At 65.9% G+C, this 50,134-nt stretch carries 47 protein-coding genes and 1 pseudogene (1 of these 48 running past the window's edge); 22 read left to right on the top strand and 26 right to left on the bottom strand.

What is annotated here, in order from left to right:
• The 7 genes from QO033_RS18365 to QO033_RS18335 all read right to left on the bottom strand — a co-directional run.
• A partial coding sequence (locus QO033_RS18365; RefSeq protein ID WP_284482419.1) for an ACT domain-containing protein occupies positions 1–372 on the bottom strand: 372 nt, incomplete at its 3' end.
• A 22-nt stretch (positions 373–394) separates the two neighbouring features.
• The gene (locus tag QO033_RS18360; RefSeq protein ID WP_284482418.1) at positions 395–1,804 is read right to left on the bottom strand and encodes an L-serine ammonia-lyase; all 1,410 of its coding nucleotides are present in this window, start codon (positions 1,802–1,804) and stop codon (positions 395–397) included.
• A 1-nt stretch (position 1,805) separates the two neighbouring features.
• Complete coding sequence (gene glyA / locus QO033_RS18355) at positions 1,806–3,080, bottom strand: serine hydroxymethyltransferase (RefSeq protein WP_284482417.1); 1,275 nt, start codon at positions 3,078–3,080, stop codon at positions 1,806–1,808.
• 19 nt (positions 3,081–3,099) lie between these two features.
• Positions 3,100–3,654 (bottom strand): sarcosine oxidase subunit gamma family protein, encoded by a 555-nt coding sequence (gene soxG / locus QO033_RS18350; protein WP_284482416.1) that lies wholly within the window; start codon positions 3,652–3,654, stop codon positions 3,100–3,102.
• 13 nt (positions 3,655–3,667) lie between these two features.
• Entirely contained in the window at positions 3,668–6,658 is a 2,991-nt protein-coding gene (locus QO033_RS18345; RefSeq protein ID WP_284482415.1) for a sarcosine oxidase subunit alpha, read from the bottom strand.
• Positions 6,655–6,957, bottom strand: coding sequence for a sarcosine oxidase subunit delta (locus tag QO033_RS18340; RefSeq protein ID WP_284482414.1), 303 nt, complete (start codon positions 6,955–6,957; stop codon positions 6,655–6,657). Before QO033_RS18340 ends, QO033_RS18345 begins: the two co-directional genes overlap by 4 nt.
• A 38-nt stretch (positions 6,958–6,995) precedes the next feature.
• Positions 6,996–8,249, bottom strand: coding sequence for a sarcosine oxidase subunit beta family protein (locus QO033_RS18335; RefSeq protein WP_284482413.1), 1,254 nt, complete (start codon positions 8,247–8,249; stop codon positions 6,996–6,998).
• A 662-nt stretch (positions 8,250–8,911) separates the two neighbouring features.
• On the opposite strand from QO033_RS18335, the gene QO033_RS18330 reads away from it, so the two are divergent.
• Positions 8,912–10,552 (top strand): BCCT family transporter, encoded by a 1,641-nt coding sequence (locus QO033_RS18330; protein WP_284482424.1) that lies wholly within the window; start codon positions 8,912–8,914, stop codon positions 10,550–10,552.
• Between the two features lie 71 nt (positions 10,553–10,623).
• Here QO033_RS18330 and QO033_RS18325 read toward each other — a convergent pair whose 3' ends face one another.
• On the bottom strand, positions 10,624–11,664 hold the full coding sequence (locus QO033_RS18325; RefSeq protein ID WP_284482412.1) for a GlxA family transcriptional regulator: 1,041 nt from the start codon (positions 11,662–11,664) through the stop codon (positions 10,624–10,626).
• A 298-nt stretch (positions 11,665–11,962) separates the two neighbouring features.
• On the opposite strand from QO033_RS18325, the gene QO033_RS18320 reads away from it, so the two are divergent.
• The 3 genes from QO033_RS18320 (at position 11,963) to QO033_RS18310 (ending at position 16,400) form a co-directional block, all read left to right on the top strand.
• Positions 11,963–12,712, top strand: a complete 750-nt coding sequence (locus QO033_RS18320; protein WP_284482411.1) for an electron transfer flavoprotein subunit beta/FixA family protein — start codon at positions 11,963–11,965, stop codon at positions 12,710–12,712.
• A gap of 20 nt (positions 12,713–12,732) precedes the next feature.
• Entirely contained in the window at positions 12,733–13,668 is a 936-nt protein-coding gene (locus QO033_RS18315) for an electron transfer flavoprotein subunit alpha/FixB family protein (protein WP_284482410.1), read from the top strand.
• 170 nt (positions 13,669–13,838) lie between these two features.
• Positions 13,839–16,400 (top strand): GcvT family protein, encoded by a 2,562-nt coding sequence (locus tag QO033_RS18310; RefSeq protein ID WP_284482409.1) that lies wholly within the window; start codon positions 13,839–13,841, stop codon positions 16,398–16,400.
• A 60-nt stretch (positions 16,401–16,460) separates the two neighbouring features.
• Here QO033_RS18310 and QO033_RS18305 read toward each other — a convergent pair whose 3' ends face one another.
• The gene (locus tag QO033_RS18305; RefSeq protein ID WP_284482408.1) at positions 16,461–17,345 is read right to left on the bottom strand and encodes a LysR family transcriptional regulator; all 885 of its coding nucleotides are present in this window, start codon (positions 17,343–17,345) and stop codon (positions 16,461–16,463) included.
• 158 nt (positions 17,346–17,503) lie between these two features.
• On the opposite strand from QO033_RS18305, the gene QO033_RS18300 reads away from it, so the two are divergent.
• The 3 genes and pseudogenes from QO033_RS18300 to QO033_RS25300 form a co-directional block, all read left to right on the top strand.
• On the top strand, positions 17,504–18,742 hold the full coding sequence (locus QO033_RS18300) for an aromatic ring-hydroxylating oxygenase subunit alpha (protein ID WP_284482407.1): 1,239 nt from the start codon (positions 17,504–17,506) through the stop codon (positions 18,740–18,742).
• Positions 18,743–18,748: 6 nt separating this feature from the next.
• Positions 18,749–19,831: a hybrid-cluster NAD(P)-dependent oxidoreductase gene (locus QO033_RS18295; RefSeq protein ID WP_284482406.1), complete on the top strand. Its 1,083-nt coding sequence runs from the start codon at positions 18,749–18,751 to the stop codon at positions 19,829–19,831.
• A 351-nt stretch (positions 19,832–20,182) separates the two neighbouring features.
• Positions 20,183–20,302, top strand: a pseudogene (locus QO033_RS25300) (IS481 family transposase); the annotation flags it as partial.
• 539 nt (positions 20,303–20,841) lie between these two features.
• Here QO033_RS25300 and QO033_RS18285 read toward each other — a convergent pair.
• The 3 genes from QO033_RS18285 to QO033_RS18275 are packed head-to-tail and all read right to left on the bottom strand — an operon-like array spanning position 20,842 to position 22,135.
• On the bottom strand, positions 20,842–21,057 hold the full coding sequence (locus tag QO033_RS18285) for a hypothetical protein (protein ID WP_284482405.1): 216 nt from the start codon (positions 21,055–21,057) through the stop codon (positions 20,842–20,844).
• The gene (locus QO033_RS18280; RefSeq protein WP_284482404.1) at positions 21,054–21,599 is read right to left on the bottom strand and encodes a head-tail connector protein; all 546 of its coding nucleotides are present in this window, start codon (positions 21,597–21,599) and stop codon (positions 21,054–21,056) included. The genes QO033_RS18285 and QO033_RS18280 overlap by 4 nt, the downstream gene beginning before the upstream one ends.
• The gene (locus tag QO033_RS18275; protein ID WP_284482403.1) at positions 21,596–22,135 is read right to left on the bottom strand and encodes a hypothetical protein; all 540 of its coding nucleotides are present in this window, start codon (positions 22,133–22,135) and stop codon (positions 21,596–21,598) included. The genes QO033_RS18280 and QO033_RS18275 overlap by 4 nt, the downstream gene beginning before the upstream one ends.
• Positions 22,136–22,240: 105 nt before the next feature.
• Here QO033_RS18275 and QO033_RS18270 point away from each other — a divergent pair, with 105 nt between their 5' ends.
• Together QO033_RS18270 and adh are read left to right on the top strand one after the other, a co-directional pair.
• Positions 22,241–23,158 carry a helix-turn-helix domain-containing protein gene (locus QO033_RS18270; RefSeq protein ID WP_321170049.1) on the top strand — a complete coding sequence of 306 codons (918 nt, stop codon included), beginning with the start codon at positions 22,241–22,243 and terminating at the stop codon, positions 23,156–23,158.
• A gap of 133 nt (positions 23,159–23,291) precedes the next feature.
• On the top strand, positions 23,292–24,812 hold the full coding sequence (gene adh, locus QO033_RS18265) for an aldehyde dehydrogenase (RefSeq protein WP_284482402.1): 1,521 nt from the start codon (positions 23,292–23,294) through the stop codon (positions 24,810–24,812).
• Between the two features lie 158 nt (positions 24,813–24,970).
• Here adh and QO033_RS18260 read toward each other — a convergent pair whose 3' ends face one another.
• The 4 genes from QO033_RS18260 to parA form a co-directional block, all read right to left on the bottom strand.
• Entirely contained in the window at positions 24,971–25,552 is a 582-nt protein-coding gene (locus QO033_RS18260; RefSeq protein ID WP_284482401.1) for a rhodanese-like domain-containing protein, read from the bottom strand.
• Positions 25,549–25,956, bottom strand: coding sequence for a universal stress protein (locus QO033_RS18255; protein ID WP_284482400.1), 408 nt, complete (start codon positions 25,954–25,956; stop codon positions 25,549–25,551). The genes QO033_RS18260 and QO033_RS18255 overlap by 4 nt, the downstream gene beginning before the upstream one ends.
• Before the next feature lie 227 nt (positions 25,957–26,183).
• Positions 26,184–26,504 carry an antibiotic biosynthesis monooxygenase family protein gene (locus QO033_RS18250; RefSeq protein ID WP_284482399.1) on the bottom strand — a complete coding sequence of 107 codons (321 nt, stop codon included), beginning with the start codon at positions 26,502–26,504 and terminating at the stop codon, positions 26,184–26,186.
• A 47-nt stretch (positions 26,505–26,551) separates the two neighbouring features.
• Positions 26,552–27,187, bottom strand: coding sequence for a ParA family partition ATPase (gene parA, locus QO033_RS18245; RefSeq protein WP_284482398.1), 636 nt, complete (start codon positions 27,185–27,187; stop codon positions 26,552–26,554).
• A 162-nt stretch (positions 27,188–27,349) separates the two neighbouring features.
• Here parA and QO033_RS18240 point away from each other — a divergent pair, with 162 nt between their 5' ends.
• Both QO033_RS18240 and QO033_RS18235 read left to right on the top strand, forming a co-directional pair.
• Positions 27,350–28,021, top strand: coding sequence for a hypothetical protein (locus QO033_RS18240; RefSeq protein WP_284482397.1), 672 nt, complete (start codon positions 27,350–27,352; stop codon positions 28,019–28,021).
• A 201-nt stretch (positions 28,022–28,222) separates the two neighbouring features.
• Positions 28,223–28,723, top strand: a complete 501-nt coding sequence (locus QO033_RS18235) for a HugZ family pyridoxamine 5'-phosphate oxidase (RefSeq protein WP_284482396.1) — start codon at positions 28,223–28,225, stop codon at positions 28,721–28,723.
• 33 nt (positions 28,724–28,756) lie between these two features.
• Here the strand turns inward: QO033_RS18235 and QO033_RS18230 are convergent, their stop codons facing one another.
• On the bottom strand, positions 28,757–31,042 hold the full coding sequence (locus QO033_RS18230) for a glycosyl hydrolase family 28-related protein (protein ID WP_284482395.1): 2,286 nt from the start codon (positions 31,040–31,042) through the stop codon (positions 28,757–28,759).
• 183 nt (positions 31,043–31,225) lie between these two features.
• On the bottom strand, positions 31,226–32,800 hold the full coding sequence (locus QO033_RS18225) for a lysine--tRNA ligase (protein ID WP_284482394.1): 1,575 nt from the start codon (positions 32,798–32,800) through the stop codon (positions 31,226–31,228).
• 173 nt (positions 32,801–32,973) lie between these two features.
• Between QO033_RS18225 and QO033_RS18220 the strand changes: the two genes are divergently transcribed.
• Entirely contained in the window at positions 32,974–33,342 is a 369-nt protein-coding gene (locus tag QO033_RS18220; RefSeq protein ID WP_284482422.1) for a tellurite resistance TerB family protein, read from the top strand.
• Positions 33,343–33,396: 54 nt separating this feature from the next.
• On the opposite strand, the gene dacB is transcribed toward QO033_RS18220, so the two are convergent.
• The 3 genes from dacB to QO033_RS18205 form a co-directional block, all read right to left on the bottom strand.
• On the bottom strand, positions 33,397–34,896 hold the full coding sequence (gene dacB / locus QO033_RS18215) for a D-alanyl-D-alanine carboxypeptidase/D-alanyl-D-alanine endopeptidase (RefSeq protein WP_284482393.1): 1,500 nt from the start codon (positions 34,894–34,896) through the stop codon (positions 33,397–33,399).
• Positions 34,897–35,003: 107 nt separating this feature from the next.
• Entirely contained in the window at positions 35,004–35,636 is a 633-nt protein-coding gene (locus tag QO033_RS18210) for a nicotinate-nucleotide adenylyltransferase (RefSeq protein WP_284482392.1), read from the bottom strand.
• A gap of 73 nt (positions 35,637–35,709) precedes the next feature.
• Positions 35,710–36,549: a siderophore-interacting protein gene (locus QO033_RS18205; protein ID WP_284482391.1), complete on the bottom strand. Its 840-nt coding sequence runs from the start codon at positions 36,547–36,549 to the stop codon at positions 35,710–35,712.
• Positions 36,550–36,833: 284 nt separating this feature from the next.
• Between QO033_RS18205 and ettA the strand changes: the two genes are divergently transcribed.
• Both ettA and QO033_RS18195 read left to right on the top strand, forming a co-directional pair.
• Positions 36,834–38,489: an energy-dependent translational throttle protein EttA gene (gene ettA, locus QO033_RS18200; protein WP_284482390.1), complete on the top strand. Its 1,656-nt coding sequence runs from the start codon at positions 36,834–36,836 to the stop codon at positions 38,487–38,489.
• A gap of 190 nt (positions 38,490–38,679) precedes the next feature.
• On the top strand, positions 38,680–39,369 hold the full coding sequence (locus QO033_RS18195; RefSeq protein ID WP_284482389.1) for a hypothetical protein: 690 nt from the start codon (positions 38,680–38,682) through the stop codon (positions 39,367–39,369).
• A 54-nt stretch (positions 39,370–39,423) separates the two neighbouring features.
• Here the strand turns inward: QO033_RS18195 and trxC are convergent, their stop codons facing one another.
• Positions 39,424–39,849, bottom strand: coding sequence for a thioredoxin TrxC (gene trxC / locus QO033_RS18190; RefSeq protein ID WP_284482388.1), 426 nt, complete (start codon positions 39,847–39,849; stop codon positions 39,424–39,426).
• Positions 39,850–40,139: 290 nt separating this feature from the next.
• On the opposite strand from trxC, the gene QO033_RS18185 reads away from it, so the two are divergent.
• The 3 genes from QO033_RS18185 (at position 40,140) to QO033_RS18175 (ending at position 41,507) form a co-directional block, all read left to right on the top strand.
• Positions 40,140–40,418 (top strand): hypothetical protein, encoded by a 279-nt coding sequence (locus tag QO033_RS18185; RefSeq protein WP_284482387.1) that lies wholly within the window; start codon positions 40,140–40,142, stop codon positions 40,416–40,418.
• A 100-nt stretch (positions 40,419–40,518) separates the two neighbouring features.
• A complete protein-coding gene (locus tag QO033_RS18180; protein WP_284482386.1) occupies positions 40,519–41,094 on the top strand; it encodes a L,D-transpeptidase in 576 nt (191 codons plus the stop codon).
• A 206-nt stretch (positions 41,095–41,300) separates the two neighbouring features.
• The gene (locus tag QO033_RS18175) at positions 41,301–41,507 is read left to right on the top strand and encodes a cold-shock protein (RefSeq protein ID WP_284482385.1); all 207 of its coding nucleotides are present in this window, start codon (positions 41,301–41,303) and stop codon (positions 41,505–41,507) included.
• Between the two features lie 119 nt (positions 41,508–41,626).
• On the opposite strand, the gene QO033_RS18170 is transcribed toward QO033_RS18175, so the two are convergent.
• Positions 41,627–42,259 (bottom strand): arylesterase, encoded by a 633-nt coding sequence (locus QO033_RS18170; RefSeq protein ID WP_284482421.1) that lies wholly within the window; start codon positions 42,257–42,259, stop codon positions 41,627–41,629.
• Between the two features lie 67 nt (positions 42,260–42,326).
• Here QO033_RS18170 and QO033_RS18165 point away from each other — a divergent pair, with 67 nt between their 5' ends.
• Positions 42,327–43,022, top strand: coding sequence for an ABC transporter ATP-binding protein (locus QO033_RS18165; protein ID WP_284482384.1), 696 nt, complete (start codon positions 42,327–42,329; stop codon positions 43,020–43,022).
• Positions 43,019–45,550, top strand: coding sequence for an ABC transporter permease (locus tag QO033_RS18160; protein WP_284482383.1), 2,532 nt, complete (start codon positions 43,019–43,021; stop codon positions 45,548–45,550). Before QO033_RS18165 ends, QO033_RS18160 begins: the two co-directional genes overlap by 4 nt.
• Before the next feature lie 31 nt (positions 45,551–45,581).
• On the opposite strand, the gene QO033_RS18155 is transcribed toward QO033_RS18160, so the two are convergent.
• The gene (locus tag QO033_RS18155; protein ID WP_284482382.1) at positions 45,582–46,028 is read right to left on the bottom strand and encodes an RrF2 family transcriptional regulator; all 447 of its coding nucleotides are present in this window, start codon (positions 46,026–46,028) and stop codon (positions 45,582–45,584) included.
• Positions 46,029–46,173: 145 nt separating this feature from the next.
• Between QO033_RS18155 and QO033_RS18150 the strand changes: the two genes are divergently transcribed.
• The gene (locus tag QO033_RS18150) at positions 46,174–46,743 is read left to right on the top strand and encodes a gamma-glutamylcyclotransferase family protein (RefSeq protein WP_284482381.1); all 570 of its coding nucleotides are present in this window, start codon (positions 46,174–46,176) and stop codon (positions 46,741–46,743) included.
• Here the strand turns inward: QO033_RS18150 and gltX are convergent.
• Positions 46,740–48,065: a glutamate--tRNA ligase gene (gene gltX, locus QO033_RS18145; protein WP_284482380.1), complete on the bottom strand. Its 1,326-nt coding sequence runs from the start codon at positions 48,063–48,065 to the stop codon at positions 46,740–46,742. The two genes, QO033_RS18150 and gltX, sit on opposite strands and share 4 nt — an antisense overlap.
• 347 nt (positions 48,066–48,412) lie before the next feature.
• Here gltX and QO033_RS18140 point away from each other — a divergent pair, with 347 nt between their 5' ends.
• A complete protein-coding gene (locus tag QO033_RS18140; RefSeq protein ID WP_284482379.1) occupies positions 48,413–48,610 on the top strand; it encodes a DUF2267 domain-containing protein in 198 nt (65 codons plus the stop codon).
• Positions 48,611–48,711: 101 nt separating this feature from the next.
• On the top strand, positions 48,712–49,644 hold the full coding sequence (locus QO033_RS18135) for an MBL fold metallo-hydrolase (RefSeq protein WP_284482378.1): 933 nt from the start codon (positions 48,712–48,714) through the stop codon (positions 49,642–49,644).
• Positions 49,645–49,701: 57 nt separating this feature from the next.
• Here QO033_RS18135 and QO033_RS18130 read toward each other — a convergent pair whose 3' ends face one another.
• Positions 49,702–50,134 carry the end of an NAD(P)/FAD-dependent oxidoreductase gene (locus tag QO033_RS18130; protein WP_284482377.1) on the bottom strand. It continues 899 nt past the right edge of the window, so only the last 433 of its 1,332 coding nucleotides appear in the window; the start codon falls outside the window, past its right edge; it ends in the stop codon at positions 49,702–49,704.

The following is a 50,134-nucleotide window of genomic DNA, read 5'->3' as shown; positions in this document are numbered from 1 at the left end:
CTCCATGTGGTTGGAGATCACCGCCACGATGTCGATCGGCAGCGCCCCGATCCGCCAGCGATAGAGCAGGTCGTTCAGGCAATGCCCGAACCGCGACACCATGATCACCACCTTCATCTTCTCCGACGGATCGTGGAAGGCGAAGTCCATGCCGAAGGCCTCTGCCGTGGCGGTGAAGCTCTCGCTCAGATCGGCGCGGCTGCGGCCGCCTTCGGACACAAAGCTCAGGCGCATGAAGAACCGGTCGTTCTCCAGATCGGAGAATTGCGAGCTGTCGTGGATGTTGCAGTCCTGTTCGGACAGGTAGGTCGAAATCGCCGCGACGATACCCGGGCGCACCGGGCAGGACACGGTCAGAGTGATCTGGGACATGTCTGTTGGACCTTTCTGAGGGTCAGCATTCCGGCAGATTGACGGCAATCCCACCGGTGGAGGTTTCTTTGTATTTGAGGTTCATGTCCTGCCCGGTTTCCAGCATCACGCGGACGCAGTTGTCGAGCGGCATGAAGTGTTGGCCATCGCCCTTCAGCGCCAGCGAGGCGGCGGAGACCGCCTTGATCGCCCCGAGCGCGTTGCGTTCGATGCAGGGCACCTGAACCAGCCCGGCGGCCGGATCGCAGGTCATGCCCAGGTGGTGTTCCAGTGCGATCTCGGCGGCGTTTTCGATCTGCTCGTTGCTGCCACCGAGCGCCGCGCAGAGCCCGGCCGCCGCCATGGCCGCGGCCGAGCCGACCTCGCCCTGGCAGCCGACCTCGGCGCCGGAGATCGAGGCATTGTGCTTGATCAGCCCACCGATGGCCGCGGCCACCAGCAACAGATCGCGGCACCCCGCGTGGGTCGCGCCGACGCAATGATCGCGGTAGTAGCGCAGCACCGCCGGCACCACCCCCGCCGCGCCGTTGGTGGGCGCGGTCACGATCCGCCCGCCGGCGGCGTTTTCCTCGTTCACCGCCATGGCATAGACGCTCATCCAGTCGTTGGCCTGATGCGGCTGCGCCAGGTTGCGCCCCTTCTCGGCCTGCAGCTGATCGTGGATCGCCTTGGCCCGGCGCTTCACCTTCAGCCCACCCGGCAGGATGCCCTCCTGACCCAGGCCGCGCTCGATGCAATCGTCCATGGTCTTGAGGATGAGGTCGATCTTGTCGTCGAGCGCCGCGCCATGCAGCACGGTCTCGTTGGCGCGTTTCATCTGTGCCACCGACAGCCCCGACCGCGCGCCCATCTCCAGCATCTCGGCGGCAGTGCCAAAGGGGAAGGGAAACGCCTGCGCGGCCTTCTCCTCGTGCAGATCGGGCTCGGCGGCCTTCTGCGCCTCGAGCTCGGCCGCCGTCAGCACGAAGCCGCCGCCGATCGAGTAATAGGTCTGCTGGTGATAGGTGTTGCCGGCGGCATCATAGGCGCGCAGCAACATCCCGTTGGCGTGACCCGGCAGCGCCGGACCCCAGTCGAACACCAGATCGTCGTCCGGCACGAAGCGCAGCTCGCCCAGGCCGTCCGGGCGCACGACGCCCTCGCGCCGCACCTCGGCCTCCAGATCGGCGGCCCGGTCGGGGTCGAGCGTCTCCGGCAACAGGCCGCAGAAGCCCAGGATCACCGCCCGGTCGGAGGCATGGCCCTTGCCGGTGAAGGCAAGCGATCCGTGCAGCCGTGCGCCGAGACCCGCCAGGGCATCGGCCCCGGGTATTTTCTCGGCCCCGCCGCGCAGATCGTCGAGGAACCGCGCGGCGGCAACCATCGGCCCCATCGTATGCGACGACGAGGGGCCGACGCCGATCTTGAAGATATCGAAGACCGACAGGTACATATCAGCCCGCCGATGCGTAGATCGGGAAGGCGTCGCACAGCGCGCGCACTTCGGCCCGGACCTCGGCCTCGACCTCGGCATTGCCCTCGGGGCTGTCGGCCAGCGCGTTCAGAACCCGCAGGATCAGGCTGCCGACCTGCTCGAACTCGGCCTCGCGGAACCCGCGGGTGGTGCCGGCGGAGGTGCCCAGACGGATGCCGGAGGTGACGAAGGGTTTCTCCGGGTCGTTCGGGATCGCGTTCTTGTTGCAGGTCAGACCGGCGCGTTCCAGCGCGATCTCGGCGACCTTGCCGGTAACCCCCTTGGGCCGCAGATCAACCAGCACCATGTGGCTGTCGGTGCCGCCCGAGACGATGCCCAGACCGCCGACCATCAGCACATCGGCCAGTGCGCGGGCGTTGTCGATCACCTGTTCGGCATAGGCGGCGAAGGAGGGTTCCAGCGCCTCGCCGAAGGCCACGGCCTTGGCGGCGATCACATGCATCAGCGGCCCGCCCTGGTTGCCCGGGAAGACGGCCGAGTTCAGCTTCTTGGCCAGCGCCTCGTCATTGGTCAGGATCACCCCGCCGCGCGGCCCGCGCAGCGTCTTGTGGGTGGTCGAGGTGACCACATGCGCATGCGGCACCGGGTTGGGGTACTGGCCGCCGGCGATCAGGCCGGCGTAATGCGCCATGTCGACCATCAGATAGGCGCCGACCTCATCCGCGATCTTGCGGAAGCCTTCGAAGTCGATCTTGCGCGGATAGGCCGAGGCGCCCGCCACGATCAGCTTGGGCTTGGTCTCCAGCGCCTTTTCGCGGACCTTCTCCATGTCGATCAGATGGGTCTGCGCGTCCACCTCGTAGGACACCACATCGAACCATTTGCCCGACATGGTCACCGGCGAGCCGTGGGTCAGGTGACCGCCATGGGCCAGCGACAGGCCCATGATGCGGTCGCCCGGCTGCAGCAGCGCCAGGAACACCGCCTGGTTGGCCTGGGCGCCGGAGTGCGGCTGCACGTTGACGAACTCCGCCCCGAACAGCTGCTTGAGCCGGTCGATGGCGACAGCCTCGACCTTGTCGACGAATTCACAGCCGCCGTAATAGCGCTTGCCGGGGTAGCCCTCGGCATATTTGTTGGTCAGCACCGAGCCCTGCGCCGCCATCACGTCTGCGGAAACGATGTTCTCCGAAGCGATCAGTTCGATCTGGGTTTGCTGACGGTCGAGTTCCTCGGCGATGGCCGATGCGATCACGGTATCGGAGATACCGGCCTTGGGAAGGGTATGGATCATCGGTGACGTCCTTTCGGGGTCAGAGGCTCTCGGCGGCCAGTTCGCGCACGCCGGTGTCGAGCAGATGGAAAAGATGGGTCGCGAAGCTGTTCCAGCAATCCAGCCGGAAGCTGGTATCGCCGTCGCGCCACAGGATCACGGTGGCGCCGTCGAACAGGGTCCGACGCCCCTCGCCCACGGCGATGGAGTCGAGATCGCGGGCACAGCCCAGCGTCAGCAGTTCGGCGCCACGCGGCCCGTCGATGACGAAGCTCACCTCGCGGCCGGAGATATCGACCAGGCTGTGAGGGTGGTCGGCATAGACGCCGGCGCAGGCCGCGGTGATCGCGGCTCCGTCGCGCTCCGGCGCATGCAGGACCCATTCGTCCGGCCCGAGGCAGAGCAGCTGGCGCTCACCGGCGGTGACGCGCTGGCCGATCCGGGTCGGCAGGCTGAGACCCAGCGCCGCCTCGAGCGGCGCCAGATCGCCCCGGGCGCGCAGCGAGAACCGGGCGCAACGGGGGGCGAAACCAACCCGGGCGGCGTCGCTATGCGCGAGAACGCCGGGCGTGAAGGAAGAAATCGGTGCGGTCATCTTCGCCTCCGGGTCAGATTTTCAGACGGGTGTTGTCGGGATCGACGAAGACCGTAGAGGTGATCTTCGCCGCGATGGTGCGGTCGGGCATCGGGATATAGACGGTCTCGCCCATCTTCTCGTGGCCGCCCGCGACCAGCGCCAGCGCGATCGGCTGATCGGTGGTGCCGATGTCGTAGGAGGAGGTCACATGCCCCACCATGGTCATCGGGATCGCCTGCTTCGGGTCGAAGACGATCTGCGCGCCCTCTTCCAGCTTCGATCCGTCCTCGGTCAGCAGACCGACCAGCTGCTTGCGATTCTTCGCCTGAAGATCCGGGCGCGCCAGCCCGCGCATGCCGACGAAGTCGGGCTTCTTCTTGCCCACGGCCCAGCCCATGCCACAGTCATAGGGCGTCACCGTCCCGTCGGTGTCCTGACCGACAATGATATAACCCTTCTCGGCCCGCAGGACGTGCATCGTCTCGGTGCCATAGGCGGTGATGCCATATTGCTGCCCGGCGTCCCACAGGGTCTCCCACAGCTTGCGGCCCAGATGCGCCGGCACGTTGACCTCGAAGCCGATCTCGCCGGTGAAGCTGACCCGGAACAGCCGCGCCGGCATGCCGGCGACGGTGCATTCCACGCAGGACATATGCGGGAAGGTCTCCTCGGTCAGCTCGACGCCTTCGACGAAGGGCGCCAGCAGCTTGGCGGCATCGGGGCCGTTCAGCGCCACGGTCGACCATTGTTCGGTGGTCGAGGTCAGCCAGACGTTCAGATCGGGCCATTCGGTCTGGAGGTAATCCTCCATCATGTTGAGAACCCGCGCCGCACCGCCGGTGGTGGTGGTGACGTGGAAGCGGTCCTCGCTCATGCGGCCGATGACACCGTCGTCGCGGATGTAGCCGTCGTCGCCCAGGAGCAGGCCATAGCGGCAGCGGCCCGGCGCCAGCTTGGTCCAGGGGTTGGTGTACATGCGGTTCATGAATTCCACCGCATCGGGGCCGACGACCTCGATCTTACCCAGCGTCGAGGCATCGAAGATGCCGACCGAGGCGCGGGTGGCGGCGCATTCGCGACGCACGGCGGCATCCATGTCCTCGCCCGGTTTCGGGAAGTACCGGGCCCGGCGCCACTGGCCGACCGGTTCGAACACCGCGTTCTTCGCCTCGGCCCAGCTGTCGATGTCGGTCTTGCGGGTCACCTCGAAATGCTCGCCGCGGTGATAGCCGGCAAAGGCCCCGAAGCTGGTCGGCGTATAGGGCGGCCGGAAGGTGGTCAGGCCCACCTGCGGCTGCTTCTTGCCGAGCGCGTCGGAGGCGATGTTCAGGCCGTTGATGTTCGACATCTTGCCCTGGTCGGTCGCCATCCCGTTGGTGGTGTAGCGCTTGACGTGCTCGATCGAGCGCATGCCCTCGCGCACGGCCAGACGCAGGTCCTTGGCGGTGACATCGTTCTGGAAGTCGACGAAGGCCTTGGCCTTGCCGGCGCTCAGGTCGGTCGGCAGTTCCTTGTGCGACACCCCGGTGCCGGGGCGGTCCGCCTCGACGGCATAAGCCACCTGCGCCCCGGTCTTGCCCAGGGCCTCTACCACGGCACGGCCCTTTTCGGCGCCGTCGGCCAGAGCGGCCTCGATGCCCCAGAGCCCGCGGCTGGCGCCGGCGATGACGCAGTCTTCCGGCGTGTTGTTCGGCAGGAAGGTGGTGCGGTCGTCATCCCAGGTCAGCGACCCCTTGGTGTGCGAGAACAGATGCAGCGACGGCGTCCAGCCGCCCGACATCAGCACCGCGTCGCAGCGGATTTCCTGACCGGAGCCGACGGTGCCGCCCGCGACCGGGTTGATCCGCAGCGAGGAAACCCGCAGACGGCCGGAGGTCGCGGTCGCGGTATGCGACAGCTTGACGGCGATGCCGCGTGCGCGGGCCTCGTTCAGCAGCAGCGCGTCGACATCGGCACGGGTGTCGACGATGGCCTGTACCTGGGCGCCGGCATCTTGCAGATCGAAGGCCGCGTACCAGGCCGCGTCATGCGAGGTCAGGATCACCGGACGCTTGCCGACCAGAACGCCGTAACGGTTCAGGAAGGTCTGCGCCGACCCCGCCAGCATCACGCCGGGACGGTCGTTGCCATGGAACACCAGCGGTTTTTCCAGCGCGCCCTGCGCCAGGACGACCTGTTTCGCGCGCACCCGCCACAGCCGTTCGCGGGGGGTGTCGGCGGGCAGCTTCGGCAGATGATCGGTCAGTTTCTCGACCAGGCCGATCAGGTTCTGGTGATAATAGGCGATGGCGGTGGTGCGGGTCATGACCTTCACACCCAGGGCCTTCAGCGCCTCCAGCTCGGCGGCCAGCCAGTCCCAGGCCGGCTTACCGTCGATCCGCGCCTGCGGTTCGGACAGCAGCGTGCCGCCGGCCTCGGCGTTTTCGTCCACCAGCACCACGCGCAGCCCCTCGACCGCCGCGGCGCGGGCCGCGGCCAGCCCGGTGGGCCCGGCGCCGACGATCAGCACGTCGCAATGCAGGTTGCGCGAGGCGTAATGATCCGGATCCTCCTCGGTCGGGCTCACGCCCAGGCCGGCGGCGGCACGGATGAAGGGTTCATAGACCTTGTCCCAGAAGCTGCGCGGCCACATGAAGGTCTTGTAGTAGAACCCGGCCGAGAACAGCATGTAGGCGGCATCGTTCACCGCGCCCACGTCGAACTTGAGGCTGGGGAACTTGTTCTGCGAGCTGGTTTCCAGCCCATCCCAGATCTCCTGCACGGTGGCGCGGGTGTTGGGCTCGAACCGGCCGGCGCCGCGGCGGGTGCCGATCAGCGCGTTGGGTTCCTCGGAGCCGGCGGCGATGGCGCCACGGGGACGGTGATATTTGAACGACCGGCCCATCAGGTGCACGCCGTTGGCCAGCAGCGCCGAGGCGACGGTATCGCCCTGAACGCCACGATAGCTCTTGCCGTCGAAGGTGAAGGTCACGGCACGGGAGGTGTCCACCCGGCCCCGGCCGGAAACGCGGTACTGGCTCATTTCAGGCCCTCCGTCAGGCTGGAGAGGTCAGGGCGCGGGTCGCCCGCCTTGTAGGTGGTGAGAAACTTGTCGGTGACGGTGTCGCGCACCGCATTGAAGAACCGGCCGCAGCCGTGGATGTGCCGCCAGCGTTCATAGAGCGGCCCCTTCACGTTGGAACGCATGAAGAGAAACTCGGCCCAGTCCTCGTCACTGACGTCGGAGGGTTTGGCCGGGCGCGCGATATGCGCCTCGCTGGCATAGGCGAATTCGACCTCGGGGAGGGTTTCGTTGCAGTAGGGGCAATGAATCAGAAGCATCTGTTTGACCTCAGTGAGCGTGCTTGTCTGCGCGCATGTCAGTGCGCGACAGCGGCGGCGGCGGCTTCGTCGATCAGACGGCCGGTGCGGAAGCGCTCAAGCGTGAAGGGCGCGTTGATCGGGTGCGGTTCGTCCTTGGCGATGGTATAGGCGAAGACATGCGCCGAACCTGGCGTTGCCTTGAACCCGCCGGTGCCCCAGCCGCAGTTGACATAGAGGTTCTGCACCGGGGTCTTGCCGATGATCGGCGAGCGGTCCGGTGTGTTGTCGGTGATCCCGCCCCATTTGCGCAGCATCCGCATGCGGTTGAAGATCGGGAACACCTCGGAAATCGCTGCGATGGTGTGCTCGATCAGCGGCAGGCCGCCGCGCTGCGAATAGCTGACGTATTGGTCGGTGCCCGAGCCGATCACCAGCTCACCCTTGTCGGACTGGCTGCAATAGGCGTGAACGGCGTTGGACATCACCACGCAGGGGAAGATCGGCTTCACCGGTTCCGACACCAGCGCCTGCAGCGGCATCGATTCCAGCGGCAGGCGCACGCCCGCGGTCGCCATGACCATGGAGTTGTGGCCCGAAGCGCTGACTGCGACCTTCTTGGCCTTGATGAACCCCTTTTCGGTTTCCACCCCGGCGACCGACCCGCCGGCATTGCGGCGGATCGCGGTCACGGCGCAGTTCTGGATGATGTCGACACCGCGTGCCGCCGCGCCCCGGGCATAGCCCCAGGCCACCGCGTCGTGGCGCGCCGTGCCGGCGCGTTCCTGCAGCGCGCCGCCCATCACCGGATACCGCGCATCCTTGGCGATGTTGATCGGCGGGCAGTATTCCTTGCACTCTTCCGGGGTCAGCCAACGGTTGTCGACACCGTTCAGCCGGTTGGCATGCACATGGCGCTTGAAGCTCTGCACGTCATGCACCGTGTGGGCCAGCATCAGGCAGCCCCGGTTCGAATACATGACGTTGTAGTTCAGCTCCTGGCTCAGCCCCTGCCACAGGTCCACCGAGTGATCGAACAGCCGCTGGCTCTCGTCATAGAGATAGTTCGAGCGGATGATGGTGGTGTTCCGGCCGGTGTTGCCGCCGCCCAGCCAGCCCTTGTCGATCACGGCGATATTGGTGATGCCGTGCTCCTTGGCGAGATAGTAGGCAGCGCCGAGCCCGTGGCCACCCGCGCCGACGATGACGACATCGTATTCGGACTTGGGCTGGCTGTCCGGCCATTGCTCTGTCCAGTTCTTGTGACCGCTCATTGCGTTCTTGAGCAGGTTGAAGGCGTTGAAACGCGTCATGGGCGTGCCCCCGGCTGAGAAAAGATCTGACGGAGTTGGTAGACCTCTGCGACGCGGTGGAATTGAATGTTTGCGACATCTGGACCGGAGATAAGCGCCAGCCCCTGTCGCCGCGGACCCGCGATCGGGCCATGACAGCACCGAAATGGCGATCAAACCCGGGTTATGTGCTCTGCCGCACCGTCACAGAAGCGTCACGGGGTCGGGTTAGCATCCGCTGAGCGGCGCAATGCTCCTGCCCGATGCGAATCGCTGCATCGCGCCACGCCTGAGTCCCGGCCGGATCCACCAGGTTGCCGCCGCGGGCGCAGATCGGCAAAGGCCCGCCCAGACGGGCCCGCAGACCGGTGGAAACCGGGCGCGCCGCATTGCTACTATTGGATCGTCGCAAAAATTCTGCCCCGACCGGCATCCTCCATCAATAACCGCCGGATCGGAGACTTTCGCCCAATACCGACCGCTGCGCCGGCCCGATTCCAGGGCCGACTGCCAGAACGAACTGGACGCACAGAGGCCGGCGGATGGGCGCGAAACGGGCAGACGACCGGCGCTCTCGCGGCGCCCCGCGCTCCCTTCTTCCAAGAAAGAGCAAGACCCGGGTCCGCCGGGCCGCAACGGGGGATCGCTTCCCTGAACCAACACGGAGAACGCTTTTGACGCAAATAGACAAGACTGGCGCGGCGGCGGGGGATTTCCCGGCCGAGACCGCGCCCGAGGGTCAGATCCAGACCGACTACACCGTCGGTCAGGACAATATCGAAGGCTCGCTCGGGCCGTTCGGCTTCGATGTTCACAATCCGGTTTTCCTGATCTCCGCCCTGGCGGTCATCGCCTTCGTCGTCTTCACCCTGGTGCTTCCGGACCAGGCGGGATGGCTGTTCAACCTGCTCTTCACCGAGGTCACGAAGGGCTTCGACTGGTTCTTCATCGGCGCTGCTGACATCTTCGTGCTGCTCTGCCTGGTGCTGATCTTCAGCCCCTACGGCAAGGTCCGTCTCGGCGGCCGCGACGCGACGCCCGACTTCAGCTATGCCAGCTGGTTCTCGATGCTGTTCGCCGCCGGCATGGGCATCGGCCTGATGTTCTACGGCGTCTCCGAACCGCTGAGCCATTTCGCCTCCTCCTCCGGCGGCACCGCCATGGGAGCCGAAGGGATCAGGGCCGACTGGGCCCCGCTGGGCGCGGCCCCCAATCAGGCAGAAGCGGTCCGCCTCGGGATGGCGGCCTCGATCTTCCACTGGGCGCTGCACCCCTGGGCGATCTACGCGATCCTGGCGCTCAGCCTGGCGCTGTTCAGCTATAACAAGGGTCTGCCGTTGACCATCCGCTCAGCCTTCTACCCGATCTTCGGGGAGCGGGTCTGGGGCTGGCCCGGCCATATCATCGACATCCTGGCGGTCTTTGCCACGCTCTTCGGTCTGGCGACCTCGCTCGGGCTCGGGGCGGCGCAGGCGAATGCCGGGTTCAACAAGATCTTCGGCCTGCCGATCAGCACCTCCACCCAGATCGTGCTGATCATCCTGATCACTTCCATCGCGCTGCTGTCGGTGGTCCGCGGTCTCGAGGCCGGGGTCAAGCTGCTGTCCGAGATCAACATGGGGCTCGCCTTCCTGCTGCTGATCTTCGTGCTGGCCGCCGGGCCGACGCTGCTGCTGCTGACCGACACCGGAGACTTCCTGCTGGCCTATCTGGAATACCTGCCGGCGCTGTCGAACCCGGTCGGACGCGACGACGTCAACTTCATGCAGGGCTGGACCTCGTTCTACTGGGCCTGGTGGATTTCCTGGTCGCCCTTCGTCGGCATGTTCATCGCCCGCGTCAGCCGCGGCCGCACCGTGCGCGAGTTCATCATCAGCGTGCTGCTGATCCCGTCGCTGGTCTGCGTGATCTGGATGTCCGTCTTCGGCGGCGCCGCGATCAGCCAGGTTGTGCGCGACGGCTATATGGCCGCCAAGGACGCCGCGCTGCCGCTGCAGCTGTTCGCGATGCTGGACGCGCTGCCGATGGCGCAGATCACCTCTCTGGTCGGGATCGTGCTGGTGATCGTCTTCTTCGTCACCTCCTCGGACTCCGGCAGCCTGGTGATCGATACCATCACCTCCGGCGGCAAGGTCGACGCGCCGGTGCCGCAGCGGGTGTTCTGGTGCCTGTTCGAAGGCGTCATCGCCATCGTGCTGCTGCTGTCGGCGGGTGGCCTGAAATCGCTGCAGTCGATGGTGATCTCCACCGGCCTGCCCTTCACCATCGTTCTGCTGGTGATGTGCGTCGCGATCTGGCGCGGACTGGCCAGCGAACCGCGCTGACCCAAGGGGTGCCCGGCCCAAGGCCGGTCGGGCACCGCCCCCCCCTGCGCCGCAGCGGGATCACCCGGGGCTCAGGTCGCGGCGGCCTCCCGCCGCAGCGCATGCGGGGTGATTTCGAATCGGCGCCGGAACATCCGGCTCAGGTGCGAGGAATCGCAGAACCCGCAATCGACCGCGATCTGCGCGATGGATTTTTCGCTGGTCTCGATCAGATGATGCGCCAGCGACAGCCGGATGGTCAGGAAGGCCGCCTGCGGCGAGACATCCAGCGCCGCCCGGAAATGCCGTTCCAGCTGGCGTTTGCTGTGCCCGATCCGACGCGCGATATCCTGCACCGACATCGGCGTGTCGATGTTCTGCTGCATCAGCAGCAGCGCCCGCAGCACGATCGGGTCCCGCGTCTTGAAATCCAGCGTGATCCCCGGCTGCGGTTTTTCCGGTTGCAGCGCATCGTCGATGATCATGATGTGCAGGCTCTTGCTGGCCTGGGCGCGACCGACGTGCTTGTCGACCAAAAACGCCGCCAGATGCGCCGAACTGGCGCCGCCGGAACAGGTCAGCCGGTCGCCATCGACCACGAAGATCTGGTCGGTGACCGGGTTGAGCCCTTCGAATTGCTCAAGAAAATCGGCATGATGGAACCAGCTCACGCAGCAGCGATAGCCATCGAGCAGCCCCGCCTCGTGCAGCATGAACGCGCCGGTGCAAAGCCCCACCAGCGGCACCCCCGCCGCGGCCGCCTGATGCAGGAACCGGACATAGGCGGGGCTGAGCTTCGACATCTCGTCCATCAGCCCGCCGACCACCACGATGTAATCGAACCGCGTCGGGTCGCCCAGACGCTCCTTCGGCTGCACCGAGATGCCGCAGCTGGAGGTCACCGCATCCATACTGTCGGACAGCACCGTCCAGTTGCACAGGATCGGCCGGCTGCGGTCGCCCTCATCGGCGGCGAGCCGCAGCACATCGACGAAATTCGCGAAGGCGCAGAGGGTGAATCGCTTGGCCAGAATGAAACCGACGGAGAGCCGCACCCCGTCGGTACGGGGCCGGAACGCCCGTGCGGTGGCGCTGCGCTGGGGCTGAGTCTGGAGTTCGGAACCGGGTTGCATCGGGGGCCACGCATGAGATCGGAAAATTCCTGATCCACTGTCGTAGCCGTAATCCCGCATTGACGCAATCGTTCTGTTTTTCAAATCGGCCCTGTCGCAATACTGCCGGTCACGAATCCATGCTCCCCGTTCCGCTCCACCATGCAGGAACGGGGCAAACCCCGATCCCCGATCCGGCGGAAGAGCAGCGGCAAGCGGCGCATACGGCTCACGGCACGTCGCTTTCGTTCTACCCTCCGGGTCCAATCGCCCGCCCGAAGCGGCGGTACGCGCGCAGCGCCGACAGAGAGGAAAACAGATGAAGGTACTGGTGCCGGTCAAACGGGTCGTCGACCACAACGTGAAGATCCGCGTCAAGGCGGATGGCAGCGGTGTCGACCTGGCCAACGTCAAGATGTCGATGAACCCGTTCGACGAGATCGCCATCGAGGAAGCCGTGCGCCTGAAAGAGGCCGGCACCGCCGATGAGGTGATCGCGGTTTCGGTCGGCCCCGCACAGGCCCAGGACGTGCTGCGCACCGCGCTGGCGATGGGCGCCGACCGGGCCATCCTGATCACCGTCGATGGCGCGGTGGAACCGCTGGCCGTTGCCAAACTCCTCAAGGGCGTGGTCGCGACCGAGGAGCCGGGACTGGTGATCCTCGGCAAGCAGGCGATCGACGACGATTGCAACCAGACCGGCCAGATGCTGTCGGCGCTGCTGGGCTGGAGCCAGGCCACCTTCGCCTCCGAGATCGTGCTGGCCGGGGGCAAGGCCAAGGTCACCCGCGAGGTCGACGGCGGCCTGCAGGCGATCGAGGTTGCCCTGCCCGCCATCGTCACCGCCGACCTGCGCCTGAACGAGCCGCGCTATGCCTCGCTGCCGAATATCATGAAGGCGAAGAAGAAGCCGCTCGACAGCAAGACCCCGGAAGACTTCGGCGTCACCGTCGCACCGCGACTGAGCGTGCTGCGGGTCGAGGAACCGGCGGCGCGCACCGCCGGCATCAAGGTCGGCAGCGTCGCCGAGCTGCTGGACAAGCTGAAAACCGAAGCCGGCGTCATCTGATCGAAGCGGGAACACGAACCATGGCTATTCTTCTCTTTGCAGACCACGACAACGCGGCGCTTTCCGAGCAGACCGCGAAAACCCTGACCGCCGCCAGCCAGATCGGGGGCGAGGTCGATATCCTGATCGCTGGCCAGAACGCCGGCGGCGCCGCCGCCGAGGCCGCATCGCTGGCCGGTGTGCGCAGCGTGATCCTGGCCGAGGCAGAGGCGCTGGAACACCGCCTGGCAGAACCCACCGCGGCGCTGATCGTGGCGCTGGCGGCCGATTACGACAGCATCATCGCCCCAGCCACCACCACCGGCAAGAACGTGATGCCGCGCGTCGCGGCGCTGCTGGACGTGATGCAGATCTCCGAGGTGATCGAAGTGGTCGCCGCCGACACCTTCAAACGCCCGATCTATGCCGGCAACGCCATCGAGGTGGTGCAGAGCACCGAGGCCAAGACCGTGCTGACCGTGCGTACTGCCGGCTTCGCCGCAGCCGGAGCCGCCGAGGCGGCCGCGCCGGTGAAGACCGTCGAGGCCACCGCCGAGGGGGCCGATCTGTCCCGTTTCCTCGAAAATACCCTGTCGCAGAGCGACCGGCCCGAGCTGAACGCCGCCAAGATCATCGTCTCCGGCGGGCGCGCGCTCGGCTCGGACGAGAAGTTCCGCGAGCTGCTGAACCCGGTGGCCGACAAGCTCGGCGCCGCGGTCGGCGCATCGCGCGCGGCGGTCGACTCGGGCTATGCGCCCAACGATCTGCAGGTCGGCCAGACCGGCAAGATCGTCGCCCCCGATCTCTATGTCGCATGCGGCATCTCCGGCGCGATCCAGCACCTGGCGGGGATGAAGGATTCCAAGGTGATCGTCGCGATCAACACCGATGAGGAAGCCCCGATCTTCCAGGTGGCGGATTACGGTATCGTCGGCGATCTGTTCGAAATCCTGCCGGAAATCGAGCGTCAGCTCTGAGCCGGCCGGGTGACGGCCGACCCCAACACACCGGGGGCGTCTGTGGCCGCCCCTGCCTCACCGCGCGGCGAACGGTCGTTTTCCGCGCGGTGAATGCCGGTTGAGCCTTAGCGCCCGGCCGGATCAAGATTACTGTGCAAACCAAACCTCTCGAATAAGTGGAATGACCCATGTCTTCGTTTCCTGAACGTGCAAATGTCGTCATTGTCGGCCTCGGCGGCATTGTCGGCGCTTCGGTCGCGCATCATCTGATCGAGCGCGGCTGGGACGATATCGTCGGTATCGACAAGTCGGCCATCCCGACCGATATCGGCTCCACCGGCCACGCGTCGGACTTCTGCTACGTGACGAGCCACGATCTTCTGAGCACCTGGAGCTCGGTCTACTCGGTCGATTTCTACGAGAAGCTGGGCCACTACAGCCGCATCGGCGGGCTGGAAGTCGCCCGCGTCGGCGATGACGAGCGGATGGAAGAGCTGAAGCGTCGCTGCGACTCGGGCCGCGCCTTCGGCACCCGGGTGAAGATGATCTCCGCCGCCGAGGCGAAAGAGAAATTCCCGCTTCTCGAGGAAGACCAGATCCAGGGCGCGATGTGGGACCCGGACGCCGGCCTGGTGGTGCCGCGCTCGCAGACCGTCGCCGGCAAGCTGGTGGATGCTGCCGAGAAGGCCGGCAAGCTGCGTGCCTTCGCCAACACCCCGGCGCTGGAGCTGATCCAGGAAAATGGCCGCGTCGTCGGCGTCAAGACCCATCGCGGCACGATCATGGCCAACCATGTCGTCGTCTGCGCCGGTCTCTGGGGCCGCCTGATCGCCGACATGGTGGGCGAAGACCTGCCGGTGATGCCGGTCGACCACCCGCTGACCTTCTTCGGGCCCTATGACGAGTTCGCCGGCACCGGGCTGGAAATCGGCCGTCCGCTGCTGCGCGACCAGGGCAACTCCGCCTATCTGCGCGACACCGGCGATCCCGCAACCACCGAAGGCGGCCAGATCGAATGGGGCTATTACTACGAGGAAGAGCCGCGTCTGGTGCACCCGCGCGACATTCTCGAGAAAGGCCAGGCGCGCCTCGGGCCGTCAATGCGCGATCTCGTCCTGGAAGACGTCATCGAACCGCTTGAAAAAGCGATGGAACTGACCCCGATTCTGGCGGAACTCGGCTTCAACGAAAGCCATTCGTTCAACGGCCTGCTGCAGACCACCACCGACGGCGGCCCCTCCATGGGCGAAAGCCGCAAGGTGCGCGGGCTGTGGTACGCGGTGGCGATCTGGGTCAAGGACGCGCCCGGCATGGGCAAGCTGATCGCCGACTGGATGACCGACGGGCGCACCCATATCGACCATCACGGCATCGACTATTCCCGCTTCAGCGATTTCCAGCTGACCGAAGAGTTCATCTACGACCGCTGCTGGGAAACCGCGAAGAAGATCTACAACCCGCCGGTTCACGTGCGTGAACCCTTCTCCAAGGGCCGCAACGTCCGCCGCTCGCCGTTCTACGAGCGCGAAGTGGAGCTGGGCGGCCACTTCATGGAGCTGGGCGGCTGGGAACGCGCCCACGGCTATGCCGCCAACGAGCATCTGCTGGAGAAATACGCCGATCAGGTGCCGGTGCGCGAGGCCGAGTGGGACAACCGACACTTCTGGCGCGTGTCCAACGCCGAGCAGCTGGAGATGAGCGCGGATTGCGGCATCATCAACCTGTCGCACTTCCACATGACCGATATCTCCGGTCCCGACCATGTCGCGCTGATGGAATATCTCTGCGCCGCGAAAATCGGCGGCGACAACAACATCGGCAAGGGTATCTATACCCATATGCTCGATGACGAGGGCATGGTGCGCGCCGACTTCACCGTCTTCCGCATGGAAGACCGCTGCCGCCTGGTGAACGGGGCCGACGCCGGTCCCCGCGATCTGATCTACATGAAGCGGATGGCCGAGGATCGCGGTCTCGATGTGACCATCGAGGAAGTGACCGAGGAGTTCACCACCATCGGCATCTGGGGTCCGAACGCCCGCGAAAACCTGAAAAAGGTGGTTGCCGATCCGGATATGCTGGATGCGGAGAACTTCCCCTTCGCCGCGATCAAGACGATCGAGATCGCCGGCAAGTCGGTCTCTGCCTTCCGCATTTCCTATGTCGGCGAACAGGGCTGGGAACTGCACATGCGCTATGAGGACGGCCTGGCCGTCTGGGATGCGCTGCGCTCGACCGGCGTGATCGCGGTGGGTGTCGAAACCTACGCCAACTCCCGCCGTCTGGAGAAATCCCTGCGGCTGCAGAACGCCGATCTGAACACGCAGTACAACCTGATCGAGGCCTCCCTGGCGCGGCCGAAGGTCAAGGAAGCCGATTTCCGCGGCAAAGCCAAACATGTGGAGTTCAAGGCGCGCGAGCATCAGCCCGCCATGCTCTGCACCCTGGTGATGACCGAGAACACCGACAAGAATGGGGTCAAGCGCTATCCCAACACCACCATGCCGGTGATGGATCCCGAAACCGGCGAAGTGTTGATCGACGAGCTCGGCCGCCGGTCCTACACCACCTCGGTGGCATATGGCCCGACGATCGGCAAGAACATCGCGCTGGCCTATCTGCCCTGGGCGTATTGCCAGGAGGGCCGCAAGCTTCAGGTCACCTATTTCGACGAGACCTATCCGGTCGAGGTCGTAGGCGTCGGCTACAAACCGCTCTACGATCCGGAAAACCTGAAACCGCGCAGCTAAGCTGCCGCGAGCGGCTCCGACATCAGACCGCCGGCGACCCTGTCGCCGGCGGTTCGCGTTTCAGAGCCCGTGATCCTCTTCCGACAGCCAATCGGCGAACAACCGGGCATTGGCCGAGGCGCGGCCGTGAATGCGCAGATAGAACGGATAGGGCGAAGCCATCGCCTCCGGCACCAGCTGCACCAGCCGCCCGCTGTCGAGCGCGCTGCCTGACAGCCCCTCCCAGCCCAGCACCGCGCCGATATCGTCCTCCGCCGCCTTCAGAGCGATCAGATAGTTGTTCAGCGAGAATTCCGGCCCGTGCGGCGACGGCCGGTTCAGGGCGGCGAACCATTCCGGCCAGTCGGTCCAGGCGTTGGCGCCCGACTGGATGCGGATCAGCGGCACCTGCGCCAGATCGCCGATCTGGCGGATATCATAGGTCTGCGCGAACTGCGCGCTCCCCAGCGCCAGAATTCGGTCGTGGAACAACACACGGGTCTCGTCGCTTTCCAGTGCCGGATCGCCATAGTGAATGCTCAGGTCCACGCCCTGCGCCCGGCCGCTGTCCTCGATGACCTGGGAAATCGCCACCCCCGGATGCGCCTTCCAGAAGGCCGCCAGCCGCGGCGTCAGCCACAGCCCGCTCATCGCGGTGGTGGCAGCGATCACCACCGCGGTGCGGTCATGCCGGCTGCGGATGCGCGCGACACTGTCCGAGATGCCCTCGAAACTGCGCTGCAACGACACGAACAGCAGCGCCCCCGCCTCCGTCAGCTCGACTCCCCGGTAGTGACGGTTGAACAACGGTTGCCCCAATTCCTGCTCAAGCGCCTTGATCCGGTGACTCACAGCCGCCGGAGTGACATTCATTTCGGATGAGGCCAGCTTGAAGCTTAAATTTCGTGCAGCCGCTTCAAAGCAGGCCAGATCGCCTAAAGAGGGTAGATCATAGGGCTTTCGCATATAGAGTAGTCGCTTTCAGACAACTGATGTCGCTAATGACACAATCGCGAAGAGAGTTTAGCCAAACTAAACTCAGATGAGTTTTTTGGCAATTGCAAACACCCCCGCGCGATGGCTTCGTGCCGGCCAATTCCCCCTCGCGCGACAGGAGTTCCGCCATGGCAAGCCAGACCGCCCCGCTTTCCGAGCTGATCGGACATCACCGCCCCGGACATGCTCTGCAGCAGCCGTTCTATACCTCGCCCGAGATCTACGAGGCCGACCTCGAGGCGATCTTCTACCGCGAATGGCTCTATGCCTTCCCGGCCTGCCTGCTGGACAAGACCGGCAGCTATCAGCGGCTGCGAATCGGCGCCTACGACGTGATCGTGATCCGCGACGGCCAGGGCGAAATCCGCGCCTTCCACAACACCTGCCGTCACCGCGGCTCGGTGATCTGCTCGGCCACCAAGGGCCGCGTCGCCAAGTTGACCTGCCCCTATCACCAGTGGACCTACGACCTGGACGGCCGGCTGATCTGGGCCCGCGACATGGCCGCCGATTTCGACGCCACCAAACACGGGCTGAAGCCGGTGCAGTGCCGCGATGTGGCCGGTCTGGTCTATATCTGCCTGGCCGAGGACGCGCCCGACTTCGACGCCTTCGCCGAGACCGTGCGCCCCTATCTGGGTGTGCACGACCTGTCCAACGCCAAGGTCGCCCATCAGTCGACGATCATCGAGAAGGGCAACTGGAAACTGGTCTGGGAAAACAACCGCGAGTGCTATCACTGCGCCGGCAACCACCCCGACCTGTGCCGCACCTATCCCGAAGATCCCTCGATCACCGGGGTGAACCCCGATGGCACCTTCCCCGAGAAGGTCGAGACCCATTTCAACCGGATGGAAGCCGCCGGCGCTCCGTCGCGCTTCCGCATGGCGCAGGACGGCCAGTATCGCGTCGCCCGGATGCCGCTGCTCGACGGCGCCGAAAGCTACACCATCAACGGCAAGATCGCGGTGCAGAAACGTCTGGGCCAGGTGCCGACGCTGGATGCCGGCACGCTGCTGCTGTTCCACTATCCGACCACCTGGAACCACTTCCTGACCGACCATTCGATCACCTTCCGGGTGACCCCGATCGGGCCGCAGGAAACCGAGGTGCAAACCACCTGGCTGGTCAACAAGGACGCCGTCGAGGGCGTGGATTACGATCTGGAGAACCTGACCCGGGTCTGGACCCACACCAACGACGAGGATCGCCGCGTGGTGGAAGACAACCAGCAGGGCATCAACTCCCCGGCCTATGAACCCGGACCCTACTCCACCACCCACGAAGATGGCGTGCTGCAGTTCGTGAACTGGTATCTCGACCGGATGCGCAGCACCCACGCCCCGCAAACCCTGGCGGCGGAGTAATCCGGGATGGCGAAAACCCAAGTCGTACCCGCCGGTCCCTGGACCGACGACGAGATGCTGGAGTGCGTGTCGATCCTGCCGGAGACCGAGAATGTGGTCACCGTCTGTTTTCAGGCCCCCTCACGGCGTCCGTTCATCTTCGACGCCGGCCAGTTCATCACCCTTGAACTGCCGGTGCCGGGCGGGCCGCTCTACCGGACCTTCACCATCTCCTCGTCGCCGACGCGGCCGAAATCGCTGACCGTGACCATCAAGGCGCAGTCCGATTCCATCGGGGTCCGCTGGATCATCGAGAATCTGAAGCCCGGGATGAAACTGAAGGCGACCGGGCCGACCGGCCATTTCACCTCGGCCAAGAGCCCGGCGGAGAAGTATCTGTTCATCTCGGCCGGCTCCGGCATCACCCCGATGATGTCGATGACCACTGAGATCTACGATCTCGGCGGCCATTGCGACATCGTCTTCGTAAACTGTGCCAAGCGGCCGTCGGACATCATCTTCAAGCGGCGGCTTGAGCATATGGCGACGCGGATTGCCGGTCTGGACCTGAAATGGGTCGTCGACCGACCCGATCCATTCCAGCCCTGGACCGGGTTTCAGGGCCATTTCAACCAGCTGATGCTGGGTCTGATGGCGCCCGACTACCTGGAGCGGGAAGTATTCTGCTGCGGTCCGGAATCCTTCATGCAGGCGGTGCGCGAGGCTCTGGCCGGCCTCGGCTTCGACATGGACCACTATCATCAGGAAAGCTTCCACGCGCCCGGCACGCCGGGACCGGAACTGATCGAACTGCCGGTGCCGGACGACGACCTCCCCGAGGAAGACGTCATGGCAGAGGTCATCTTCGACATCTCCGGCGTGTCGCAGTCCTGCCCGGAAACCGAGACCGTGCTCAGCGCCGCGCGCAGCGCCGGTGTCGCGATTCCCTCCGGCTGCACCTTCGGTGTCTGCGGCACCTGCAAGACCAAGAAGCTCTCGGGCGAGGTCCATATGGTGCACAACGGCGGCATCACCGAGGAAGAGATCGAAGAAGGCTATATCCTCGCCTGCTGCTCGAATCCGCGCGGCAAGGTCACGCTCGAACTCTGACGGTTGCGGGCGGAGCGGCGGTGCATAGCATCGTCGCCCCCCGTTCGTATTCTATCGACGTTTCGAGAAGTTTGAGCTACTTCCATCTCTTGGACAGATTCTGGGATAATCTATGCTCAGAACTTCGGTAACGGGTCTCCCGCCGTCAAGAGATTTCAGGCATGCGACTTGAGCCGACAGAGGGGCTTTGTTGAGCGAATCGGATAAAGATCAGAGTTCCCCTTTCCCCGGACGGATTTACCCTACGGCCTCTGTGGCCGATCTATCAAAGGTTGTGTAACTGTTGAGTAGCCGTGACAATCAACGGACCGATGCCCGAGATCGTCATCAGGCGCCAGGCGACGACGCTCTCGCAGGCTCAAGACCCTGGGCGGCCTCACGCCTTACGAATATGTCTGCAAAGTTTGGCCTCCAGAGCCGGACAGATTCATCGTCGGCCCGATCCACCAGATGCCGAGACTGAACACCTAACTTCCCTAAGTGGCTTTTTGTATTCAATTTCGACTTTGCGCACAGGAAGGTTCCCCCTCCGGTTTCCAAGTAGACGGGATTTTTTCGGACACTCCCCCTCTGTTCCGGTGGCGGACCGGGAGCTCGCCCTGCGCCAGGTGGAACAGCTCTATGCCGAACCAGCCGACTTCCGGGTCCGCGTATCTCTTTGTTCAACCGTCAGTCTGTCCCCACCTGCTCAATGGTGAGGTTCGGAGCGAAGGGCATAGGACGACTGCCCACGCGGCGAGGCGCGGCAGTCCCTATGCCCTCTGCGTGAAGATCCTGCTCAACGGAGCCGGTCCATCGCTTTGGGCCCAACTGGTCGTGCGTTCCTGCCAGTCGGTCGGTTGCTGCTTGCGACGCATGAACGCTGCGCCGGGGATCGGACCTCAACCTTGCGGACTGCCCTTTGCCTGTGATCCCGCCCGTGGTAGGCTTTCCGATGTGGAGCCACCGTTGCTAACCCGTTCCACCACATCGGCCCTGCGTCTGGGGTGGCGCGCAGGGTCGCCACTTTCTCACCTCTCAATCACCTCCAGATCGCCCTCAGGCGCGCTACGCAGCTCGATCACAAGCCGGCGCATGATCTGCTCTTGCTTGGGAGTGGGGCGCTTACCGTGGCGCGCGATGGAGCGGGCGAAGCCCTTGATCCACTCATCGCCATTGGTCATCGCGCAGCGGAGCACAGCCGGCCAATGAAGGGTCAGGATCTCGTCCAGCTCGCGCTCCGTCACAGCTGCACCCCCCTATAGCGGGCCGCAGCCCGGGCCATGTGCGGCGAGGAGGTCAGGCTCTCGGCATCCATCGGCGACCGGCCATCATAGTGCAGCGCAGCCTGATCCATGATCGCTTGGGCGATCTCTGCCGGAATGTCGCTGGCAGCTGCGCCGAACCCGGACTGATACTCAACCACGATCAGTTCCGGGCTCAGGTCTGCGTAGCTGTCGCCCCAGATGATCAGCGGATGCCCCCCGCCGATGAAATCGAAATCGGTGAAGGCCACTCCGTCGATAGCCACAGCCGGTACGTTCTCGACCTGTGCCGGCCCGATGGGCAGCGAGAGCAGGCTACCGCCTTCCGGGGCGATGATCGTCAGCTGAACGGTCTGGGTCAGCAGCGCGACCTGAGCCAGCTGCTCGAATTCAGCCGCAGCGGTCCGCCCCATGTTGGTGATCGCGGCGTCCTCTTCGGCACCATCAACCCGCATGTGCAGCTTTACGGCGGCCAGATCGAACGGCAGGGAGGCCGGCGCTTCCCGGTTCACAAGCATCCTCATGCCGCAATCTCCACTTCGCCGATGTGACGGAAGAAAGCGGCCTGATCCTTGGCGCTCATCGCGTCATAGGCGGCCAGAGCATAGGCTTTCAGCTCACAGCGGGAGGCAAGGGCAGCCCAATATCTGGCGTCCTCCATCCCCCCGAGGAAGGCCGGCAGCGGCACACTTGCCCGGCGCATGGAAGCAGCCGCAACCAAGGCGGCCTGCTCGGGGGAAAGGGAGTTGAGTACTGCATAGGCCAGTGCCGCCCGCTCTTCGTCGGACAGACGCAACGCCGCAACCTTACTGAAAACGGCCCAGCCCTCGGCATCGCCCAGCGTCAGGCTGTAGCCCAGAACCCGCGACATGCGCTTGTGGGTCGGCTTAATCAGATCCCCGAAACGGGCCGTCGGTTTGTGTCCCGAACCGTTGGGCAACCCATTGATCTTCTTAGCCCCCCTCCCCAGCCTCGTGTCCCGGCCCGGGGCTTGTAGCCCTTTGTTTTTCTGGCAATCCCTGATTTCCTTCTGGGATCGCCAGTTTTCACGCCCCAGCATCCGCCTGCCGCTGCGGAAACGTGATTTGCCAGATCGATCCGCTGTGATTAGAGTGCGGAGCCGGGAGGGCCGGACATAGAAACCAGGCATCAGCATATCGATCGCGTGATCGAAACGGCGCAGTCGCCCACGGCGGCGGCGCGGTCTCCTCTGGCGGCTTCCTGGCGGCGGTCGATCGAGCGCCATGGGCTGGATCCGGCTGCGGTTCGCCCGGTCGAACGGGTCGACGACAGCGCCCTGTCGCAGCGCCGAGAAGCGCTTGACCGGTTCCTGCGGGTCGCCGGGCCGAAGATCGACCAGCTGTTTGGGCTGGTCGGCAATTCCGGCTGCGGCGTGGTACTGACCGATGAAAACGGTATCGTGCTGGACCAGCGCTGCGCGGCCGCCGATGCGGCGATCTTTCAGGACTGGGGGCTGTGGTCCGGCGCCGACTGGAGCGAGGCCGCCGAGGGCACCAACGGCATCGGCACCTGCCTGACCGAGAAACGCCAGGTCACCATCCACCGCGACGAGCATTTCTTTCTGCGCAACATCGGCATGAGCTGCATGGACGCGCCGATCTTCGGCCCCGATGGCACCCTGCTGGGGGCGCTCGACGTGTCCTCGGCCCGGGCCGACCAGACCGAGGGCTTCAACCGGCTGATCGCCGCCACCGTCGCCCAGACCGCCCGCGCCATCGAGGCGGATGTGTTCCGGGCCGTCTTTCCCAAGGCGCGCATCGTCACCGCCGAGAACGAGGACGCGGCGCTGCTGGCCATCGATTCCCACGATCTGGTGATCGGCGCCACCCGCGGCGCCCGCCGCGCCTTCGGACTGGAACCCTCGGGCGATCTGAAACCCAGGCCGGCCTCGGACCTGTTCGGCCGCGAGGACGAGGCGCGCGGTTTCGAGAAAGCCGAACGGGCCGCGGTGCTGCGGGCACTGGCCCGGGCCGAGGGCAATGTCTCAGAGGCCGCGCGGGCGCTGGGAATCGGCCGCGCCACCCTCTATCGCCGGATGAAGCGGCTGGGCATCGGCGAATAATCCGCCCTACCTGTCTCAGCAGTGAGACAGGTTCGCCCGTCTCTCGCCCCTGCCCCGGCTGACAAGCGCATCCCCGACACGCATGGTCGTTCCACGCCCGGATGGAGGATCCGGACGGTCAGGAGGACCACCCATGAATGAGATGACTCAGGTCGAAAGCCAATACGCTTCGCCCTTCAAATCCCGCTACGACAACTTCATCGGCGGCCAGTTCGTCGCCCCGGTGAATGGCCGCTACTTCGACAACGTCACCCCGATCACCGGGGCCAAGGTCTGCGAAGTCGCCCGTTCCGACGACGCCGATATCGAGCTGGCCCTGGATGCCGCCCATGCCGCCAAGGATGCCTGGGGCAAGACCAGCGCCGCCGAACGGTCGAACATCCTGCTGAAGATCGCCGACCGGATCGAGGAAAACCTCGAACTGATCGCCACCGCTGAGACCTGGGACAACGGCAAGCCGATCCGCGAGACGATGGCCGCCGACATCCCGCTGTCGGTCGACCACTTCCGCTATTTCGCCGGGGTGCTGCGCAGCCAGGAAGGCACCATGTCGGAGATCGACGCCGACACCGTCGCCTATCACTTCCACGAGCCGCTCGGCGTCGTCGGCCAGATCATCCCCTGGAACTTCTCGATCCTGATGGCCGCCTGGAAACTGGCCCCGGCGCTGGCCGCCGGCAACTGCATCGTGTTGAAACCCGCCGAACAGACTCCGGCCGCGATCATGGTGCTGATCGAGACCATCGCCGATCTGCTGCCGGCCGGCGTTCTGAACATCGTCAACGGCTATGGCGCCGAAGTCGGCGCGCCGCTGGCCCGGTCCCCCCGTATCGCCAAGATCGCCTTCACCGGCTCCACCGCCACCGGTCGCAAGATCATGGAGGCGGCCACCGTCAACCTGATCCCGGTGACGCTGGAGCTGGGCGGAAAGAGCCCGAACATCTTCTTCTCCGACGTGATGGCGCAGGACGATGCCTTCCTCGACAAGGCGGTCGAGGGCTTCGTGCTCTTCGCCTTCAACCAGGGTGAGGTCTGCACCTGCCCCAGCCGGGCGCTGATCCAGGAAGATATCTACGAGGAGTTCATCGCCCGCTGCATCGACCGCGTCAAAGCGATCAAGCAAGGCGATCCCCGCGACATCGAAACCATGGTCGGGGCCCAGGCCAGCCAGGAACAGCAGGACAAGATCATGTCCTACCTGACCATCGGTGTCGAAGAAGGCGCCCAGGTGCTGGTCGGCGGCGATGCGGCACGGTTCAACGGTGAGCTGTCGAACGGCTTCTACATCCAGCCGACGATCCTGAAGGGCCACAACAAGATGCGTGTGTTCCAGGAGGAAATCTTCGGCCCGGTGGTCTCGGTCACCACCTTCAAGGACGAGGAAGAGGCGCTGGCGATCGCCAATGACACCATGTACGGGCTCGGCGCCGGGGTCTGGACCCGTGACGGCACCCGCGCCTATCGCTTCGGACGTCATATCGAGGCCGGCCGCGTCTGGGTGAACAACTATCACGCCTATCCGGCCCATGCGGCCTTCGGCGGCTACAAGCAATCCGGCATCGGGCGCGAAACCCACAAGATGATGCTGGATCACTACCAGCAGACCAAGAACATGCTGGTCAGCTACAACCCCAACAAACTCGGCTTCTTCTGAGGTCAGAGTTTCTTCCGGGCCTTCGGGACCCCCTCCGACAGGAGGCCCGGAAGGCGGGGCGCGCCCTCCACCTCGCGCCCCGCCAATTGATTTTCAGCGGTTGATTTCCATCCCGCTGCTTGCGCCGCCAGGGCAGGCCCCCGACGGGGCAACCGAGGCTACTGCGTCACGCTCAGCCCCAGCAGCCGCCAGGCCTGCATCCCCCCGCGATAATAGAAGATCTTCTCCGCCGGATAGCCGGCCTCGATCATCCGCCGCGCCGCCGTCGGCGACTGTCCGCACCAGGAGCCGTTGCAGAAGAGTGCCACCGGACGGGCGTTCTCACAGTCGAACCCGTCGAAATCGATCTCGCAGCCCAACTCGTCCAGCCGGTCGGCCGCCTCGGTATAGGGGATATTGACCGCACCAGGGATCGAGCCGCCCTCGAAATCGCGCCGCACGCGGCCATCGACCACCATTGCCTCCGGGTCCTGCAGCATCGCCATCAACTCCAGCTCTCCGATCGGGGTGACCCCGGGTGCCGGGGTGATCGGCTGGATGCAGAACGGCGGGCAGGCCCGCGAGGTACGCGCCCAGTCCCCGTCAATCCGGTGCTCGTTGTCCTGTTCGCGGGAGATCACCGCGCTGCCGCCGCCAGGCAGCGGCACGGTGACCGCGCTCATGTCCCGGGTGATCCCCACAGGATCGGCCGCCGCCGGCAGCGCCGCCATCAGGGCCAGAGCGCTGAGCAGCCGCGTCATCGGACCACATGCACCGCACAGCGCGCGTGCCGCACCACCTGCGCCGCAGTCGAGCCCAGCAGCAGATCCTGCATCCCCGGCCGATGCGACGCGATGATGATCAGATCGGGTTTGTTGGTCTCCGCCCATTCCAGGATCGACCGGCCGGAGTGGCCCTCGATCACCAGCCCGGTGGCATTGGGCAGACCGGCGGCAAGATCATGCAGCTCCCCCTCGATCGCCCGGCGCGCCTCAATCAGATAGTTCTCCGGCACGTAGGAGATCGCATAGGACGGGATATGTTCGATCACATGCAGCAGCGTGACCTTGGCATCCGGCGTCCCCAGAAGCTCCGCCAGCTTCAGGGGCGCGGTCACGTCGCGGTCAGCGTCGAACGCGATCGGAACGAGAATATTGTGATACATGGCAAGCCTCCTCTCACACCCCATCAGTCTGCGGCGGTTCCGGCCGCGGGGCCTTGATCCATATCACGGAACGGTCGCACCGGCTCCGGCGACCGAGAGCGGTGCCCCGGTGCGATGCCGGCAGTCTATGCAGATCGGGACCCGTTGATCCAGACATTCCGCCCGCGCCAGCGCCGGAGGCGGGCACCGACCCGGCGGCAGGCGCCCGCATGGCCAGCGGGGATCGCTCAGCCGAAGGTCGCCGCAACCTCGTACATCACCGGCTCGAAGCTCTTGCACAGATCGTTGATGGCCCGGTTGCGCCGGCGCATTTCCGGCGTGCGCAGCATGGCCTGGAAATCCTCCCGCCGCTGCCATTGCGAATAGTTGGCGATCCGGGTCTGGGCGTCATTCACATGCAGCCCGGCGGCAATGAACCCGGGCTGCTTGGAAATGAACGCCTCATAGGCCTCGGTCAGCGCCTCCAGCAAATCCTGACAGGTGCCCGGCGTGGTCTCAAACGTGGTCAGAACGGTCTGACCTCCGGAATCGCGGGAAATCGTCGGCATCGGCTCCTCCTCCTGCTGCTCGGACGGAGCCCCATGCTAGCACATCGTCACAGCCGGTCGAGCACTGCCTGCACTTCCGCCACCAGCGCGTTGACCTCGTCATGTGCCGGCCCCTTGCGCGCCTCCAGCGCGGCCCTGCCCTGGCCCAGCGTCTCGGCATAGACGACACGGTTGGCCATCGAGGCCTCCGCCACATCCGCCTCGAGCTCGGAGGCTTTCTGCGCCACCTCCCCGGCCAGCCGGGTGCCCGGCCGGTTGCGGGTCATCACGATCATCGCCGGCTTGCTTTCGCGCCCAGCGAGATAGAGCACCACTTCCACTGCCCAGAGATCCAGATGCGAGGTCGCCACCGGCACCAGCACCAGATCAGACGCCCGGAGCGCCGGTCGCAGATCGCTGTCTGCCTTCGGTGGCGTATCGATGATCACGATATCATGCGCATCCGCCAGTTTGCGCACCTCATAGGTCACGCCCCAGGCCGACGCGGTGGAGAAATCCAGATCCGGCGTGCCGTCGCGGTCTTCCAGCCGCGCCATGAACCAGCGCCCGGCACTGCCCTGCGGATCGGTATCCATCAGCGCGACGGATTTGCCCGCCTTGGCGAAACCGACCGCCAGATTGACCGCCAGCGTGGTCTTGCCGGCACCGCCCTTCTGCTGCGCGATGGTAATCACATATCCCATTCTGCCCTCGCCTCAACGCTGCACCGCAGGATAGGCGGCTGAACCGCCAGCGCAATCGGAATCGCACCGCCGCCCGGTGGGACGACAGGGAAATCCACCGGCCACGTCACGCCTAAAGGATTCGTTAACCATCGCACGACAGGCTGGAACCCGAGGTGCCCCATGCGCTGTCTGGTCTGTTTCACGGTTCTCTGGTTTCTGCTCTGCCCTTTCCCCGCCATCGCCGGCGCCTGGTTGCGGCAGAAGGGGGAGACCTTCGTCTCGCTCACCGCGATCACCCGCCACGGCGATCCGCTGGCGGCGCGGGAGATCTCGCTTTATGCCGATCACGGTCTCGGCCCGGGGCTCTCTCTCGGCCTCGACCTGAACCAGCGCCCGGGCAGCTCCGGCCATGCCACGCTCTTCGCCCGGCTGCCGCTCTCGCGCCCCGGGGCACGGCTGAAGTTCGCCACCGAAGCTGCCGTCGGCGGCCACCACTGGCAGGGCACCTGGCACCCGATGTACCGCCTGACCCTCTCGGCCGGGCGAGGCTTTTCCACCCGGAGCGGCGCCTGGGGCTGGATGGCGGTCGACCTCAGCCGCGAACGCCGCTTCGGCGACGCCCTGCCGATCCACAAGCTCGATGCCACCCTCGGCCTCTCCGCCCCCGCCCGCATCCGCCCGATCCTGCAGGTGGAAACCGCCCATATCGCCGGCCAGCCGCTGCTCTGGGCGGTGATCCCCGGCCTGCTGATCGACGCCCCGAACCGGCGCACCTGGCATATCGGCCTCGAACGCAAATCCGCCGGCCACCAGACGCTCGGGCTGAAAATCGGCCTCTGGCAGCGGTTCTGAGCAGCCTCTCCCGGTCGCTCCGGGCCACGGTGGAAGGAAGGGACGCCTTCCGGGGTCCGCCCGTTCGCGGCTGACTCGCTCCTCCGGAGCGTTTCCGGGATGCCGTTCACCCCACCGTCTGTTTCTGGCTGCAAATATCCCGGGGGGCGGCCGCGGGCCGGGGGGCTGGCCCCCCTCCGCGTCAGAGGCTAGGACAGACCCATGACGACAAAGCCCGATCCGATCCGCCCCACCGATGACGAGGCCCGCGCGCTGGCCCGCGACCTGCTCAGCGCGGCGCGGATCGCCGCCCTGGCCGTCCAGCTGCCCGAAGGCGGGCCGATGGTGACGCGGGTGGCCTTCGGCCTCTCGCCCGAGGGTACGCCGCTGACGCTGATCTCCGACCTCGCCGCCCATACCCGGGCCCTGAGGGCCGATCCCGCCGCCTCACTTCTGGTCGGAGAGCCCGGTTCCCGCGGCGATCCGCTCACCCACCCCCGGCTGACGCTTCTGGCACGGGCCCGCTTCGTCGCGCATGACGATCCCGACTACGCACGGCTGGCACGGCATTACCTGTCCACCCACCCCAAGGCGCAGCTCTACATCGGCTTCGCCGATTTCAGCTTCGCGCTCTTCAGCGTGCAGAAGGGGCTGCTGAACGGCGGCTTCGGCCGGGCCTTTCACCTCACACCCGCGGATATGGGGCTGGCGGCCCGCGACTAGCCCCCTGCCCCGAGCGCATGCGCGCGCCCCGCGTCAGGTATCGATCCGCAGGCTCAGTGCCACCTCACCTCTCAGCGCCTGCGACCAGACCAGCTTGACCTTGTCCTTGTCGCTGCCCTGACGCAGCAGCACATAGGGCATCTCGAAAACCTCGGTGCTGCCGCTGGTGCGGATATGATCCAGCGCCACGATGGAATCGACCCCGCGCGCCTCGGCCCCGAAGGGCAGCTCTCCCTCGGGGTCGATGGTCCAGCTGCTGGCGACGCTGGGCTGATTGTGCCGCACCCGGAGCGGGTTCATCACCTGCGCATTCACCGCATGAAAGCTGTTGCCGGCAAAGGTCACGTTCTTGGTCTTGCTGAAATCCAGCGTGGCGAAACTGTCATCCACCCGTTCTGCCCGGTCGATGCTGCCGTTGATGCTGCGGAACATATTCCCGGACACGTTCATCCCGTTCAGGAAATGCCCCGCGCCATAGGGTTTGACCACCAGATAGCTGAACCAGGAGGCGACCCGCCCCGACAGGAAGATATTGTCGGTGATGTTCATCGCGCTGAAGGAATAGCCGCTGACGAAGTCCGGGATCTGGTCCTGTTCGTTGGTCCATTCGATATGGCAGTTGTCGACATAGTTCCCCACCAGCGTCGAGCTGCAATAGGTCTGGGCGAAGATGATGCCGGCGGTGCGCACGCCGTCGGCCTCGCCGTCGCCCTGAAAGAAGTGATTGCCGATCACCACATTGTTGCTGCCGGCGAGAAAGGCGAAATGGCGGAATTTCTCGGCCCGGTTGTGGCGCAGCTTGACGTCGTTGGCATTGGCGTTCAGCGCGATGGAGCTGCGTTCCTCCACCGTCAGCGATCCTTCCGCCGACAGGAAATTGCAGCGGTCGATCAGCATCCCCTGACAGCCCGTCGCGATCGAGGTAATGCCGCGGTCCTTCGGGCGCGAGATGAAACAGTCGCGCAGGTGAAAGGTGGTGCCGGTCTGGGCCAGCCGGATGGCGCTGCACAGCCCCTCGCACTGCAGCTCCACATCGGAGAGGGAGAATTTGCTGAAATTGGTGAAACCGCTGAAATCCAGCAGGTATTTGAATGACCGAAAGGTATAGCTCTGCCGTCCCGCCGCATCGTAGAGCGGCCCGCTCAGCGTCAGTTCGCCAGCGCCGACGCGGCGGTCGGTGACATAGACCTCACGGCCGACACCATTGCCCTCCACCAGGGCGCCGATCGGGATATTGGCGACATTGTCCACGTCGGTCAGACGCTTGGGATCCTCCGTGGCATAGGTCGCCCTCGAGGTCACCACCTCGGTGTCCCAGGCCGCGCTCTCCACCGCCTCCAGCTGGCCGTTGCGGATCACCCGGCGGGTCGAATAGGCGGTCTTGTTGGGCACTGCGGCCTGCATGTCGATGGGCCCGGTGACGGTGATCTTGCGCCCGCCCATGTCCAGGCTCTCGTGGTCCGAATTGTTCAGCAGCGCCTGAAATGCCTTGCGGAAAGCAATCTCCTCGCTCCCGAAGGCGGCGACATAGCGCGGCAGATCGAAATCCTTGGTCAGAAGCAGCATCGCCTCCGTCGGCATCGTCACCCTCCCTTCGAAGACCACCTCCGAGTCCAGCGTGACGGTCTCGCCCAGCCAGTAGCTGCCCTCGGGCACGAACACCCGGCGGCCATCGGCGGCGGCATCGGCGGCCTCGAAGGCGGCGCTGTCGTCGGTGATGCCGTCCCCCAGCGCGCCATAATCGCGCACGTCCACCTGGCTCAGCATATCGCGCAGGAACACGCCGGTGATATCGACGATCTCGATATCGTCGATCCGCACGACACCACCGTTGGCGCCGGTCAGGTCCAGCCCGAAATGACCGTGATCCACCGCCATGCCCCAGACCATGTCGACACCGCCGCGGTTGCCGGTGCCGACGATGGCGGAGAGCTCGACAATCTCGCCATAGCTGGTCAGCGCGACCTCCGCCGCCGTCTCGGTCAACCCGCCGACATGATCGCCACCGCGATCGCCCGCCCAGCCGGCAATCCGCACGGTGGGAAAATTGCCGCTGATCGCCTTGATCCGCACGGTGATCCGTAGATAGCAGCCCGGCAAGATCGGCGTTTCGGTCATGTACCGCAGCTTCTGCACGGTATCGATCTTCTGCAGCTCCAGACAGCCGTCGAAATCCTGATCCGCCGCCACATAGGCCGCATTCAGCGCGTCCTCATAGGTGTCCGACCCCGGGGTGCCGTTGCCGCTGGACCACAGATCCAACCCTGCCGCGAAGGGGGCGGGCATCAATACCAGACCCTCGGTGATTGCCTTGTTCATCGAAATCCCTTTCCCTGATCCGCCGCGGCCCGGGTCGCGCCGCGACCGCCGGCGAAAGGGATAGGAAGGACCGGTTAAGAGAGGCTCAGACCGGCGCGCGCCGCATTAGGGACAGCCCCCCAGAACACGAAACGCGCCAGCCTTGCGGCCGGCGCGTGCAACAATTCAGCAGGAAGGTCGCGGTCAGACCAGCTCGCCCGCCAGCGCCTTGTCGATCAGCGCGATGGTTTCCTCGACCCCGTAGAGCGCGATGAACCCACCGAAGCGCGGCCCCTGGCTGGCGCCCAACAGCACCTCGTAGAGCGCCTTGAACCAGTCGCGCAGCGGATCGAACCGGTCACGGCCCACCGCATAGACCAGCGATTGCAGCGCCTCATCCTCGACCGGGCCGTCGTAGGCTGCCAGATCGGCGCGCAGCGCCACCAGCGCCTCACGCTCCAGATCGCTGGGGGCGCGATAGCTCCGCTCCGGCTTCACGAAATCGTTGAAATAGCGCACCGCGAAACCGGCAGCCTGATCCAGGTCGGGATGGGTCTCAGCCGAGGCCTCCGGCGCATAGCGGTTGATGAACCCCCAGAGCTGCGCCTTGTCCTCCGCCCCGGAGACCGAAGCGAGGTTCAAGAGCATCGCGAAGGGCACCACCAGCGTCGAGGCCGGCACATCGCCATTGTGAATGTGATAGACCGGGTTGTTCAGCTGCGCTTTGGGCTCCTGCGTCGGATAGGCGCGCAGCTGCTGATGGTATTCGTCCACCGCCTTCGGGATCACGTCGAAATAGAGCCGCTTTGCAGTCTTCGGTTTCAGATACATGAAATAGGACAGCGACTCGGTCGAGGCATAGGTCAGCCATTCGTCGATCGAAATCCCGTTGCCCGAGGATTTCGAGATCTTCTGCCCCTTGTCGTCCAGGAACAGCTCATAGGTGAAATGCTCCGGCGCCGGTGCACTGAGCGCGCGGCAGATGCCATCGTAGATCGGCGTATTGGTCGAATGGTCCTTGCCGTACATCTCGAAATCGACCCCCAGCGCCGCCCAGCGGGCGCCGAAGTCTGGCTTCCACTGCAGTTTCACGTTGCCGCCGGTCACCGGCAGGGTCCATTCGCGCCCGTCGTCGTCGTCGAAGGTGATGGTGCCGTCCTTGGCGTTCACCTCTTTCATCGGGACATAGAGCACGCGGCCGGTCTCCGGATGGATCGGCAGGAAGATGGAATAGGTCTGGCGCCGTTCCTCGCGCAGCGACTTCAGCATGATCTTCATGATGTCGTCATAGCGTTCGGCCGCCAGCAGCAGCGTCTGGTCGAACTGGCCGGACTTGTAGAACTCGGTGGCCGAATAGAATTCATACTCGAACCCGAAGGTGTCGAGGAAGCGGCGCAGCATGGCGTTGTTATGATGGCCGAAGCTCTCGAATTCCTCGAAGGGATCGGGCACGGAGGTCAGCGGCTTTTGCAGATGCTCGCGCAGCATCTCCTGATGCGGCACGTTGCCCGGCACCTTGCGCATGCCGTCCATGTCGTCGGAGAAACAGATCAGCCGGGTCGGAATGTCCGAGATCACCTCGAAGGCGCGGCGGATCATCGTGGTGCGCAACACTTCGCCGAAGGTGCCGATATGCGGCAGACCTGAGGGGCCATAGCCGGTCTCGAACAGCACATAGCCCTTCTCCGGCGGCTTCTTTTCGTACCGTTTGAGGACCCGGCGCGCTTCTTCAAAAGGCCAGGCTTTCGATTCCAGGGCGGCTTCGCGCAGGTTGGACATTTCAAACTCCGAAAAAGAAGGATCGCGCACCCCGCGCGATCTGACGCCGCTACCTATTGTGCTGGCGGTGCGGCGTCAATATTTTGAGCAGCAACGCCCGTAAAACCGAGGATCTCCCAGTGACTACCCCCGAACAGCACGTGCTCAGCGCACAGGATTGCCTTGTTGCCCTGATGATCGCCGTCTCCGCCTCGGACGAGAACATCCGCACCGTGGAACTGGTCAAGATCCAGGCCGCGGTGAACAACCTGCCCGTCTTCGCCGAATACGATATCGACCGGATCAACCAGATGTCGCAGATCGTCTTCGACCTCTTCGAGCAGGAGGACGGGCTGGATGCGCTGTTCGGGCTGATCCGCGGCGACCTGCCGGAACGGCTGTTCGAAACCGCCTATGCGCTGGCCTGCGACGTCGCCGCCGCCGATGGCACCCTGGCCGAGACCGAGCTGCGGCTGCTGGAAGAAATCCGCTATGAGCTGAATATCGACCGGCTGCATGCCGCCGCCATCGAACGCGGCGCCCGGGCCCGTCACCTGACCTGAACGTCACCTGACCTGAGTATCCCCGGCCCGAGGCGCGTGGCCGGGGTTAGCGCCTCAGCTGGCGTAGACCGCGCTCCAGCGTTCGATCAGCTGCTGCTGCAGCGCCTTCGACTTGCGGTTCCAGCTGCGCGCGCCCTGCGGGATCTCCTGATCGCTGTCCTTGCTCCGCGCCCGCCGCGCCGGATCGGCGGTGAAGATGGCAAAGGCCAGCTCCCTGCCGTTCGGCGCCGTCAGGAACCCGCCCAGACCGGAGACGAAATTCAGCGTCCCGGTCTTGGCGTCGACCTTGATCGGATGGTTCTGCATGATCCGCCCGCGCGCATCCCGCATCGGGAAGGGTTTCAGCAACGGTCGCAGGATATTCTGCCGACGCACCTGCACCAGCGCCGAGACCAGATCCCCCGCCGTCATGCGCGAGGCATCGCCCAGGCCGGAATGATCGACCATCCGGGTGTTGCTCATGCCCAGACGGTCGGCGGCCCAACGGTTCATCTCCGCCGCCGAGGCGCGCAGCGAATCCGGCGTCTTGCCGCCGCTGGCGCTGGCGGTCATGCCCACCATCTCTGCGGTCAGGTTGTTGGAATACTTCAGCATCAGGCGCAGGACATCGCGCAGCGCATCGCTCTGATGGGTGATCAGCACGGTGCCGCCCGGCAGACTGCGGCCGACCTGCGCCGCCGGCAGTACCACGCCATAGGCCCGCGCCAGGGTACGGAAGACATCGCCGGTATAGGCCGCCGGCTTGCGTACCGGCAGCCAGCGCGACCCGCCCTTGCCCAGTGCAGCACGGGCCACGGTCCAGTCGTCGATCCCGTCGCGATCGGCATAGGTATAGACCGGCAGCTGACGATTGGCGATTCGCATCCGTGCCATGGCCACCTCCGGGCGATACCGGTCGCTGCGCGCATCCATCGCCACGCTATAGCCCTTGCCAGCCGGCGCCCACTGGAAATGCACCCGATTGAAATTCAGCGCGATGCCGGACACCGCCGGGCTATAGCCCAGATGCGCCGGCTGGCTCTCATCTATGCTCTGAACGAAGGGCAGCACGCCGTCATAGACCCGGAACCGGCCACGCACTTCCCGCACGCCTGCGGCTTTCAGCTCCGCGGCCATGCGCGCCAGATCGTCGGTCGACAGTGTCGGATCGCCGCCGCCCGCCAGCACCAGATCGCCCTGCAGCACGCCGTTCTGCACCGGGCCGGTCGCGATCAGCCGGGTGGCGAAACGATAATCCGGCCCGAGCCGCTCCAGCGCGTAGAGCGTGGTGAGTATCTTCGCCACACTCGCCGGTGGCAGCCCCTCGCTGCCCTGCACGCTTTCCAGCATCTTGCCACTGCGGGGATCGGCCACCGCGCAGACGACCTCTCCCGGCAAACCCGACCGCGCGATCAGCCCCTCGGCACCACCGGCGGCCCGCGCCGCGAAATCCCCCGCCCGCAGATGCGGTCGCAACGACACCGCCGGAGGCCCCGCCGTGGCCGCCGCAGGCAGGGCGACCGCCGCCGCCAGAGTGCCAAGAAGCTGCCGTCTCGAAACCCGGTCTGTCGTCATCCTGCGCTGGCCCTCTTGCTCCCGTGACAGACATAAAATCCCAGCTCATCGCGGCAGACAAGCGGGCGGAATGGGGTTTTTCCGGGACACTCCGGCGCAGCCCCGCCCTAGTCCTGCGGTTCCCCCACGCCGGGACGGCGGCGATGCCAGCCCCCTGCCGCCCGGATCTGGGTCGAGCTGAGATCGACCATCGGCACGTTTACGAAACACCAGGCCGGCGGCGCGGCGCGCGCCAGCAGATGGCTGTCGGCACTGGACAGCCGCGCCTGTCGGTAGATCCGAGCCGCCGGCGACATTCGCGCCGAAATCCGGTCGCCCGGCCGCGCCAGCACCCCCACTGGCACGCTGTCCATGATGCGCCGCCAGTTCTGCCAGCGATGCAGCTGCGCCAAGTTGTCCGCCCCCATCAGCCAGACGAAGCGCACCCCGGGATAAGCCCGGCGCAGGGCGTCGAGCGTATCGGCGGTAGCGCGGGTGCCCAGCCGGGCCTCGATATCGGTGACGGTGACACGCGGGTCCTGCATCACCGCGCGGGCCCGCGCCATCCGGCTGGCCAGCGGCGCCGGCCCCTCGGCCTTCAGCGGGTTTCCGGGGCTGACCAGCCACCACAGCCGGTCCAGCCCGAACCGCGTCAGCGCCTCGCGGCTGATATGCACATGGCCGGCATGAGGTGGATCGAAGGATCCCCCGAAAAGACCGACAGCCTGTCCACGCGCGGCGGGGGGATACCCGTTTCTCATGCCCGAACTCCTCTGGCGCGCGACCCTAAGGCGCGTGCTTCGGACGGTCCAGCCGAAACCGGAGGATCGGCGCTCAGGCGTTTTCGGCCCGTTTCATCTTCTGGTGCTCGTCTTCCACCAGGCCAATCTTCCAGTAGCCGGAGATATAGGTGTCGCCCCGGTCGAGCCCCTTCTCCTGATGCAGGAATCCCCGCAGCGCCTTGATCACGCCGCTTTCGCCAGCGATGCAGGTCTGCACCCGGCCGGCCGGCCAGTCGAGCTCGCGGATCATCTCCTCCTGCACGGTAGAGGGCACATGCGGATCGGGCTGCAGCAGCCAATGCTGCTCGATCCCTTCCGGCGCATCGATCTCCTGACGATCCTCGGGGCTGGTGATCTCGAAGATCGCGATCCCCTTGGCATCACGCGGCATCGCCTCCAGCACCGCCGCAGCCACAGGCAGCGCCGACATATCGGCAGCGACCAGATACCAGTCGGCGACGAAATCGGTGATCTTGGCCGGGCCCGGCCCCGCCAGCGCGCAGAAATCGCCCGGCTCGGCGGCCCGGGCGAAGGCGCTGGCCGGCCCGCCATCGCCGTGATCGACGAAATCGACATCCATTTCCAGCAGCTCCGGCCGCCAGTAGCGCACTGTATAAGTCCGCGTCACCGGCCGCTGCCCCTCGCTCAACCGGGCGGCAAAGGCCTCGCGCGCCTCCCCCGGCTCAGGCAGCAGGATCTTGCAGTTCGCCCCCTCGCAGCCGAGCGGCACATTCGCCAGCTCCGGCGCGGTCAGGGTCAGGCGGATCATATTGGGGCTGATCCGCTGCGTGTCCGCGACGGTCACCACCCGGGCCGACGGGCGTTTCTGCGCCGGGCGTCTGAGGTTGGGAATGGACGACGGCGCGGCGGCGGGCGGGGTCTGTGCGGACATGGAACGTCTCTCCTTCTGCGCGATAGGCGCGGCCTCTTATTTCTGAGCATTCAAGTCAGGTTTCAACCCCTGCACCCGGTTTCCGCCGGTTTGGCGCGGCAAATCGCCGAAGATGCCCATTCCTTCGACGCATCCTGCCGAACTGCGTCGCGCCTTTCCGGCGCCCGCCCTTTCCCCCCTTCGGCAGGGCAGGGAATGCGATGCCGCGGCCAAGCCGGATATTGCCCTTGGGCCGCCGACTGGATAGACACCTAAGCCGATGTCCCAAAGCCGGAGCTGACCAGATGGCCGCCTATCAATACGTCTACCACATGCAGGGTGTCTCCAAGACCTACCCCGGGGGCAAGAAGTGCTTTGAGAACATCCATCTCAATTTCCTGCCCGGGGTGAAGATCGGTGTGGTCGGCGTCAACGGCGCCGGTAAATCCACTCTGATGCGGATCATGGCCGGGATCGACAAGGATTTCTCCGGCGAGGCCTGGGTCGCCGAGGGCGCCAAGGTCGGCTACCTGCCGCAGGAACCGCAGCTGGACGAAAACCTGACCGTGCGGGAAAACGTCATGCTCGGGGTGAAGGCCAAGAAGGACATCCTCGACCGCTACAACGAACTGGCCATGAACTACTCCGACGAGACCGCGGATGAGATGGCCCAGCTGCAGGACGAGATCGACAGCCAGAACCTCTGGGATCTCGACAGTCAGGTCGATGTGTCGATGGAGGCGCTGCGCTGCCCGCCGGACGATGCCGATGTCTCCACCCTGTCGGGCGGGGAACGCCGCCGCGTCGCGCTCTGCAAGCTGCTGCTCGAAGCGCCCGACATGCTGCTGCTCGACGAACCGACCAACCACCTCGACGCCGAGACCATCGCCTGGCTGCAGCAGCACCTGATCGACTACAAGGGCACCATCCTGATCGTCACCCACGACCGTTACTTCCTCGACGACATCACCGGCTGGATCCTGGAGCTCGACCGCGGCCGCGGCATCCCCTACGAGGGCAACTATTCCGCCTGGCTGGAGCAGAAGGCCAAACGGCTGGAACATGAGGCCAAGGAAGACAAGGCGCGCCAGAAGACGCTGGAACGCGAACTCGACTGGATGCGGCAGGGCGCCAAGGCGCGCCAGGCCAAGCAGAAGGCGCGGATCAACGCCTATAACGACCTGGCCAACCAGTCCGAGCGCGAGAAGATCACCCGCGCCCAGATCGTCATCCCCAACGGCCCGCGCCTGGGCAACAAGGTGATCGAGGTCGAACACCTGTCGAAACACATGGGCGACAAGCAGCTGATCGAGGATCTGTCCTTCAGCCTGCCGCCGGGTGGCATCGTCGGTGTCATCGGCCCCAACGGCGCCGGTAAATCGACCCTGTTCAAGATGCTGACCGGTCAGGAACAACCCGACGCCGGCACCGTCGAATGCGGCGATACGGTGAAGCTGGCCTATGTCGACCAGTCGCGCGACGATCTGAACGCCGACGATACCGTGTGGGAGGCGATCTCCGGCGGCGCCGAGGTGATCGAACTGGGCGACGCCCAGATGAACTCCCGCGCCTATTGCTCCGCCTTCAACTTCAAGGGCGGCGATCAGCAGAAGAAAGTCGGCCTGCTGTCGGGCGGGGAACGCAACCGCGTCCATATGGCCCGGCTGCTGAAGGAGGGCGGCAACGTCATCCTCCTCGACGAACCGACCAACGACCTCGACGTCGAAACCCTGCGGGCGCTGGAAGACGCGCTGGTCGATTTCGCCGGCTGCGCCGTGGTGATCTCGCACGATCGTTTCTTCCTCGACCGTATCTGTACCCACATCCTCGCCTTTGAGGGCGAGGCCCATGTGGAATGGTTCGAAGGCGACTTCACCGCCTATGAGGAAGACAAGAAACGCCGGCTGGGACCGGACGCGCTGGAGCCCAAGCGGCTGAAGTACAAGAAATTCACGCGGTAATTCTGCCGCTGATGTAGCCTCCGGAACGCCCGCCCCTTTCGGCGGGCGTTCCATTTTGCGGCTCCCGGGTCAAAGACGATCCGCCCTCGCCCGGCTCATCCAGCCGCGACCCTCTCCGTTTCAATCAAAACGCGCCCCTTCCCAAACCTCCCTCGCTCCGGCACAATTTCCCAAACCGCCGGAGTTCCCCATGCGCCGCCTCTCCCTGCTGTTCCCGCTCCTTCTCGCCGCCTGCGGCTGGGTGGATTACGACGCCCTTCCGGAGGGGGAGATCAAGGGCACCGTCTTCGTCATGTGGGTGGGGGAAGGATCGGCGACCGAGGGCGCAGGAAAATTCGTCTATGTCCCCAACCCGCGCGATCCGCTGCGGCTGGTGCGGGGCGACGGCGCCGTACCCAAGGAAATCCGGCCCGAGATGATCTATACCGATGGCGGCTCGATCCCCCGCGCCGGTCAGATGTTCAACGGCTTCTCCCCCTGGGGCTATGCGCCGGCCTACATGATCCACGACTGGCTGTTCGTCGCGCGCCATTGCCTGACCGACGACACCCCGACCCAGGCCGAGCGCGCCATTGCCGATATGGAATTCAAGGAAAGCGCCGAGATCATCGGCGAGGCGATCCAGGCGCTGATCGCCTCCGGCCAAGTGGCCGCCAACGATGTGGCGCCGCAGGTGATCGCGGGGGCCGTGGCCGGACCGATTTCCTACAGTCGCTGGCGGGCCGAAGGCGCCTGCACCGCCGATCGGGTCAGCGACGCGCATCGCGCCCAGGCCGAGGCCGCGATCCCCGGCACGGGCCTGCGCGGGCTGCGGGCGATGACCGATGCCAAGGGCGCGCCGCTGGCGCCCGCCCGGATCATCACCACCCTCAGCTTCTGATCCCCCCGCTCCCCTGACCGGGAGAAGGCTGAGGAGTCCCCCGCGAAGAGCGGCTTATGCCCCGATCCAGCCGATGATCTGCGGCTCGCGCATGGCGCCCGATTGGCGCTTCACCTCGCGCCCGCCGGCGAATTCCACCATCGTCGGGATGCCGCGGATGCCGTATTTCATGCCGGCGGCCTGGTGGTCCTCAGTGTTCAGCTTCACCAGCCGCGCCCTGCCCTCCAGGCTCGCCGCCGCCTTGGAGAATTCCGGCGCCATCATCCGGCACGGTCCACACCAGGGCGCCCAGAAATCCGCCACCAGAGGCAAGTCATCGTTCTTTGCTGCCTTGGCCAGAACCGCCGGATCGACCTCGATTGCCTTGGCCGGCAGCAGCGCCTCGCCGCAGGTGCCGCATTTGGCTCCCGCCATCAGCTTCTCCTCCGGCACCCGGTTCAGCTGGCCGCAGTGCAGACAGGTTAGTTTCTTGCCCGCCATGATCCGTTCCTTTCGACAGAAAACACATTCACAAAACCATATAAGTCTGCCGGACCAGTCCGACAAGACGTCCGTCCGGCCCCGGTGATATCGTCAAGTTTGACACAAAAGCCTGAGTTTTCCCATTGTGCAACGCTTGTCTCCCGCGCAGGCTCACCGCATTCCAAAGTCTTAGTTCATCAATTTATCCAAGGGGTTCACCATGGCAGAGCCTATTTTGTCACCCGCCGCCCGCCTGATCCGCCACCGCGGCATCGCCACCCGACACGATCAGCCGGAGGCGCCGTGACATGGAGCTGACCCAGGAGGATCTGGACTGGATCGCGGCCCATCTGCACGATCCCGACACCGACCTGCGGCGCCACCGCCGGCTGTCAGTACAATATCTGATGGCCGCCACCCTCTTCATGGCCGCCGCTCTGCTGATGCAACTGGCCTGGGTGGCCCTGCCGGTCTGGGCGCTCTTCGCCTTCTGGCTGGCGATGCGGCTGCACGCCATGGGCCAGCGACAGGCCCGGCTGACGCGGATCCTCAAAGCGATGGAGACCGCCGGCCTGCTGCCCGGCTGATCCCCGTGGCCACAGCGCCCGGCGCGCCGTCAAAGGCGTTGACCGGGCGGGGCCCTCCGTCCCTATAGTGGGGGAACCAGAAACCACGCCAGGACCGATCATGCAGACCCGCCGTTCCTTCCTGACAACCGCCCTGACCGCCAGCGCCGCCGGTGCGCTGCCGCTGCTGTGGCCCGAAATCGCCCCGGCGCAGGAGCAGGTCTTTGACCCGACGCCGCAATATGTCCGCATCCGGAAAGATTTCCTGCCCGGCCAGATGCTGATCCTGCCGCGCTCCTATTACCTCTACTGGGTGACCGAGCCCAGAACCGCGATCCGCTATGGTGTCGGCGTCGGCAAGGCCGGGCTTGAGTTCACCGGCACCGCCACCATCGACGCCAAGCGGGAATGGCCGACCTGGCGCCCCACCGACGAGATGATCGAGCGCGACCCGCGCAGCTATGGCCGGTTCAAGGGCAACACCTATGTCCAGCCCGGTGGCCCGGAAAACCCGCTGGGGGCCCGCGCGCTCTATCTGTTCCAGAACGGGGTCGATACCTATTTCCGCATCCACGGCACCACCCAGCCCGAGTCGATCGGACAGAGCTGGTCGAATGGCTGCATCCGCATGCTGAATGACCATGTGATCGACCTATATGAACGGGTCCCGCTGGGCACGGTGGTCAACGTGCTCTGACGCACAGACTCTGCGGCGGATTTGCTACGCCCGGGAAAATCGCGGCACTGCCCCCTTGCGTGACATCATCTCGCGTTCCATCTATCGGGCGCAACGTTACGCTATCGACTCTACTGCTCCTACCACAAGGCTCAGTCTTCGATCTTGCTACGACCGAGCCGAGCTGTCGCATTTTGCGGGCAGAGACTTAAACAGGAGAAACGACGATGGCAAACGGCACCGTCAAATGGTTCAACTCGACCAAAGGCTATGGCTTCATCGCACCGGAAGACGGCGGCAAGGATGTGTTCGTGCACATTTCCGCCGTTGAGCGTTCGGGCCTGACCGGCCTGGCCGACAACCAGAAAGTGACCTACGATCTGCAATCCGGCCGCGACGGCCGTGAATCGGCAGTCAACCTGGTCCTGGCCTAAATCACGGCCCGACCCGTCGGAGCGCGCGCTGAACTGAGGCCCGCCCCGAGGTCTGCAGATTTCGCCCCCTTCCGGCCCGCCCGGGAGGGGGTTTTCGTCTCAGCGACCCTGTTCCCGGCTCATTCCACCGCGCCCACCAGCTCCAGCACCCTGGGCCCCAGCGCCGCCACGATCCGCCGGACGCCCTCGGCATTGGGATGGATGCCATCGGCCTGCATGAAGCGCCCCAGCGCCGCCGGATCGCCGCTCTCTCCGGTCAGCCCGGCAAAGAAGCTCTCGGCGTAAAGCGCCCCATGCGCCGCGGCAAGCTCGGGGTACATCGCGTCAAAAGCGGCCTTGTACTCGGGCCCGTAATTGCCCGGCGCCTGCATCCCGATCAGCAGAACCCTGACCCCGGCCGTGTCCGCAGCGGCCAGGATCCGATCCAGATTGGCGCGCGAGACGGCCGGATCGATCCCCCGCAACATATCGTTACCGCCCAGCGTGACGATCATCGCATCAACCTCCGGGCTCAGCGTCCAGTCCACCCGGGCGGCGCCACCGGCCGTGGTATCGCCCGAGACCCCGGCATTGATCAGCACCACCTCTGCGCCTTCTGCCCGCAGCCAGCGCTGCATCTGCGGCACGAAGCCATCGGCCTCCGGCAACCCGTAGCCCTGCGTCAGACTGTCGCCGAGGGCGGCCACCGTGACCTCGGCCCGCACCGCCTGCGCCGTGGCCAACGCGCCACAAAAGGTCAGGATCAATGCCATGACAAACTTGTACATTCAGTCCCGCGCTCCATATCCCAAGAAACCGCCCGCTGCTCAGGACCTGCCGATGCCCGACCCGATCCTCTCGCTCAAAGATGCGGCTTTATCGCTGAATGGCAATGCAGGTCGGGTGGATATCCTGCATGGCATCAGCCTCAGCGTTCCGGCAGGCGAAACCCTGGGCCTGATCGGTCCCTCCGGCTCTGGCAAATCGTCGCTGCTGATGCTGATGGGCGGGCTGGAGCGGGCCACCGGCGGCAGCGTCGCCGCACTGGGCCATGACCTGACCGCGATGGACGAGGATGCCCTGGCACGGTTCCGCCGCGATCACATGGGGGTGGTGTTCCAATCCTTCCACCTGATCCCCACCATGACCGCGCTGGAAAATGTGGCGACGCCGCTGGAACTGGCCGGCCACCGCGATGCCTTCACCCGGGCCGAGGCCGAGCTGGAGGCGGTCGGCCTGGCCCATCGCGCCGGCCATTACCCGGCCGAGCTATCGGGCGGCGAACAGCAGCGGGTGGCGCTGGCCCGCGCCTCCGCCCCGCGACCGCAGATTTTCCTGGCCGATGAACCCACCGGCAATCTCGACGAAACCAACGGGCGCGCGATCATGGACATGCTCTTCGCGCTGCGCGACCGCCATGGCGCCACGCTGGTGCTGGTGACCCATGCGCCCGAGCTCGCCGCCCGCTGCGACCGGGTGGTGCGGCTGCGCGACGGCCGGCTCGACCCCGACGCGGCGCGGGACGCCGCCGAATGAGGGCGCTGACACTGGCGCTGCGCTTCGCCCGCCGCGAATTGCGCGGCGGTGTCCGCGGCTTCGGCATCTTCCTCGCCTGCCTGACACTGGGGGTTGCCGCCATTGCCGCCGTCGGATCGGTGCGCGCCGCGATCGAAACCGGGCTGGCACGCGAAGGCGCCGCGCTGCTGGGCGGCGATGCCGAGATGGAATTCACCTACCGCTTCGCCAGCGAGGCAGAACGCGCCTGGATGGCAGAGACCGCCGACCGGGTTTCGGAGATCGTCGATTTCCGGTCGATGGCGCTGGTCGACCATGAGGGAGAGGCAGAGCGCGCGCTGACTCAGGTCAAGGCGGTCGATACCGCCTACCCGCTGGTCGGCAGTGTCCGGCTTGCCCCCGAGATGCCGCTGGACCAGGCGCTGGCCGGACAGGACGGGCTGCCCGGTGGGGTGATGGAACGGGTGCTGAGCGACCGGCTGGGCATCGCCCCCGGCGACCGCTTCCGTCTCGGCACCCAGGACTTCGTGCTGATGGCGACGCTGTTCAAGGAACCCGATGGCGCTGGGGCGGGCTTCGCGCTGGGGCCGCGCACGCTGGTGGCCACGCCGGCGCTGGCGCAATCGGGCCTGCTGGCCCCCGGTACGCTCTATTCCACCAAATACCGACTGGACCTGCCGCCGGGCAGCGATCTGCACCAGCTGGCCGGCGCCGCCCGCCACCAGTTCGCCGACACCGGCATGCGCTGGCGCGATGCCCGCAACGGCGCTCCCGGCGTGAAACAGTTCGTCGACCGTCTGGGCGCCTTTCTGGTATTGGTCGGCCTCTCCGGCCTGGCGGTGGGCGGCGTGGGCGTTTCCGCCGCCGTGCGCAGCTATCTGGCCGGCAAGACGGCGGTGATTGCCACGCTCCGCACGCTGGGAGCCGACCGGGCAACGATCTTTCTGACCTATTTCCTGCAGATCGGCGTGCTGGCGCTGATCGGCATCGGCCTCGGGGTGACGCTGGGCGGGCTGCTGCCGCTACTGCTGGGGCCGCTGATCGGGGCGGAACTGCCGGTGCCGGCGGTCTTCGCGCTCTATCCCCGGCCACTGGCGGAGGCGGCGCTCTATGGCGCGCTGACGGCGCTGATCTTCACCCTCTGGCCACTGGCCCGGACCGAGGAGGTGCGCGCCGCGACCCTCCTGCGCGAGGCGCTCTCCGGGGCCAGGCTGTGGCCGGCGCCGCGATATCTGATCGCCATCGGCGCGGCACTGGCCCTGCTCATCACCCTGGCGGCGCTCTTTGCCGGGACCTGGCGGCTGACGCTCTGGACCGCGGGCGGGATCGCCGTGGCGCTTCTGGCCCTGGCGCTGGCCGCCGGGCTGCTGCGACACCTGGCTCGCCGCCTAGGGCCGCTGGCGCGGGGTCGCCCGGCGCTCAGATGGGCGCTCGATGCCATCGGCTCGCGGCAGGAGGGCGCCCGATCGGTGGTGCTCTCGCTCGGCCTCGGCCTCTCGGTGCTTTCAGCAGTCGGCCAGATCGACGGCAACCTGCGCCATGCGATCTCCGGCAATCTGCCCGAGGTCGCCCCCTCCTATTTCTTCGTCGACATCCAGAAGGACCAAATGCCCGGCTTCCTCGCCCGGCTTCAGGACGACCCGGGCGTGCACAAGGTCGAAAGCGCGCCGATGCTGCGCGGGGTGATCACCCGCATCAACGGCAGACCCGCGCGCGAGGTGGCGGGCGATCACTGGGTGGTCCGTGGCGATCGCGGCATCACCTATGCCGCCGCCCCCGGCGCCAACACCCGGATCACCGCCGGGCAATGGTGGCCCAGCGACTATGCCGGCGCGCCGCAGATCAGCTTCGCCGCCGAAGAAGCCGCGGAACTCGGCCTGCAGCTCGGCGATCAGATGACCGTCAATATCCTCGGCCGGGACATCACCGCCACCATCACCAGCTTCCGTGAGGTCGATTTTTCCACCGCCGGCATGGGCTTCGTTCTGACGATGAACCCTGCCGCGCTATCCGGTGCGCCGCACAGTTTCATCGCCACCGTCTATGCCGATCCTGAGGCAGAGGCAGCGATCCTGCGCGATCTGGCCGGTCAGTTCCCCAATATCACCGCGATCCGGGTGCGCGACGCCATCGACCGGGTGGCAGAGGTGCTCTCGGGCATCTCCGCCGCCACCCGCTGGGGCGCGGGGATTTCGCTGGTCACCGGATTTCTGGTGCTGATCGGTGCCGCCGCCGCCGGGGTCGGTGCCCGCACCTATGAGGCGGCGATCCTCAAGACCCTGGGCGCCGCCCGTCTGCGCATCCTGCTGAGCTTCGCGCTGCGCAGCGCCATTCTGGGCGGAGCGGCCGGGCTGGTGGCGCTGGCCACCGGGCTGGGCGCGGCCTGGGCCATCACCCAACAGGTTCTGGACACCGACTTCACGGTGATCTGGCCCTCTGCCCTTCTGGTGGTGGCCGGCGGCATCCTGGCCACGCTTCTGGCCGGCCTGCTCTTCGCCTGGCGGCCGCTGGCGGCGCGGCCGGCGCAAACCCTGCGCGCACGGGAATGATCCCGGCGCCAACAACGCGGTGCGGGCCGGGTCAGCGGCCGCAGGTCACCGGTTGCAGCAGTTTTACCAAATCGAGGTTGTCGCAGATCAGCGCATCCAGCGTCACCTCGTCCAGCGAGGCATAAAAGGCCTGCGCCGCATCCATGAGCGCCAGACGCAGCCGGCAGGCGGCCACCAGCGGACAGGTGTTGTCGGCATCGGCGAAACATTCGGCCAGCGGCAAGCCGCCCTCCAGCAGGCGGAACACCTCGCCGATCCGGATGGTTTCGGCCGGCCGCGCCAAGCTCATGCCGCCATTGCGGCCACGCTGGGTATTCAGGTACTTCAGCTGGCTCAGCTGGTTGATGACCTGCGCCAGATGGTTTTCCGAGACATTGCAGCTTTCCGCGATCTCGGCCTTGGTGACCAGGCGATCCTCATGGGCGGCGCAATACATCAACAGGCGAATTGCGATGTTGGTTCTCTTGGTGATCCGCACTGGCGTACCTCTCCGTTGTAGCTGGCTGTCTGCCACCCCGGAAAGGGGCGCCAGGACTGGCTGGGTGAAGAGCTTATGACATCTTTCGCAAAATGGCGGTTTGACATACATCAATCGCGGATTCACGGCAAGCGGAGGCCCGCAGATGGCAGATCCCTATTTCTTCGGCTACGGCAGCCTGGTGAATTCGGCGACCCATGATTTCGCCGATCCGCATCCGGCACGGCTGGCCGGCTGGCGCCGCGCCTGGCGGCACACCGACCTGCGTCAGGTCGCCTTTCTGACCGCGATCCCCGACCCCGGAAGCGAGATCGAGGGCATGATCGCCCATGTCCCCGGTGGCGACTGGGAGGCGCTGGACCAGCGCGAATGGGCCTATGACCGGCTGCCCGCGACAGCGGCGGTGACCCACACGCTCGACCGCGAGATCGAAATCGCGGTCTATGCCGTGCCCGATCGCAGCCGCACCGGCGACGACCGGCGCCATCCCATCTTGATGAGCTATCTCGATGTGGTGGTGCAGGGCTATCTGCGCGAATTCGGCATCGCCGGCGCCGAACGATTCTTCGCCACCACCGACGGCTGGGAGGCGCCGATCCTGAACGACCGCGCCGCCCCGCGCTATCCGCGCAACCAGGCGCTCAGCCCGCGCGAACGTCAGGTCGTGGACGACCACCTGGCCCTGCTGGGCGCGACGGTCGTCCCCGCGGCTTAGGCCTTCGCCCGCACCTTCTGCAGCAGCGGCATCAGCGCCGCCATCTCGGGCCCGTGGTTCATGCCGGTCAGCGCCTTGCGCAGCGGCATGAACAGGCCACGGCCCTTGCGGCCGGTGGCGGCCTTCACCGCTGCGGTCCATTCGCCCCAGGTCTCGGCGGTAAACGGCGGCTCGGGCAGCAGCGTCATCGCCTCGGCGATGAAATCCTTGTCCTCGTCGTCGATCAGCGGCTCCGCCCCGTCGCGGCAGAGCGTCCACCAGCCGTCCAGATCCTTCAGCGTGGTGATATTGTCCCGCGCCATTAGCCAGAAGGGTTCGGCCAGATCGGCCGGCACGCCAAGCGCGTCGATCTCGGCCCGCACCGCCTCCAGCGGCAGCGACTGCAGGTGATGCGCGGTCAGCGGGAACAGGTCCTGAACGTCGAACTTGGTCGGTGCCGCGCCAAAGCGCGAGATGTCGAATCCCTCGATCAGCTCATCGAAACTGCTGCGCAGCTCGACCGGATCTGAGGACCCCAGCCGCGCCATCAGGCTCAAGAGCGCCATCGGCTTCACCCCCTGCTCACGCAGATCGCGCAGGGACAGCGTGCCCAGACGTTTCGACAGCGCCTCGCCCTGCGGGCCGGTCAGCAGCGAATGGTGGGCAAAGGCCGGGGCGGTGCCGCCCAGGGCCTCGATGATCTGGATCTGGGTCGCGGTATTGGTCACATGGTCGGCGCCGCGCACGATGTTGGTCACGCCCATTTCCATGTCGTCGACCACCGAGGCGAGCGTGTAGAGGATCTGGCCATCGCCGCGGATCAGCACCGGGTCGGAGACCGAGGCGGCGTCGATCGAGATCGGGCCGAGGATGCCATCCTCCCATTCGATCCGCTCGCGGTTCAGCAGGAAGCGCCAGACGCCATTGCCCCGCTCGGCGCGCAGCGCGTCCTTCTCCGCCTCGGACAGGTCCAGAGCGGCGCGATCGTAGACCGGCGGCTTGCCCATGTTCAGCTGCTTCTTGCGCTTCAGGTCCAGTTCGGTCGGCGTCTCGAACGCCTCGTAGAACCGCCCCATCGCCCGCAGCTTATCGGCGGCGTCATGATAGCGGTCCAGCCGTTTGGACTGATATTCCATCCGGTCCCAGCTGATCCCCAGCCATTCCAGGTCCTGCTGGATGCCGTCGATATATTCCTGTTTCGAGCGTTCCTGGTCGGTATCGTCGATGCGCAGGATGAAGGTGCCGCCGGACTTGCGGGCGATCATATAGTTCATCAGCGCAGTGCGCAGGTTGCCGACGTGGATGTAGCCGGTGGGCGACGGGGCAAAACGGGTGGTGGTCATGGGGCGTCTCCTGTTGTCGGCCATTTGTCACAGAGGTATGGATTTGTCCAGTTCGGGCCGCCGTTCGGCCATACACGGAAGGGGAGGCCGCCATGCCGATGCCGCACACCTACCGACAGGCCAGCCGCGAATGGCGCGTCATGCTGGACGACGCCAGGGCTCGCATGGGCTGATCTCGGACAATACCGCCTATACCGCGCTGCAGGGGGTGCTCTACGTGTTCCGCCGCCGCGTCTCGGTACAGCAGGGCTCATCTTCGCCCCCATTCTGCCCTGCGTGCCACGCGCTATCTTCGTCGAGAACTGGGATATCTCGCTGCCGCAGCGCCCTTCGGCAGCCGCCAGGAGATGACGGCAGAGGCCAAGGCGCTGCGCCCCCACCACAACCTGACACCCGACAACGCGATCGAGGCCACCACCTGGACCCTGCGCCGCGCCGTGCTGCCGGCCGCCTTCGACAGCGCCGTCGCCGCCTGCCCGCAGGGCGCCGCGGCCTTCTGGCATACCGATGCCGACCCGTCCGAATTGGGCCCGCGCATCGCCTGAGCGAAAAGCCGCGCTTTATATCGCCTCTTTCGCATATCAGCCTCGACCTGTGACGCGGGCAGCCTAGATTCCCGCTCAGTCATTTCAGCGAGGAGTAGACCATGACATTCAGCCTGACCCGGCGTGCCGCTCTGGCCGGCGCCGCCGCTTTGCCCCTGGCCGCCGCCGCCGTGCCCCGGCCGGCCCGCGCACAGGCCACCGCCGGCACCGGCCTGCCCCGCGCCCGCGGCTTCACCCTGGGCGAAATGGGGGTGACCACATTGCTCGACGGCTCTGTCCCGCGCGAAAACCCGCAGGCAATCTTCGGCGGCGGCGCCTCGGATGAGGATTTCGCCCGCGTCTCGGCGGAAAACTTCATCCCCACAGACATGGCGCAGTTCTTCTTCACCCCGACGCTGGTGGAAAGCGGCGGCCGCCGGATCCTGTTCGACACCGGGCTGGGTCAGGGCGGGATCGGCACCGCGCTGGCGGAGGCCGGGCTCAGCCCCGATCAGATCGATCTGGTGGTGATCACCCATATGCACCCCGACCATATCGGCGGGCTGACGACCGATGGCGCGCCAACCTTCGCCAATGCCAGCTATGTCACCGGTCGGGCGGAATACGATTTCTGGTCGAAGGCGGACCCCAGCAAGGGGGTCGGCGCGCTGATGGCGAAGAACGTCGCGCCGCTGGCGGAGAAGATGAGCTTTGTCGAGGACGGGGCAGAGGTCGCTCCCGGCATCACCGCCATGGCGACCTTCGGCCACACGCCGGGGCATATGTCCTACCGGCTGGAAAGCCACGGCCAGCAGCTGGTGCTGACCGCCGATCTGGCCAACCACTATGTCTGGTCCTTCGCCCACCCCGAATGGGAAGTGCAGTTCGACATGGACAAGGCCGCCGCCACCGCCTCGCGCCGCAAGGTGCTGGGCATGCTGGCCGCCGACCGGCTGCCGATGATCGGCTATCACATGCCCTTCCCCGCCGCCGGTTTCGTCGAGGCACGCGGCGACGGGTTCCGCTTCGTCCCGGTGAGCTATCAGATGATGTGATCCGCCCGCCGTCAGACGGGAGGTGCCCGAACCGGGTGCCTCCCACGCCGGGCGGGGTCAGAACCCCTTGTCGAGCGTGACGCGGCTGCCGTCGCTGAACCGCGACAGCCGGAACGGGGTCGGGTCCACCACTGGCGCCGCCCCGGTCACCAGATCGGCCATCAGTCGCCCGGCCCCCGGCCCGATGCCGAAGCCATGGCCGGAGAAGCCGGTGGCGATATGCATCCCGGCCATCCCCTCCACGGCTGAGATCACCGGCACCGCGTCCGGCGTCACATCGATCATGCCACCCCAGCTTTGCAGCATCTGCGCGCCCTGCAGCAGTGGGAAGGCCCGCTGCGCCTCGGCCCAGCAGGATTTCAGCACCTTCTCCGACGGCGCGGGATCGAGAACGCGGCAGGTTTCGAAGGGCGTCACATCGCCGGGCGCCCAGCGGCGCGGCATCCTCGCCTCCTCGCGCCAGCGACCGCTCAGCCGGAAGCTAAGGCTC

The organism is Pseudodonghicola flavimaris, from assembly GCF_030164425.1.
Lineage (GTDB): Bacteria > Pseudomonadota > Alphaproteobacteria > Rhodobacterales > Rhodobacteraceae > Pseudodonghicola > Pseudodonghicola flavimaris.
This window is presented reverse-complemented; position numbering and strand designations above follow the sequence as displayed.

Excerpts from the sequence above, each read along its gene's own strand:
- QO033_RS18360 (WP_284482418.1), bottom strand. The coding sequence starts at position 1,804 with ATGTACCTGTCGGTCTTCGATATCTTCAAGATCGGCGTCGGCCCCTCG.
- glyA (WP_284482417.1), bottom strand. The coding sequence starts at position 3,080 with ATGATCCATACCCTTCCCAAGGCCGGTATCTCCGATACCGTGATCGCA.
- soxG (WP_284482416.1), bottom strand. The coding sequence starts at position 3,654 with ATGACCGCACCGATTTCTTCCTTCACGCCCGGCGTTCTCGCGCATAGC.
- QO033_RS18345 (WP_284482415.1), bottom strand. The coding sequence starts at position 6,658 with ATGAGCCAGTACCGCGTTTCCGGCCGGGGCCGGGTGGACACCTCCCGT.
- QO033_RS18340 (WP_284482414.1), bottom strand. The coding sequence starts at position 6,957 with ATGCTTCTGATTCATTGCCCCTACTGCAACGAAACCCTCCCCGAGGTC.
- QO033_RS18335 (WP_284482413.1), bottom strand. The coding sequence starts at position 8,249 with ATGACGCGTTTCAACGCCTTCAACCTGCTCAAGAACGCAATGAGCGGT.
- QO033_RS18325 (WP_284482412.1), bottom strand. The coding sequence starts at position 11,664 with ATGCAACCCGGTTCCGAACTCCAGACTCAGCCCCAGCGCAGCGCCACC.
- QO033_RS18320 (WP_284482411.1), top strand. The coding sequence starts at position 11,963 with ATGAAGGTACTGGTGCCGGTCAAACGGGTCGTCGACCACAACGTGAAG.
- QO033_RS18315 (WP_284482410.1), top strand. The coding sequence starts at position 12,733 with ATGGCTATTCTTCTCTTTGCAGACCACGACAACGCGGCGCTTTCCGAG.
- QO033_RS18310 (WP_284482409.1), top strand. The coding sequence starts at position 13,839 with ATGTCTTCGTTTCCTGAACGTGCAAATGTCGTCATTGTCGGCCTCGGC.
- QO033_RS18305 (WP_284482408.1), bottom strand. The coding sequence starts at position 17,345 with ATGCGAAAGCCCTATGATCTACCCTCTTTAGGCGATCTGGCCTGCTTT.
- QO033_RS18300 (WP_284482407.1), top strand. The coding sequence starts at position 17,504 with ATGGCAAGCCAGACCGCCCCGCTTTCCGAGCTGATCGGACATCACCGC.
- QO033_RS18295 (WP_284482406.1), top strand. The coding sequence starts at position 18,749 with ATGGCGAAAACCCAAGTCGTACCCGCCGGTCCCTGGACCGACGACGAG.
- QO033_RS18280 (WP_284482404.1), bottom strand. The coding sequence starts at position 21,599 with ATGAGGATGCTTGTGAACCGGGAAGCGCCGGCCTCCCTGCCGTTCGAT.
- QO033_RS18275 (WP_284482403.1), bottom strand. The coding sequence starts at position 22,135 with ATGCTGGGGCGTGAAAACTGGCGATCCCAGAAGGAAATCAGGGATTGC.
- adh (WP_284482402.1), top strand. The coding sequence starts at position 23,292 with ATGAATGAGATGACTCAGGTCGAAAGCCAATACGCTTCGCCCTTCAAA.
- QO033_RS18260 (WP_284482401.1), bottom strand. The coding sequence starts at position 25,552 with ATGACGCGGCTGCTCAGCGCTCTGGCCCTGATGGCGGCGCTGCCGGCG.
- QO033_RS18255 (WP_284482400.1), bottom strand. The coding sequence starts at position 25,956 with ATGTATCACAATATTCTCGTTCCGATCGCGTTCGACGCTGACCGCGAC.
- QO033_RS18250 (WP_284482399.1), bottom strand. The coding sequence starts at position 26,504 with ATGCCGACGATTTCCCGCGATTCCGGAGGTCAGACCGTTCTGACCACG.
- parA (WP_284482398.1), bottom strand. The coding sequence starts at position 27,187 with ATGGGATATGTGATTACCATCGCGCAGCAGAAGGGCGGTGCCGGCAAG.
- QO033_RS18240 (WP_284482397.1), top strand. The coding sequence starts at position 27,350 with ATGCGCTGTCTGGTCTGTTTCACGGTTCTCTGGTTTCTGCTCTGCCCT.
- QO033_RS18235 (WP_284482396.1), top strand. The coding sequence starts at position 28,223 with ATGACGACAAAGCCCGATCCGATCCGCCCCACCGATGACGAGGCCCGC.
- QO033_RS18230 (WP_284482395.1), bottom strand. The coding sequence starts at position 31,042 with ATGAACAAGGCAATCACCGAGGGTCTGGTATTGATGCCCGCCCCCTTC.
- QO033_RS18225 (WP_284482394.1), bottom strand. The coding sequence starts at position 32,800 with ATGTCCAACCTGCGCGAAGCCGCCCTGGAATCGAAAGCCTGGCCTTTT.
- QO033_RS18220 (WP_284482422.1), top strand. The coding sequence starts at position 32,974 with ATGATCGCCGTCTCCGCCTCGGACGAGAACATCCGCACCGTGGAACTG.
- dacB (WP_284482393.1), bottom strand. The coding sequence starts at position 34,896 with ATGACGACAGACCGGGTTTCGAGACGGCAGCTTCTTGGCACTCTGGCG.
- QO033_RS18210 (WP_284482392.1), bottom strand. The coding sequence starts at position 35,636 with ATGAGAAACGGGTATCCCCCCGCCGCGCGTGGACAGGCTGTCGGTCTT.
- QO033_RS18205 (WP_284482391.1), bottom strand. The coding sequence starts at position 36,549 with ATGTCCGCACAGACCCCGCCCGCCGCCGCGCCGTCGTCCATTCCCAAC.
- ettA (WP_284482390.1), top strand. The coding sequence starts at position 36,834 with ATGGCCGCCTATCAATACGTCTACCACATGCAGGGTGTCTCCAAGACC.
- QO033_RS18195 (WP_284482389.1), top strand. The coding sequence starts at position 38,680 with ATGCGCCGCCTCTCCCTGCTGTTCCCGCTCCTTCTCGCCGCCTGCGGC.
- trxC (WP_284482388.1), bottom strand. The coding sequence starts at position 39,849 with ATGGCGGGCAAGAAACTAACCTGTCTGCACTGCGGCCAGCTGAACCGG.
- QO033_RS18185 (WP_284482387.1), top strand. The coding sequence starts at position 40,140 with ATGGAGCTGACCCAGGAGGATCTGGACTGGATCGCGGCCCATCTGCAC.
- QO033_RS18180 (WP_284482386.1), top strand. The coding sequence starts at position 40,519 with ATGCAGACCCGCCGTTCCTTCCTGACAACCGCCCTGACCGCCAGCGCC.
- QO033_RS18175 (WP_284482385.1), top strand. The coding sequence starts at position 41,301 with ATGGCAAACGGCACCGTCAAATGGTTCAACTCGACCAAAGGCTATGGC.
- QO033_RS18170 (WP_284482421.1), bottom strand. The coding sequence starts at position 42,259 with ATGGCATTGATCCTGACCTTTTGTGGCGCGTTGGCCACGGCGCAGGCG.
- QO033_RS18165 (WP_284482384.1), top strand. The coding sequence starts at position 42,327 with ATGCCCGACCCGATCCTCTCGCTCAAAGATGCGGCTTTATCGCTGAAT.
- QO033_RS18160 (WP_284482383.1), top strand. The coding sequence starts at position 43,019 with ATGAGGGCGCTGACACTGGCGCTGCGCTTCGCCCGCCGCGAATTGCGC.
- QO033_RS18150 (WP_284482381.1), top strand. The coding sequence starts at position 46,174 with ATGGCAGATCCCTATTTCTTCGGCTACGGCAGCCTGGTGAATTCGGCG.
- gltX (WP_284482380.1), bottom strand. The coding sequence starts at position 48,065 with ATGACCACCACCCGTTTTGCCCCGTCGCCCACCGGCTACATCCACGTC.
- QO033_RS18140 (WP_284482379.1), top strand. The coding sequence starts at position 48,413 with ATGACGGCAGAGGCCAAGGCGCTGCGCCCCCACCACAACCTGACACCC.
- QO033_RS18135 (WP_284482378.1), top strand. The coding sequence starts at position 48,712 with ATGACATTCAGCCTGACCCGGCGTGCCGCTCTGGCCGGCGCCGCCGCT.